The organism is Kitasatospora sp. NPDC023118 (assembly GCF_055560875.1).
The window spans coordinates 57,672-115,019 of the sequence record NZ_JBVHHW010000023.1; the positions used below are offsets into that span (position 1 = coordinate 57,672).

A 57,348-nucleotide genomic window follows, 5' to 3' on the forward strand; every position below is an offset into this window, starting at 1 on the left:
CCTGGACGGCCTCCTCCTCGGCGGGCTCCTCCTCGGCGGCGGGCTCCTCGGCCGCCGGCTCCTCGGCCGGAGCCTCGACCACGCGACGGCGGCGGGCCCGGCGGGCCGGAGCGGCGGGGGCCTCCTCGGCCACCGGCTCGGCGGCGGCGGGCTCCTCGGCGGGGGCCTCGACCGCGGGCGCCTCGGCGACGGGCGCACCGGCCGGGGCCTCGGCCCGCTTGCGGGTGCGGCGGGCCCGGACGGGCTTCTCCGCCTTCTCCGCCTTCTCGTCCTTCTTCGCGGCCTTCCCGGCCGGCTGGTCCTTCTCCGCCACCGGGGCCTCCTCGGCCGCCGGCGCGGTGACCACGATCGCGGTCGCTTCCGGCGCACCGGCCGGGGCCTCGGCGCGCTTGCGGGTCCGGCGGGCCCGGACCGGCTTCTCGGCGACCGGGGCCGGCTCGGCCGCCGCAGCCACCTCGGCGGGCGCCTCGTGCGTCTCGGCCGGCAGGACCGTCTCGGCCACCTCGGCGGCCGCACCCTGCGGGGTGCCCGCCGGGCGGGACACCGCCCGGCGACGGCGGCGCGGCGGCGCGGCGGACGCGCCCTCGCCGCCGGTCGCGGCGGTTTCGTTCTGTTCCGTGGCCGCAGCCTGCTGCGGATCGGTGTTCTCGAGCATGCGGGTGGATCTCCCGTCAGGCCCCCGGGCTCCACATCCGGGCACGGCGCGACACCAGTGGGCGGCCGGCATCGTGACGATGCTCGGGCCGGACCCTTTGACGGTGCCGCCGCGCGGACGCGAGGCCGCACAGGGGCTCGTAGTCTCGCTCGGCGCCCCACGCTCAGCGGGGTGTCGAAAGTCTTCTGGTCTGACCAGTCTTCTGAGGTTTTCCCAAGCTGCGCCATCCCCCAACCCCGGGTGGCTCCCGGACGGGGTCCCGGGCCCACCGACCGTCCTGGTCGGCGGGCCCCGAGTGGCCGGCCTGTGCTGCGACGACGCTCGCTCCCCTGGGGAGCCGCGGGAACCCTGGAGGACCGTCGGGCCCAGTGAGGCACTGGACCCGGCCTCCGCCCGCTAGGCGGACGCGGTAGCGCGCGGCCCGCCGGCCGTTTCTCAGCCGGCCGGGGCCGCGGCGCGGTCGAGCGCCAGCGGGTCGGTCACCGTGCCGGACTCCTCGTCGAGCGGCCCCTGCGCCAGCCTGGTCACCTCTGCGGGGACCGGCGGCGCCAGGTCGGCCGTCGCACGGAGACCGGACAATACGTCGTCGGGTCGTACGGCGGGTGTGGCGTGTCGTACTACCAGGCGCAGTATCGCACAGGGACGGCCGGTCCGAACATCGCGGTCGGTTCCGAAGGCTGTGTCCGCGCTGCCGTCGACCTGCGGCTCGACGACCGCGAGTGCGGCCACCGCACCGCGCGCGTCGAAGACCCGCACGCCGTTCTTGGTCCGGCGCTCGACCTCGACCATCTCCTCGGCGAGGAACTTCTCCACCGCCTGGGCCGCCTCGGTCGGCTCGACGCCGTCCAGCCGGAGCAGCCACTCGGAGGCCTCCAGGCGCTCCACGAAGTTCGGCGTGCGGACCTCGACCGCGTCGATCACGTCCAGGCCCGTCGGCAGCGAGCCGTCCAGCTGCGCCCGCAGCTGCTCGGGGTCGCGCGCGGCGGCCAGACCGATCTCCAGGTACTCCGCCTCGCTCGCCACCCCGGTCGGGGCTGCGTTGGCGTAGGAGACCTTCGGGTGCGGGGTGAAGCCGGCCGAGTAGGCCATCGGAACGGCGGACCGGCGCAGGGCGCGCTCGAAGGCGCGCTGGAAGTCGCGGTGGCTGGTGAAGCGGAGCCGGCCGCGCTTGGTGTAGCGGAGACGAATCCGCTGCACCGTCGGCGCGGGCGGCGGACCGTCGGGCGTACGGCGTGCCAGGGTCGCTCAGTCCTTTAGTCAATTGTCCCCGTCCGGCGCGGCGCGTTCCCGCCACTGTCCGGACTCTGTCACCTCAAAGGGTACGCGCCCCGCCGCACCCCTCGCTCCGCCCCAGGTCAGCCACACCCCTCGGCCCCCGCCCGGAACGCACCGAACGGGGACCGAGGGGTGTACGACGCCTACTTGTTGACGACCGTCAGCGGCAGCATCTTCTTGCCGGTGGGGCCGATTTGGATGCTGGTCTGCATCTGGGGGCACACGCCGCAGTCGAAGCACGGGGTCCAACGGCAGTCGTCGACCTCGACCTCCTCCAGGGCGTCCTGCCAGTCCTCCCACAGCCAGTCCTTGTCGAGGCCGCTGTCCAGGTGGTCCCAGGGCAGCACCTCCTCGTAGGAGCGCTCACGGGTGGTGTACCAGTCGACGTCGACGCCGGTGCCGGCCAGGCCCTTGTCGGCGCAGGCCATCCAGCGGTCGTACGAGAAGTACTCGCGCCAGCCGTCGAAGCGGCCGCCGTCCTCGTAGACGGCTCGGATGATGGCGCCGACCCGGCGGTCTCCGCGGGAGAGCAGGCCCTCGACGATGCCCGGCTTGCCGTCGTGGTAGCGGTAGCCGATGTTCTTGCCGTACTTGCGGTCGCCGCGGATCGAGTCGCGCAGCTTGGCCAGGCGGGCGTCGGTGGCCTCGGCGGACAGCTGCGGGGCCCACTGGAACGGGGTGTGCGGCTTGGGCACGAACCCGCCGATGGAGACGGTGCAGCGGATGTCGTTCTGGCCGGTGACCTCGCGGCCCTTCTGGATGACGTTCTTCGCCATCTCGCCGATCTGGAGCACGTCCTCGTCGGTCTCGGTGGGCAGGCCGCACATGAAGTACAGCTTCACCTGCCGCCAGCCGTTGCCGTAGGCGGTGGCGACGGTGCGGATCAGGTCCTCCTCCGACACCATCTTGTTGATCACCTTGCGCATGCGCTCACTGCCGCCCTCGGGGGCGAAGGTGAGGCCCGAGCGGCGCCCGTTGCGGGACAGCTCGTTGGCGAGGTCGATGTTGAAGGCGTCGACGCGGGTGGACGGCAGCGACAGACCGATCTTGTCCTCGGTGTAGCGGTCGGCCAGGCCCTTGGCGATGTCGCCGATCTCGGTGTGGTCGGCGCTGGACAGCGACAGCAGGCCGACCTCCTCGAAGCCGGTCGCCTTCAGCCCGCGCTCGACCATCTCGCCGATGCCGGTGATGCTTCGCTCCCGCACGGGGCGCGTGATCATGCCGGCCTGGCAGAAGCGGCAGCCACGGGTGCAGCCGCGGAAGATCTCCACGGACATCCGCTCGTGCACCGTCTCCGCGAGGGGGACCAGCGGCTGCTTCGGGTACGGCCACTCGTCCAGGTCCATCACGGTGTGCTTGGACACCCGCCACGGCACGCCCGGGGCATTCGGCAAGACGCGGCCGATCCGGCCGTCGGCCAGGTACTCCACGTCGTAGAACTTCGGGACGTACACCCCGCCGGTACGGGCCAGGCGCAGCAGCAGCTCGTCGCGCCCGCCGGGGCGGCCCTCGGCCTTCCAGGCGCGGATGATCTCCGTGATGTCGAGCACGGCCTGCTCGCCGTCGCCGATCACCGCGCAGTCCAGGAAGTCCGCGATCGGCTCCGGGTTGAAGGCCGCGTGGCCGCCGGCCAGGACGATCGGGTCCTCGTTGGTGCGGTCCTTGGCCTCCAGCGGGATGCCGGCCAGGTCGAGCGCGGTCAGCATGTTGGTGTAGCCGAGCTCGGTGGAGAACGACAGCCCGAAGACGTCGAAGGCCTTCACCGGGCGGTGGGCGTCCACGGTGAACTGCGGGACGCCGTGCTCACGCATCAGCGCCTCAAGGTCCGGCCAGACGCTGTAGGTACGCTCGGCGAGCACGCCCTCGCGCTCGTTGAGCACCTCGTAGAGGATCATGACGCCCTGGTTGGGCAGCCCGACCTCGTAGGCGTCGGGGTACATCAGCGCCCAGCGGACGTCGCAGGCGTCCCAGTCCTTGACGGTCGAGTTGAGCTCGCCGCCGACGTACTGGATCGGCTTCTGGACGTGCGGGAGGAGGGCCTCCAGGCGTGGGAAGACCGATTCGACAGTCATGTACTAGGAACCCTTACGACGTGATTCGGTGCCGCGAGCCGGCACGGGAGGGGTGACCCTCAAGGGTAGCCCAATCCGGGGAACGGCCCGTCTGCCCGGGACCCCCGCCGGAACCGGACCCGGCCGCCCCGTCCCGCACCGGACCCCGGCCGACCCCGCCCGAACCGGACCCGGCCGACCCCCGGTGCGCTCCGGCGCGATCCGCCCCGCCCGCACCCACCCGTACCCGCCCCGGCACGCACGGTGCGCGCCCGCCGCACGGGCCGTCCGCCGTTGACACGCCCGGAAGGCCCGTGCGGTACTGACAGGGCCCTGCACCCTTCCGGAGAGGGGAATCGGGTCGTACGCTCGGCCAACGCCGACTCCCCCGGCGGCCCGTCTCGCCCAGCACGACCTCCCCGTCCCCCGCGAGGCCCCCTCCCCCGGCCCCGCAGAGCCCGTCCCCGGCCCGCAGGCCGTGCCCGGCGGGCGCGGCACGCCCGCGCCCCGGCGGCCGTACGACCGGTCGCAAGGAGAACCATGACCGATACCGGTCGGCGGGTCCGGCCCCTGCGGATCCTCGACACCGGGCCGGCCCGCTACCCCACGCAGGCCCAGGCCGAATCCGCGGCCCGACGGCTCGCCCTGCGCCGCCCGGACCGCTGCCGGCTGCGTGAGGTCGGCCGTTCCCGGGCCGGGCGCCCGCTGCTGCTGCTCTCGGTCGACCGCGGCCCGCGCGCCGTCCTGGTGGTGGGCGGGCCGCACCCCAACGAGCCGATCGGCACCGCCGCCGCGGTCCGGCTCGCCGAGGTGCTGCTGGAGCGCCCCGCCCGGCCCGGCCTGTCCTGGCACCTGCTGCTCTGTCTGGACCCGGACGGTGCCGCGCTGAACGCCGGCTGGCTGGACGGCCCGCTGACCATGGGCCGCCACTACGAGCACTTCTTCCGGCCCGCCTTCGAGGAGCAGCCCGAACTGCTGCCCGCGCCCGGCTCCGGCCGCCCGCCGATGCCGGAGAGCCTGGCGCTGACCGGGCTGATCGACGAGCTGCGCCCGTTCCTGCAGTGCTCGCTGCACGGGGTGGACTTCGGCGGCGCCTTCGTCCAGCTGACCGGCCCGGTGCCGGGCCTGTCCGAGCGCTTCGCCCGCTCCGCCGACCGGGCTGGCCTCCCGCTCGACGTGGACTCCTACGACGCCATCGGCTGGGCCAGCCCCGCCCCCGGCACCTACCTGATGCCGAGGCCCGGCAGCGAGGGCACCTCGCGGGCACTGCCAGACGAGCCCGAGCTGTCCACCTGGTCCTACGCGGCCCGGTACGGCGCGGTCACTGCCGTCCTGGAGGTCCCGATGTGGGCGGTGGACGCGGTCGGCGACGCCCGCCCGCACCCGGCCGGGCCGCAGGCCGTCGGCGAGGCTGCCCGCGAGCTGACCGCACGCGCCGCGGAGCTCGGCACGCTGCTCGCCCGGGTCCCGGCGCAGGCCCGGGAGGCGCACGGCGCGCTGGTGCGCACCGCCGAGTTCAACCTGGCGGTCGCCCCGCGGGTCGCCGACGAGTGGCTGGAGCTGTGGTGCACGCGCCCACTGAGCGCCTCCCGGGCGACCACCGCCGGACTGGTGGCCGCCCGGCTGCCGCTGCGGGTCGCCTCGATCCTGCTGCGCCTGCTCGCGGACGCCCGCGGCCCGGCCGCCGAGGCCGCCCGGGAGCGCGCCCACGCCGTGACCGCCGACAGCCTGGACCGGCTGCGCCATCGCTTCGGCGCCCGCTGGGTCCCGGTGCAGGAGCAGCTGGCCCACCAGACCCGGGCGGTGCTCACCGCCGCCGACTGCCTGCTCCACCCGGCCTGACGATTCGTCAACTCACTTCCACCGCAAGAAAAACGAGCCGGTCCGGGACGAACCCGGACCGGCCCCGACAGCAAGCGGGCTCAGGCCGCTATCGGCCGCTGGCTGCGCACCGCCTGGAGCAGCCCGACCCCGATCCAGACCGCGAACATCGAGGAGCCGCCGTAGGAGACGAAGGGCAGCGGGATGCCCGCGACCGGCATGATGCCCAGGCACATCCCGATGTTCTCGAAGGCCTGGAAGGAGAACCAGGCGATGATCCCGGCCGCCACGATCGTCCCGTACAGGTCGGTCGCCTGGCGGGCGATCCGGCAGGCGCGCCACAGGATCACGCCGACCAGTCCGATTATCGCGAGCGCGCCGACGAAGCCCAGCTCCTCACCGGCGACGGTGAACACGAAGTCGGTCTGCTGCTCGGGCACGAACTGCCCGACGGTCTGCGTCCCGTGGAACAGCCCCTTGCCGGTCAGTCCGCCCGAGCCGATCGCGATCCGGGCCTGCGCGGTGTTGTAGCCGACGCCGTTCGGGTCGAGCTGCGGGTTGGCGAAGGCGGCGAAGCGGTCGATCTGGTACTGGCTCAGCAGTCCGAGCTTCCAGATCGCGATGCTGCCGCCGACGCCGGCCGCGAGGATGCCGAGCACCCAGCGGTTGGCCGCGCCGGAACCGAGCAGGATGCCGAGCACGATCGCGGACATCACCATGGTCGACCCGGCGTCCGGCATCAGCAGCACCAGGCCCATCGGCAGGCAGGCCCAGATCAGACTGCGGAACACCGCGCGGTGCGAGGGGAACTCCCGCTCCCCCGCGTCCACTTGGTCCGACAGCACGACCGCCATCGACAGCACGATCCCGAGCTTCGCGAACTCGGCGGGCTGGATCGAGAAGCCGCCGCCGAGCTGGATCCACGAGTGCGCGCCGTTGACGGTCGAGCCGATCGGGCTGAGCGTCGCCAGCAGCAGCAGGATCACGGCGACGTAGACGAACGGCACCAGGGTGCGGACGCGCCGGGCTCCTATCGCTATCACCACGGCGCACAGCACCAGGCCGACCACGAAGTTGGTCAGGTGCCGGTAGAGGAAGTACTGCGGGTCCCCGTGGGTGAGGTTGTCGCGACCACGGGTGGCCGACCAGACCAGCAGCGAGCTGCCGAGCGAGAGGGCCAGCGCGGCCAGCAGCAGTATCCAGTCCAGCCGCCACAGCGGCGAGTCCTTGGCCAGGGCCTTGGAGACCCCGGTGCGCTGCGGGCTCAAGCGCAGCTGCCGGTACGAACCGTAGGAGGTCATGCCCGTCCCCTTCCCGCGCGGTTCGGTTCGAGCGCGGCATCGGCCACGGTGTACGACACGGGGCTGTCGGACGGCGGCGCCGGATCGAGCCAGGCCGTCGCGGGAGCCGCGTCCGCCTGGGCGAACTGGGTGAACTGAACGGGCTGTACGGAATGTACGGCCTGAACGGGCTGCGCGGCCTGAACGGGCTGTACGGACTGCGCCGAGCCGGCGGCCGGCGGCACCGGGGCCGGGGCGACCGCGCCCGGCGCCGGGTCGACCGTGTACGAGGCCGGCTTGATGATCGCGGTGCCGTCCGGGTTGAACTTCGGCAGCTCGCTCTGCGGCGTCGGCAGCAGCGCCTTGCCGCTGTCGATGTTGCCCTTGTCGTCCACGCCGTACAGCGCCTGGTAGATCCGGCGGATGGCGTCACCGGAACCGCCGGAGCCGGTGCCGCCCTGGCTGATCGTCATGACGATCGCGTAGTCCTTGCTGTACGTGTCCAGCCACGACGTGGTCTGCTTGCCCTCGACCTCGGCGGTGCCGGTCTTGGCGTGCAGCGCGATCTTGTCCTGCGGCCAGCCGTTGAACTTCCAGGCGGCGGTACCGCTGGTGATGACGCCCGCGGTGGCCTGGTTGATGTAGCTGAGCAGCTTCTGGTCGCCGGGGAACTTGGCGTCCTCGTGCGGGGCGATCTCGCGGACGAGGTCCCCGCTCGGGCTTATCACCGCCTTGGCGATGGTCGGCCGGTAGAAGGTCCCGCCGTTGGCCAGCGCCGAGTAGATGCGGGCCATCTGGACCGGGGTGACGAGCGTGTCGCCCTGGCCGATCGCGTAGTTGACGGCGTCACCGGCGCGCATCTGGTAGCCGTCGACGCAGTTCTCCCGGGCGATCTGGTCGGAGAAGCTGTTGCCGCCCTTCTGCGCCTGCGCGCACCAAGCGTCCTTGTTGTTGTCGTAGAAGGACTGCTTCCACTGCCGGTCCGGCACCCGGCCGGGGACCTCGGCCGGCAGGTCGATGCCGGTCTTGGCGCCGAGGCCGAACTGGTGGGCGGCCTTGAAGAACCAGTCACCCGGGTCCTTCTTCGGCTTGATGCCGCCGTCCTTCATCCACTGGTCGTACGCCAGGCCGTAGAAGACGGTGTCGCAGGAGACCTCCAGCGCCCTCTCCAGGGAGATGGACCCGAAGCTCTCGCTCTCGAAGTTCTTGAACTCGCGGCCGCCGATGGTCATGGCCTTCGGGCACGAGTAGGTCCCGTCCAGCGAGTAGCCGGCCTCCACGGCGGCGGTGGTGGAGACGACCTTGAAGGTCGAGCCGGGGGCGGACTGACCCTGTATGGCCCGGTTCAGCAGCGGGAAGTTGGAGTCCTTGCTGGTCAGCGACTGGTAGTCCTTGCCGCTGATGCCGCCCACCCAGAGGTTGGGGTCGTAGGTCGGGGCGCTCGCCATCGCGATGATCCGCCCGGTGTGCACGTCCATCACGACGGCGGCGCCGGAGTCGGCCTCGTAGTTGCGGTTGGTGACTTTGTCGAAGGTGTTCCGGGCGTCGGCCATGGCCTGCGCCAGGTTGTCCTCGACCACCTTCTGCACCCGGGCGTCGATGCTGGTGACCAGGTTGTTGCCGGTCTGCGGGGCGACGGTGCCGGCGGTGCCGATCACCCGGCCGAGGTTGTCCACCGCCAGCTTGGTGATGCCGGCGGTGCCGCGCAGGTCGCGGTCGTACACCGACTCCAGGCCGGCCCGGCCGATCTGGTCGGCCGGCAGGTAGCGGTCCAGGCCGCTCTTGTCGGCGGTCTTGCTGACCTCGTCGTCGGTGACCGGCGAGAGGTAGCCGAGCACCTGGGCCAGGTTGGCGCCCTCGGCGCCGGTGTAGCGGCGCACGGAGGTGGGCTGCGCGGTGATCCCGGGGAAGTCCTCGCGGCGCTCCATTATCTGCATCGCCTGCTGGGTGGTCGCCTCCTTGGTGACCGGGATCGGCTGGTACGGCGATCCGTTCCAGCAGGGCTGCGGGGTCTTGGCGTCGCAGAGCCGGACCTTCTCCTGCACGTCCTTGGCCGGCATGCCGAGCACCTCGGCGAGGCGGCCCAGCACCGCCTTGCCGCCGTCCTTCTGCTGCATCAGCGAGGTACGGCTGACGGACACCACCAGCCGGGCCTCGTTGCCGGCCAGGATCCGCCCGGAGGCGTCCAGGATCTCGCCGCGGACGGCCGGCTCGACCACCTCGCGGATGTGGTTGCCGGTCGCCTTGGCGGTGTACTCCTTGGCGTTGCGGATCTGCAGGTACCACAGCCGTCCGCCGAGGGTGGCGAGCAGCGACAGCACCAGGATCTGCAGCACCACCAGACGGATCGTCACCCGCCGGGTTCGGCCGGTCTCGGGGATGTTGCTCACGTCTCGTGCGCTCCAGGGTGCGGGAAAGTCGGGAGTTCGGGGGCCTGGACGGGCCGGTTACGGGCGCCGGACGAAGCCGGGCGCGCGCCGCTTCTTGTACTTCGGGCCGGTCGAGACCTCACGCGTGGTGCGGTAGCGGGCCAGCGTGCCGAGGCCCGGTCCGCCCTCGTCGTCGCCGCTGGCGGCGGCCACCGGGTCGCGGCCGAAGCGGCGGCCGAGCAGTATCACCAACGGCACCACGAACGGGGCCAGCAGCAGGTCGTACAGCAGGGCGCTGATCACCAGGCCGCCGAGTCCGACGTGCCGGGCGGCGGTGTCGCCGACCAGGGCGCCGACGATCGCGTACAGCAAGGTGGAGGTGATCGAGGCGGCGCCGACCACCAGCAACGCGCTGGAGACCGAACGCTGGCGGCCGTGCTCGGGGCGCAGCAGCCCGGCGACGTAGCCCATCAGACAGAGCACCAGGGCGTAGCGGCCGATGGCGTGGTCGGAGGGTGGCGCGAGGTCGGCGAGCAGGCCGGCCGCGAAGCCGACCAGGCAGCCGCCCCTCGGCCCGTAGACCATGGCCAGGCCGACCACGACGAGCAGCAGTATGTCCGGGGTGGCACCCGGGAGCTGGAGCCGGCCGAACACGCTGACCTGGAGGATCAGGCCGAGGAGGATCAGTACGGCGGAGACGGGGATGCGGGCGAGGCGCATGGCTCAGTTCCCCCCATTGGGCTTGGCGGGCGGGGTGGCGGGCGCGGTGGGCTGCGGCTGGGCGGGCGCGGTCGGGGCCTGGCTCTGCCCGGGGGTGGGGGCCGGCGGCAGGACGGCGTCGCGCGGGTCGGTGCGCGGCGGCACGACCACCACGCCGACCAGGTCCAGCCGGGTGAACTGGACGAAGGGCTCGACCAGGACGGTCTTGGTCAGCTGGCCGGCGTTGGCCTGGACCTCGGTGACCTTGCCGACCGGGACACCGGGCACGAAGGGGCGGCCGCTCTGCGAGCCGAAGGTGACCAGCCGGTCACCGGTCTTGACCTGCGCCTTGCCGTTGAGCAGGGAGACCTTCATCGGGCTGTCGCCGCCGCCGGAGGCGAAGCCGATCTCGCCGCTGCCCTCCAGCCGGGTGCCGGCCGAGAAGCCGGGGTCGGAGGCGAGCAGCACGGTGGCGGTGGTCCGGGCGACGGTGGTGATCCGGCCGACCAGGCCCTGACCGTTGATCACCGTCATGTCGCGGGTGAGGCCGTCGTCGCTGCCGGCGTCGATGGTGATGGTCCAGGAGAAGCCCTGAGCCGGGCCGATCGCGATGACCTGGGCGGCCTTGACGGTGTATCCGCCGGCGCCGGCGGTGCGCAGCAGGTCGTCCAGTTGCTTGGTACGACCGCTCGCCATGTCGGAGGAGGCGAGCTTCTGCCGCAGTTCGGTGTTCTCGCGGGCGAGCTGGTCGGTGCGGCCGTTGTGGGTGGCGGCGTCGCGGAAGGCGCGGACGGTGTTGGCCACCGGGTCGACGATGGTGGCGGCGCCGCGCTCGACCGGGCCGAGGACGCTGGCGGCCGCGTGCCGGGCCGGGCCGAGCGGGGAGTCCGCACCGCCCTTGATGTCCACGGTGATGAGCGCGAAGGCGACGGCCACCAGCAGGATGAGCAGCAGCCGGCTCTCTCGTGTGTCCCTCACGGTGCTGGTACTGCCCCTTCGTACCTGGCGGCCGCCCGGGGCTGTGGGGCCCGGGCGGCGGCCCGTTCAGTTGAGTGTCGGATGTCTCGTCGTGGTGCTAACGGCGCGGCTGGGCGTCCAGTACCTGCTGGAGCGCCTCGAACTCCTCGACGCACTTGCCGGAGCCGAGCGCGACGGAGTCGAGCGGGTTCTCGGCGATGTGGATCGGCATGCCGGTCTCGCGGCGCAGCCGCTCGTCCAGGCCGCGCAGCAGGGCGCCTCCGCCGGTGAGCACGATGCCGCGGTCCATGACGTCGCCGGCCAGCTCGGGCGGGCACTGGTCGAGGGTGGTCTTGACCGCGTCGATGATCGAGTTGACCGGTTCGTCGATGGCCTCGCGGACCTCGGCGGCGGAGATGACCACGGTCTTGGGCAGGCCGCTGACCAGGTCGCGGCCGCGGATCTCGGCGTGCTCGTCCTTCTCGCCCTCCAGGCCGAAGGCGCTGCCGATGCTCATCTTGATCTGCTCGGCGCTGCGCTCGCCGAGGAGGAGCGAGTACTCCTTCTTGATGTGCTGGACGATCGCGTTGTCCAGCTCGTCGCCGGCCACCCGGATGGACTGGGCGGTGACGATGCCGCCGAGGGAGATCACGGCGACCTCGGTGGTACCGCCGCCGATGTCGACGACCATGTTGCCGGTGGCCTCGTGGACGGGCAGGCCGGCTCCGATCGCGGCGGCCATCGGCTCCTCGATGATGTGCACCTGGCGTGCGCCGGCCTGCGAGGAGGCCTCGATGACGGCGCGGCGCTCGACGCCGGTGATGCCGGAGGGCACGCAGACCACGACGCGCGGGCGGGCGAGGTAGCGGCGGCGGTGGATCTTGAGGATGAAGTAGCGGAGCATCCGCTCGGTGATCTCGAAGTCGGCGATCACGCCGTCCTTGAGCGGGCGGATGGCGACGATGTTGCCGGGCGTGCGGCCGATCATCTTCTTGGCCTCGACGCCGACCGCGAGGATGCCGCCGGTGTTGGTGTTGACCGCGACGACGGACGGCTCGTTGAGGACGATCCCCTTGCCCCTGACGTACACCAGCGTGTTGGCAGTTCCGAGGTCGATCGCCAAGTCGCGGCCGATGAACGACAGGTTGCTCGCCATGGGGTGTGGGTGCCTTCCCGGGCTCGGAGTTCATGGGGTGTGGACGGATGCAGCGCCCACGCTTGGGCGGAGACCAGCTGAGCTGCCTTACCGGGCCCTTGAGTCGCGTCCATCGTAGTCACGCCGCGCGGAACGGACATCGACGTGGGGGCACACCGTCCATTGTCCGGAGCGTGATCGCTTCTCCGAGCATTGGGACGCCGTGTCGGCATCCCCAGTTCCCTATTTCACGATAAGAATGCCCCGGCCGGGCCAATGGTCCCGACCGGGGCAGTCCCGAGGTCCTGCGGGCCGTGACGCGCTGCCCGCCGGGGCGGATCGTCCGGCCCTCCCGGGCGGGCCGCCCGGCTCGGATCAGGCGTGCGCCGGGAAGAAGATCTTGATCTCGCGCTCGGCGGACTCCGGGGAGTCGGAGGCGTGGATCAGGTTCTCGCGGGTGATGGTCGCGTAGTCGCCGCGGATGGTGCCGGCTCCGGCCTCCAGCGGGTTGGTGGCACCGGCCAGCATGCGGATGCCCTTCACGACCTCCTCGCCCTCGACGATCATCGCGATCGACGGGCCGGAGGTCATGAACTCCAGCAGCGGCTCGTAGAACGGGCGGCCGACGTGCTCCTCGTAGTGCTGCTCCAGCGTCGCCCGGTCGAAGGTGCGCAGCTCCATGGCGGCGAGCTGCCAGCCGGCCTTGCGCTCGATGCGGCTGATGATCTCGCCGGCCAGGCCGCGGCGGACGGCGTCGGGCTTGAGCAGGACGAGAGTGCGCTGGGACACGGTGCGTCTCCTGGGGATTCGGTTCGGCAGACAGTCGGGTCGCGAGGCGGGAGCCGACAGGGCAGAGGTTACCTTGCGTACACGGCGTGTCGGTCCGCCGGTCCCGGCCCCGGCCCGGTACGGCCGCCGGCTCAGGCCTGTACGGCCGCCCCGGCCTCGGCGGCCGCGCGGGCGGCCTTGAACTCGTCCACCTTGCGGCCGTAGTGCACCGAGCACCACCACAGGCCGGCGAAGACCACGCCGAGGCCGAACATGGTCGGCAGGATGAAGCCGCTGGCGATCAGGCCGGCCTGCAGCACCCAGCCGATCTGCACCGCGCCAGGGCGGTTGATCATGCCGCAGAGCGCGACGCACAGCGCCATCGCGATCCCGCTGACGATCCACACCGTGGCCGTCGAGACGCTGGAGAGCTGCATCGCGACCAGCGCCGCGAACATGATCAGCAGCGCCTCGCCGATCAGGGTCGAGGAGCAGAGCGTCCTCATGTCACTTCCTCCCGAGCAGCAGGCGGGCCTCGCCCACCGTGATGACCGAACCGGTGACCAACACCCCGGCGCCGCCGAGGTCGCCCTCCTCCTCGGCCAGGGTGACGGCGGCGGCGATGGCGTCGTCGAGCCGGGGCTCGACCTGGACGCGGTCCTCGCCGAAGACCTCGACGGCCAGGGCCGCGAGCGCGTCCACGTCCATCGCGCGGTGGGTGGAGTTCTGGGTGATGACGACCTCGGCCAGGATCGGCTCGAAGGCCTCCAGCACGCCGGCCACGTCCTTGTCCCCGGAGGTGCCGATCACGCCGACCAGGCGGGTGAAGCCGAAGGACTCGGAGATCGCGGCGACGGTGGCCTGGGCGCCGTGCGGGTTGTGCGCGGCGTCGAGGATGATCGTGGGGCTGCGGCGGACGACCTCCAGGCGGCCCGGCGAGGAGACACCGGAGAAGGCCTGGCGGATCTTGTCCACGTCCAGCTGCCCGCCGCGGGCGCCGCCGACGCCGAAGAAGGCCTCGACCGCGGCCAGCGCCAGCGCCGCGTTGTGCGCCTGGTACTCGCCGTGCAACGGGATGAAGACGTCCTCGTACTCCTCGCCGCCGAGCCCGCGCAGCGTCACCAGCTGGCCGCCGACGGCGAGTTCACGGCGGATCACGCCGAACTCCATGCCCTCGCGGGCGACCGTGGCGTCCACCTCGACGGCCCGGCGCAGGATGGTCTGGGCGGCGTCCAGCTGCTGCTGGGCGACCACGGCGACGGCGCCGGACTTGATGATCCCGGACTTCTCGACCGCGATCTCGCCGGTGGTCTCGCCGAGCTTGTCGGTGTGGTCCAGCCCGATCGGGGTGATCACGGCGACGGCGGCGTCGATGACGTTGGTGGCGTCCCAGGAGCCGCCCATGCCGACCTCGACCACCGCGACGTCCACCGGGGCGTCGGCGAAGGCGGCGTAGGCCATGCCGGTCAGCACCTCGAAGAAGGACATCGGCACCGGCTGCGCCGCGTCGACCATCTGCACGTAGGGCTCGATGTCGCGGTAGACCTCGACGAACCGCTCGGGGCTGATCGGGGCGCCGTCCAGGCTGATCCGCTCGGTGACGGTCTCCACGTGCGGGCTGGTGTAGCGGCCGGTGCGCAGCTCGAAGGTGTTGAGCAGCTGCTCGATCATCCGGGCGGTGGAGGTCTTGCCGTTGGTCCCGGTGATGTGGATGGAGGGGAAGGACCGCTGGGGCTGGCCCAGGATGTCCATCAGCGCCTCGATCCGGTCGAGCGAGGGCTCCAGCTTGTTCTCCGGCCAGCGCTTGGACAGCTCCAGCTCGACGTCGCGCAGGGCGTCGCCGGTGCCGCCGTCGGCGGGGCGGAGGGTGTACGGGTTCGGGTCGGCCTTGTCGCTCACGACCACAGTCTACGGAGCGGCGGCGGTCCGTCCTCACAGGGTGAGAGCGGGGGCGGGGGCGGGGGCGGCGGCCGGGGTGAGAACGGCCGCTTTGCCCTGACTTTGCCCATGCCTCCGATTTACCCCCTTTACTATTATTTTAGCGAGTTTGAGCGGCAATGAAGCATCGATTCGCAACCCACAGGAGCTGACAGCCTTTGATCATGAGGAGTACCGCGCCATGCTCGATGCCCTGCACGACTGGATCGTGCTCCGCCAGGAGGAGATCGTCTGGGTCGCCGGACTGATCTCCCTGGCACTCGTCGGCTACATGGCCTTCGTCTTCGGCCGCTTCCTCGTGTACTGGGCCGGCTCCCGCCACGCCTTCAAGCACAACAGGCCCGCCGAGCCCGGCGACCCGTCCGCCTTCCAGTGGCACCTGGTCATCCCCTGTCGCGACGAGGAGGCCGTGGTCACCCAGACCCTGGAGGGCCTGCGGGCCGGCGCGCCCGACGCCCACCTGTGGGTGATCGACGACGACAGCGAGGACGCCACCCGCGACCTCGTGCTCGCCGCCGCGGCCCGCGACCCGCGCATCCACCTGGTCCAGCGCCGCCGCCCGCACGCCCGGATCGGCAAGGGCGCCGCCCTCAACGCCGCCTACCGCGAGATCTCCGCCTGGCTGCCCGAGTCCACCGACCGCTCCCGGGTGGTGATCGGCGTGGTCGACGCCGACGGCCGGCTCGACCCGGGCACCCTCGGACAGGTCTGCAACTCCAAGGCGCTCGGCCGACCCGACACCGGCGCCGTCCAGATCGGCGTGCGGATGCGCAACGCCGACGACGAACGACCGCTGCCCGGTCGCGGCCGAGCCGCCAACGCCTTCGCCCGCGCCCTGGTCCGGATGCAGGACGTCGAGTTCCAGGCCAACAATGCGGGCATGCAGCTGCTGCGCCGCCGCACCGGCAGCGTCGGCCTCGGCGGCAACGGCCAGTTCGTCCGGCTCACCGCCCTGGACTCGCTCACCGCCGAGGAGGGCCGGGCCGGCCGCCCCTGGCCCGAGCGCGCCCTGCTGGAGGACTACGAGTCCGGCCTCGACCTGCGGCTGGCCGGCTGGCGGCTCACCCACATCACCGAGGCCCAGGTCTCCCAGGAGGCCCTGGTCTCACTGCGCCGCTTCCTCACCCAGCGCACCCGCTGGGCCCAGGGCAACATACAGTGCCTGCGCTACACCGGCCGGGTGCTGCGCTCCCCGCACTACACCTGGTCCGGCAAGGCCGAGGTGATGTACACCTTCCTGCAGCCCGTGGTCTGCGTGCTGCTGGTGCTGCTCTTCCCGCTCTCGCTCGGGATCACCGCCGCCGGGCTGGTGCTCTTCCCCGCCGAGACCGCCGAGTTCCAGCTCCGGTTCGGCCCGTGGATGCTGCTCGCCTTCGCGCTCGCCACCCTGCCGATGGTGTTCTGGGGCCTCGCCTACCGCAAGCACGTCCACACCGACCGCAGCCGGCTCACCGGGCTGCTCTGGGGCGTCCTGGTCTGGCTCTACGCCTACCACCTCTTCGTGGTCGCCCTACGTGCCGCCGTACGGATGCTGCTCGGCCGCAACGGCTGGGCCAAGACCCGGCGCAACGCCGAGAAGGTCGCCGTCGGCGCCCCCACGGCGCTCGAATCCTGACGCCCCACCCCCGCGCCTCCTCCCCCGCGCCTCCTCCCCCACGCCTTCCGCCCCCGCCGGTCACCGGAGTCCTCCCCATGAGCATGTGCCTGCCCCCGTCCAGCGTCGCCGTCGTCCTCGGCACCCGCCCCGAGCTGGTCAAGCTCGCCCCGCTGATCCACGAGCTCGGCGACGCCACCCGGCTGGTGCACACCGGCCAGCACTGGGACGAGGCGATGTCCGGCCGGTTCCTGCGCGACCTCGACCTGCCCCGGCCCGAGCTGCTCACCGGCGTCGGCGGCCGCCCCCGGGCCGGCCAGATCGCCCGGTCCCTCGGCCAGCTGGACGCCGCCTTCGCCGAGGACCGCCCCGCCGCCGTGGTCGTCCAGGGCGACACCAACGCCACCCTCGCCGGGGCGCTGGCCGCCAACGCCCGGGAGATCCCGCTGGTGCACGTGGAGGCCGGGCTGCGCAGCTACGACCGGGCGATGCCCGAGGAGCACAACCGGGTGATGGTCGACCACGTCTCCGACCTGCTCTGCGCCGCCACCGAGGACAACGTCGCCAACCTGCGCGCCGAGTCGCTCGACCGGGACCGGATCGAGCTCACCGGCAACACCGTGGTCGAGGTGGTCCGCCGCCAGCTGCCGGACGAGGCCGCCCGCGCCGCGCTGCTCGCCGCCCACGGGCTTCGCCCGGACGCGTACGTGCTGGCCACCGTGCACCGCCCGGAGAACACCGACACCGCCGAGGCGCTCGGCGCCGTGCTCGCCGAGCTGGATCGGATCGCCCGGGCCGGCACCCCGGTGCTGTTCCCGATGCACCCGCGGACCCGGGCCGCCGTCGAACGCTTCGGGCTGGACGGCCTGCTGGAGCACCTGGCCGTCACCGGGCCGATCGGCTACGGCGACTTCCTGGGCCTGGCGAGCCACGCCGCGCTGCTGGTCTCCGACTCCGGCGGCGTGCAGGAGGAGTGCACCGTGCTCGGCCGACCGCTGCTGGTGGTGCGCCGCTCCACCGAGCGCCCGGAGGCGGTGACGGCCGGCTTCGCCGCGCTGGTGCGGCCCGGCGAGGAGCTGGGCGAGCTGGCCCGCGCCTGGCTGTCCGACACCCCCGAGCGGCTGACCCGGCTGGCCACCACCCCGAGCCCGTACGGCGACGGCCTCGCCTCGGCCCGGATCGCCGCGCTGACCGCCGGGCTGGCCACCGGGTCGGCCGGGCGCAGCGAGGCCCCGGCACTGCCGCTGGCCGCGTAGGGCCTCTTGACGACCGGATCGGCCTACTCCACCTTGTGAGTCAAGTCTCCTTTGCCGAAAGGGACTTGAGCTGATCGACCAACCGGGCCGCCAGGGCGGGCAATCCGGCCGTCGGCGCCGTCGGCGGGCCCTTCGGCTCGGGGCGAAGGGCCCGGGCCCGTCGGGGGTCAGGCCCCGGCGGCCCGGGCCTCCGGGACGTGCGGAGCGCCGCCGTAGCGACGGCGCAACTCGGCCGTGATCTCGGCCAGTTCGCCCTCGGGCAGCAGCGGCAGCATCATCGCGACGCCCTGCAGCAGGCCGCCGAGCAGGAACGTGGTGTCCGCCGTCGCGGCGACCAGTCCGCGGACCTCGGCCACCTCGCCGGCCGCGACCGCCTCGATCAGCTGGGCCGCGGTCGCGGTCTCCTCGTCCATCTGGACCGCCGCGGTGTCCTCCGGGGCCCGCCGGGCCATCGACCGCAGCACCCGGTCGCCGACCTCGGGGGCGTACGCCTTGCGGACGGCCTCGGCGGCGATCCAGGTGAGCAGCGTGGTCACCTCCCGCTCGACGTTCTCCTCGAACAGCAGGTCCAGCTCGTGGTCGAACGCGAGCTGGTTCCCGTGCCGGAAGGCGAGCAGCAGCGTCGCCGCCCTGGCCTTGGCCTCCTCGACCGCCGCGGCAGGCAGTTCCTCGGCCAACTCCTCGGTCACCACCACGCCATGCCCTCCCGTCCGCCGTTCACTAGGAACGTTCAGCAGAAACGCCCTTCGGAAACTCCGTGCACACCGTACACATCCGACCTGCAAACTTCCGCGAACGCGCGCGGGCAAGACCGGAATCAATTCGCTCGGAATAGGACCTCACCCGGTCCAGGATGAATATTCGCCGGAAGAGAGCAATGTTGCTGCTCTATTGGGCGTAGCGAAAACCGCGTCCGGTGAAGCGCGCCCGGAAAACGCCCGAGGGGCCGCACCCCGCGTGTCGCGGAGTGCGGCCCCTCGAAGGGCGATCAGGCTCAGCCCTGCGGCAGCGCCGCGAGCTGGGCGGTGATCCGGGCGATGTCGGCCTCGGCGGCCTCCTGGCGGCCCCGGATCTTGGCGACCACCTCGTCCGGCGCCTTGGCCAGGAAGGCCTCGTTGCCGAGCTTGGCGGCGGTCTGGGCCTTCTCCTTCTCGGCGGCCGCGAGGTCCTTGGCGAGGCGCTTGCGCTCCGCCGCGACGTCGATGGTGCCGGAGAGGTCCAGCGAGACGGTGGCACCGGCGACCGGCAGCGAGGCGGTGGCCGCGAAGCCCTCCTCGGGGGCGGTCAGCCGCAGCAGCGAGCGGATCGCGTCCTCGTGGGCGGCCAGCGCGGTGCCGTCCAGCTCCAGCCGCGCCGGGACGCGCTGGCCCGGCTTGAGGCCCTGGTCCGTGCGGAACCGGCGGACCTCGGTGACCACCTGCTGCAACGTGGCGATCTCGGCCTCGGCCGCGGTGTCGCGGTAGCCGCTGTCCTTCGGCCAGTCGGCGATGACCACCGACTCGGCACCGGTGAGCGTGGTCCACAGCGTCTCGGTGACGAAGGGCACGATCGGGTGCAGCAGCCGCAGCGTGACGTCCAGGACCTCGCCGAGCACTCGGCGCGCGGCGTCGGCCTGCGGGCCGCCCTTGGCCAGGGTGGTCTTGGAAAGCTCGACGTACCAGTCGAAGACCTCGTCCCAGGCGAAGTGGTACAGCGCCTCGGAGAGCTTGGAGAACTGGTAGTCCTCGTACAGTGCGTCCACCTCGGCGACGGTGCTGCCCAGACGCGACAGGATCCAGCGGTCGGTCGCGGTCAGCTCCTCCGGCGCGGGCAGCGGGCCCTCGACGGTGGCACCGTTCATCAGCGCGAAGCGGGTGGCGTTCCAGATCTTGTTGGCGAAGTTGCGGGCCGCCTGGACCCAGTCCTCGCCGATCGGCACGTCGACGCCGGGGTTGGCACCGCGCGCCAGCGTGAAGCGCAGCGCGTCGGAGCCGTACTTGTCCATCCAGTCCAGCGGGTTGACCACGTTGCCGAAGGACTTCGACATCTTCTTGCCGTTCTGGTCACGGACCATGCCGTGCAGCGCGATGGTGTGGAACGGCGGGGTGCCGTCCATCGCGTAGAGGCCGAACATCATCATCCGGGCGACCCAGAAGAACAGGATGTCGTAACCGGTGACCAGGACGGAGTTCGGGTAGAACTTCGCGAGGCTCTCGGTCTGCTCCGGCCAGCCGAGCGTGGAGAACGGCCACAGGCCGGAGGAGAACCAGGTGTCCAGGACGTCGGTGTCCTGGTGCCAGCCCTCGCCGGTGGGCGGCTGCTCGTCGGGGCCGACGCAGACGATCTCGCCGTTCGGGCCGTACCAGACCGGGATGCGGTGACCCCACCACAGCTGGCGCGAGATGCACCAGTCGTGCAGGTTGTCGACCCAGTCGAAGTACCGCTTCTCCATCTCCTGCGGGTGGATCTTGACCTTGCCGTCGCGGACCGCGTCACCGGCGGCCTGGGCGAGCGGGCCGACCTTGACCCACCACTGCATGGACAGCCGCGGCTCGATGGTGGTCTTGCAGCGCGAGCAGTGGCCCACCGAGTGGACGTACGGGCGCTTCTCGGCGACGATCCGGCCCTCGGCGCGCAGCGCGGCGACGATCGCCGAGCGGGCCTCCAGGCGGTCCAGGCCGAGGAAGGGGCCGTGCGCGGTGATGACGGCGTGCTCGTCCATCACGGCGATGTTGGGCAGGCCGTGCCGCTGGCCGATCTCGAAGTCGTTCGGGTCGTGCGCGGGCGTCACCTTGACGGCGCCGGTGCCGAACTCCGGGTCGACGTGGGTGTCGGCGACGATCGGGATGCGGCGGCCGGTCAGCGGCAGCTCGATCTCGGTGCCGATCAGGTGCTTGTAGCGCTCGTCCTCCGGGTGGACGGCGACCGCGGTGTCACCCAGCATCGTCTCGGCGCGGGTGGTGGCCACGACGATCGAGTTCTCGCCCTCGCCGTAGCGGATCGAGACCAGCTCGCCGTCGTCGTCCTGGTACTCCACCTCGATGTCCGAGATGGCGGTCAGGCAGCGCGGGCACCAGTTGATGATGCGCTCGGCACGGTAGATCAGCTCGTCGTCGAAGAGCTTCTTGAAGATGGTCTGGACGGCCTGGGACAGGCCCTCGTCCATGGTGAACCGCTCACGGGACCAGTCCACGCCGTCGCCGAGGCGGCGCATCTGGCCGGAGATCTGGCCGCCGGACTCCGCCTTCCACTTCCAGACGCGCTCGACGAAGGCCTCGCGGCCCAGGTCGTGGCGGGACTTGCCCTCCTTGGCGAGCTCGCGCTCGACCACGTTCTGGGTGGCGATGCCGGCGTGGTCCATGCCGGGCTGCCACAGCGCCTCGTAGCCCTGCATCCGCTTGCGGCGGACCAGCGCGTCGATCAGCGTGTGCTCGAAGGCGTGGCCCAGGTGCAGGCTGCCGGTGACGTTCGGCGGGGGGATGACGACGGTGAACGGGGGCTTGTCGCTCTTCGCGTCCGCGGTGAAGTAACCACGCTCTACCCAGCGCTCGTACAGCTCGCCCTCTACGTCCGCGGGGGTGTAGGTCGTCGGGAGGGTTGCCGCATCGTCCCCGGTGGTGCTCACGGGGCGCTGGTTCGTCGTGTCGGTCACGACGCACAGTTTACGTAACCCCGGGCGCTGGTTACGAACCGCTTTCGTTCCGTGGACTCGCCCCGCCCGAACACTCCCGTAACGGGCACCGTGCGGTAGCGTGCCCGGGCACTTGTCCGGGTGTCCGGGCGTGCACGGAACTACCCAACACCACGATCGGCCGCGGGTGCGGCGGGGGAGCACGAGGACAGATGTACGGCCAGGGACAGCAGTATCCGCAGGGTCAGCCTTACGGCGGTCAGCCTTATGGCGGCCCGCCGCCCCAGCAGCCCTACGGCGCCCCGCAGCCCCAGTACGGATACCCGCCGCAGCAGCAGCCCTACGGCGCCCCGCAGCAGCCGTACGGCGTGCCGCCGCAGGCGCCGTACGGGCAGCCCGGCTACCCGACGCAGCCGCAGAAGGGCAAGGGCGGTCTGGTGATCGGCCTGGTGATCGGCGCCCTGGTGCTGGGCGGCGGCGGTTTCGCGGCCTGGAAGTTCCTCGGCGGCAGCGACGCGGGCGGCCAGTACAAGCTCACCGCCCCGCAGACGCTGCTGGACGGCTACGTCCAGAAGTCGGCGAAGGACCAGCCCGCCGACATGAGCAACCCCCAGGCGGCGAAGTTCGGCAAGGACCTGCACGGGCTGGGCGCCAGCTACAGCAAGGGCGCCGACATCAAGAACATGGACTCGCTGTCGATCATCGGCATCTACGGGGATCTCAACGACCCGGACCAGATCATCGCCGACTCGAAGAAGGACAGCGGCGGCCTGACCTGGACCACGCCGATGACCGACTACCCCGCGCAGGACAGCCACGCCTCCGCGGGCAAGCTCAGCTGCGGCGTGGCCAGCGTCATCGCGGGCAAGCCCGGGCCGACGATCTGCGTGTGGGCGGACAAGTCCACCTTCGGCCGGGTCACCTTCACCCATCTCAGCCTGGGCAGCACCGGCGGTGACACCAACCAGGGCATCACCCCGGACCAGGCCGCGGAGAAGACCCGGGCGATCCGCGACGCCATGAAGGTCGCCAAGTAACGCGCACGTCATGCGAAGGGGCCCCGCACCGGATCCGGTGCGGGGCCCCTCGCGTGACCGCCGTCGGGTCAGGCGCTCTTCTCGCGGCGCTCGCGCTTGATCATGTCGCGCGGGACGAGGGTGGGGATGGCGTGCTTGGAGACCACGTCCCCGGTGACCACCACGCGGGCGACGTCCTGGCGCGAGGGGACCTCGTACATCACGGACATCAGCACCTCCTCCATGATGGCCCGCAGACCGCGCGCGCCGGTGCCGCGCAGGATCGCCTGGTCGGCGATCGCCTCCAGCGCGTCCCGGGAGAACTCCAGCTCCACGCCGTCCAGTTCGAAGAGCTTGCGGTACTGCTTGACCAGCGCGTTCTTCGGCTCGGTGAGGATCTGCAGCAGCGCCTCGCGGTCGAGGTTGTGCACGCTGGTGATCACCGGCAGACGGCCGATGAACTCGGGGATCATGCCGAACTTCACCAGGTCCTCGGGCATCACCTGGCGGAAGTGGTCGCTGGCGTCCGACTCGCGCTTGGAGCGGATGTTGGCGCCGAAGCCGATGCCCTTGGCACCCGCGCGGCCCTCGATGATCCGCTCCAGGCCGGCGAACGCGCCGCCGACGATGAACAGCACGTTGGTGGTGTCGATCTGGATGAACTCCTGGTGCGGGTGCTTGCGCCCGCCCTGCGGCGGCACCGAGGCGGTGGTGCCCTCCAGGATCTTCAGCAGCGCCTGCTGCACGCCCTCGCCGGAGACGTCGCGGGTGATCGACGGGTTCTCGCTCTTGCGGGCGACCTTGTCGATCTCGTCGATGTAGATGATCCCGGTCTCGGCCTTCTTGACGTCGTAGTCGGCCGCCTGGATCAGCTTGAGCAGGATGTTCTCGACGTCCTCGCCGACGTAGCCGGCCTCGGTCAGCGCGGTGGCGTCCGCGATCGCGAAGGGCACGTTCAGCATCCGGGCCAGGGTCTGCGCCAGCAGGGTCTTGCCGGAGCCCGTGGGGCCCAGCAGCAGGATGTTGGACTTGGCCAGCTCGATGGCGTCCTCGCGGCCGTTGCCGCCGCTGCGCCCGGCCTCACCGGCCTGGACCCGCTTGTAGTGGTTGTAGACGGCCACCGACAGCGCCTTCTTGGCGAGGTCCTGCCCGACCACGTACTGGTCCAGGAACTCGTAGATCTCGCGCGGCTTCGGCAGTTCCTCGAAGCGGACCTCGGAGGTCTCGGCGAGTTCCTCCTCGATGATCTCGTTGCACAGGTCGATGCACTCGTCGCAGATGTACACGCCTGGGCCGGCGATCAGCTTCTTCACCTGCTTCTGCGACTTGCCGCAGAACGAGCACTTGAGCAGGTCGCCACCGTCTCCGATGCGTGCCACGAGGTGCTTCCCCTTCGCCAGGGGCCCCGCAGGGGTTCCGGGGCCTGGTGCTGTGGACCGTCCGCGCCGACGGCGCTCGGTCTCGCTATCCGACGGTACTCTGCCGGGCCGGTGATTCCGTCCTCTTCGCCGGGTCTGCCCTACGCCCTGGGCGAATTGATACCGAACAGATGCCGTGCCAGAGCCCGCCGACGGGTCGGGGCGGGACGCGCGACCGGGTGCGCGTCCCGCCCCGACGGTGCCGGCCTCAGGAGGTCAGCGAGGTCTTGCGGGTGGAGATGATCTGGTCGACCAGGCCGTACTCGACGGCCTCCTCGGCGGTCAGGATCTTGTCGCGCTCGATGTCCTCGCGCACCTGCTCGACCGACTTGTTGGAGTGCTTGGAGAGCATCTCCTCCAGCTGCTCGCGCATCCGGAAGATCTCCTTGGCCTGGATCTCCAGGTCGGACACCTGGCCGCGGCCGGTCTCGGTGTACGGCTGGTGGATCAGGATGCGGGCGTTCGGCAGCGCCATCCGCTTGCCGGGGGTACCGGCGGCGAGCAGCACGGCTGCGGCGGAGGCCGCCTGGCCCATGCAGACCGTGGTGATGTCCGGCTTCACGTACTGCATCGTGTCGTAGATGGCCGTCAGGGCCGTGAACGAGCCGCCGGGCGAGTTGATGTACATCTGAATCTCGCGGTCCGGGTCCATCGACTCCAGGCACAGCAGCTGCGCCATGATGTCGTTCGCCGAGACATCGTCCACCTGCGAGCCGAGGAAGATGATGCGCTCCTCGAACAGCTTGGCGTACGGGTCGTACTCGCGGATGCCCTGCGTGGTGCGCTCGACGAAGCGCGGGACGATGTAGCGGCCCTCGGCGCGCATGTCCTCGACGCGGGCCTTGGCGGCCGACAGGCTGGGGATGTTCATGGGGGTTCTTGTCCTCCGGGGCGTTGGGGCTGTGGTCTCGTGGGCCGGGCCGAGGCTCAGGCGCCCGTGCCGCCGCCGCCGGGGACGTCCGCGGCACTGTGCATGATCGCGTCGATCAGGCCGTACTCCAGGGCCTCCTCCGGCGTGAACCAGCGGTCGCGGTCGGAGTCCCTGGTGATCTGCTCGAAGGACTGGCCGCTGTGGAAGGCGATCAGCTCGGACATCCGCTTCTTGGTGCGGAGCAGCTGCTCGGCCTGGATGCGGATGTCGGTGGCGGAGCCGCCGAGGCCCGCGGAGGGCTGGTGCATCAGGATGTTGGCGTTCGGCAGCGAGAAGCGCTTGCCCTTGGCGCCGGCGGTCAGCAGGAACTGGCCCATCGAGGCGGCCATGCCCATCGCGATGGTGACGACGTCGTTCTTGATGTACTGCATGGTGTCGTAGATCGCCATGCCGGCCGAGATCGAGCCACCCGGGGAGTTGATGTAGAGGAAGATGTCCTTGTCCGGGTCCGCGGCCAGCAGCAGCAGCTGGGCGGTGATCTTGTTGGCGATGTCGTCGTCGACCTGCTGGCCGAGGAAGATGATCCGCTCGCCCAGCAGCCGGTTGTAGACCTGGTCGCCGAGGCCGCCGAGCACGTCACCAGCGGCGGCGTGCGGCGCCATCGGGCCAGGCATCTGCATCTGCGGGAACGTCACTTAGCCACCTGCTCAGTCGATTTGGACGGTCGCTCCACGGCCGTCGCGGTGTCGCACAGCTTCCGGGTATCACGTCGTGATTGTTGCTGTCCAAGGACCCTAACGCGCAGGCCGGGCCGCAGAATCCCTCACGCAGAACTGTTCGCTGTGAGCGCAGGGTCGCGGCGGCGCGCGGGCGGGACGACAGCGGGCCCGGACGCCGTACGGCGTCCGGGCCCGCTGGGCTGCCTCAAGGGGCCACCGGGGCTCAGGCCTCGGTGTTCTCCTCGGCCTTGTCCTCGGCGGCGGCCTCGACGGTCTCGCCCGTCTCGTCCTCCTCGTCGAAGTTGATCTCGTTGCCCTCGGTGTCGACGACCTTGGCGGCCTCGACCACGGTGGCCAGCGCCTTGCCGCGGGCGACCTCGCCGACCAGCAGCGGAACCTGGCCGCCCTGGACGACCTGCTGGGCGAACTGGTCCGGGGTGAGGCCGGAGCCGGCGGCGCGGCGGATGAGGTGCTCGGTGAGCTCCTCCTGGTTAACACCCAGCTCCTCGTTGGCGACGATCTGGTCCAGGACGAACTGGGTCTTGATGCCCTTCTTCGCCTGCTCCTCGATCTCCGCGTCCCACTCCTCGCGGGTCTTGCCCTGGGTCTCCAGGTAGGTGTCGAGGTTCAGGCCCATCGGCTCGAGCTGGTGGTGCTCGACGTTGTGCTTGCGGGTCTCGATCTCGTCCTTGAGGAGCTTCTCGGGGTACTCGATCTCAACCAGCGCGAGCAGCGCGTCCAGCACCTTCTCCTGGGCCTGGGTGGCCTGGTCGTACTCCTTCATGCGCTCCAGGCGCTTGCGGGAGTCGGCGCGCAGGTCCTCCAGGGTGTCGAACTCGCTGGCCAGCTGGGCGAACTCGTCGTCCAGCTCCGGCAGCTCCTTCTCCTGGACGGCGGTGACGGTGACGGTGACCTCGGAGGTCTTGCCCGCCTGGGTGCCACCCTTGAGCTCGGTGCTGAAGGTCTTCTCCTCGCCGGCGGACAGGCCGGTCACGGCCTCGTCGATGCCGTCGATCAGGCGGCCCGAGCCGATCTCGTAGCTGACGCCGTTCGCGGTGCCGTCCTCCGGCACCTCGCCGTCGACCTTGGCGACCAGGTCCACGACCACGATGTCGCCGGCAGCGGCGGCGCGCTCGACGTCCTTGACCGAGGAGAAACGCTCGCGCAGCTGCTCGAGCGACTTCTCGATGTCCTCGTCGGAGACGGCGATCGGGTCGACGGTCACCTCGATGGAGGAGAACTCCGGCAGGGTGATCTCCGGGCGGATGTCCACCTCGGCGGTGAACTTCAGGTCACCTCCGTCGGCGATCTTCTCGACACCCTCGATGTTGGTGATGTCGGGCTGGCCGAGGACCTCGATCTTGCCCTCGTCGACGGCCTGCGTGTAGAAGCGCGGCAGGGCGTCGTTGACGGCCTCCTCCAGCACGGCGCCACGGCCGAAACGCTGGTCGATGACGCGAGCCGGGATCTTGCCCTTGCGGAAGCCCGGAACCGTGACCTGCTGGTTGATCTTCTTGTACGCCGCGTCGAGGCTGGGCTTGAGCTCCTCGAAGGGCACCTCGACGGTGAGTCGAACCCGGGTCGGGTTCAGAGTCTCGACGGCGCTCTTCACGGTTAGGTCTCCTATGGGCTTGCGGTCAGATTGTCTCCGCCCGGTCCGTTCCGTTCGGCCGGGGCCGGTACGGGCGGTTCGGGCGAGACGGGCGATGGGCGGTTGGAGCTGCATCTCCCGTGGGCGGACGGTGAGCGTGACTCCTCGCCCTCGTGCGGTTGACCTGGGTGGACGCCACAGGGACTACCGCCAGCGCCCCATCCTACCGGTACCACGAAAGGCGGACGCCAGGCGCCACCGTACCGCCCTGACAGAACAGGGTCCCGCCCCGATGGGCGAGACCCTGCCGCACTCACTGTCGGGGTGACCGGATTCGAACCGACGGCCTTCCGCTCCCAAAGCGGACGCGCTACCAAACTGCGCCACACCCCGTGGTGCCGAGAGGAAGCGTACACGCCGGGCCTGCACGGCTCGCCGACTATTTCGGGGCGGGGCGCACGCGGGTCCGCGAGGAATGCGGTGTGCACAGGAGCGACCGGACCAGGTACGCTGTCTCCCGAACTTCCGGCCGGAGACGGCCCGGGGGATCGCGCGGGCGTAGCTCAATGGTAGAGCCCTAGTCTTCCAAACTAGTCACGCGAGTTCGATTCTCGTCGCCCGCTCTTCCGGTCCGGCCCCGGTGCGCCCAGCGCACCGGGGCCGTCGGCGTTTTCGGCGCGTCCGGGGCTCCCGGCGGGATCAGAGCCCGAGCCGGGCGGCCCGGGCGGCGGCCCGGTCGAGCAGCAGGTGGACGTCACCCTCCCGGGTGGTGGGGCGGTCGTTGTACTCGTCCGGGGAGCGCGCCGGGCGTCCGGTGGCGTGCAGCACCTCCATCAGCTGGGCCCGGGCGGTGCGCACGGTCGCCGGGGTGCCGTAGCCGTAGGCCAGGACGGCGGCCTGGGCGCCGAGCAGGCAGACCCGGCCGGAGTGGTCCCACATCGCGCCCTGCAGCCAGCCGTGGGCGCCGATGAAGCGGGAGGCGAGCCGCAGGTGGTCGGCGGCGCTGACCGGGACGGGACGGGCGGGGCGGCGCAGCGCCCGGTCGAGCAGGGTGGCCCGGGGCGCCGGGTGGCCGGCGTTCCAGGGGCGCAGGGTGCTGCCGTACCGGCAGACGTACGGCGCCGGGGTGCGCGCGGGGGCGGGCAGCGAGGCGAGGTACGCCTCGATCTCGGCGACCAGGCCGGAGCCGTCCGGGCCCGCCGGCAGCCCTGGCAGGGGGGGCGGGAGCGGCGGAAGGGGCGTCAGGTCGATGCGGGGCATGCGGGCTCTCCAGACGGGCGGCCTTCAGGTTCCGCTCCCCAAACTGGGGCATTCAGGACATTTTCGCGACCGGAGGGTGGGCCCGCGCGAACGGTTTCCCGGTTGGCGGTCGGGCCGATAGCCTCGGCGGCGTTCGAGCGCAGTTCGAGCGTGGCCGCAGCCGGCGCGCTCCCTAGGTGGAGGAGTCCCGGTGCGTCCGCAGGAGCGACTGGCCGTCATACAGCGCTGCGTGGTCCGGGAGATGGCGCGACTGGGTCAGGAGTTCCATCCGGACGGCGAGGTCGTGCGCGGCCCGGGCACCACGGCGGTGGCGGTGCGCGAGCACCCCGGGGACGACGGCGCCGGGCACGTGGACCTCGGCTTCGTGCTGCAGCTGGGCCGGGCGGACGCGCCGGTGGTGTGGGACTGCGCGGCGGGCCTCGGCAAGACCGAGGAGGAGAAGCTCGCGAACGCGGTGAAGATGTGGGCGACCACCACCGCCTCGGTGCTGGTCGAGCTGGCCGAGGGCCGCGGGGTGCACGCCGACCACGCCGATCTGCCCGAACTCCCGGGCTGGCACGCGGTGCAGGGGCCGGCGGCGGTGTTCGGCTTCGGCAACGAGCACCTGGCGGCCTGGCTCGCCGAGCACCGGGTGCTGCCGGCGCTGGCACCCGCGCTGCGGGCGGAGCTGGCCGGGCCGGGCCCGGTGGGGGTGAAGCTCTTCCTGGGCGGGAAGGCGGGCGACGACGTCGCCGAGGTCCGGGTGGGCGGCGAGGTGTCGGAGGCGGCCTCCGCGGCGCTGCGCGCGCTGGACTGGCCGCGGGGCGAACGACTGTGCTGGGCACGGTTGTTCGTGCTGTTGACGGCGGGGCGGGCACCGGTCACGGCCGCGCCGGCGGGTGCCGCGGCACCCGCACCCCTGCGCGTCCCGGCCCCGGCGGCGATGCGCCCCCGGGGTCTGTTCGCCCGCTGGCGGGAGGCCCGACGGGCCGGCCGGTGACCGTGACTCGCCCGCTCGCCCCCTTCGGCTCGAGGCCGGCAGGGTGCGAGAGCCCGGCGGCCCGGGCCCGGTCAGCCGCCGGTGATGCTGGAGATGCTGTGCGCCAGGTTGGACAGCAGGGAGTTGATCGAGCCCGCCATGGTCGTCTCGTGCAGCATGAAGCCGAACAGGGCGGCGACGATGCCATGGGCGATCTTCATCTGCTTGTTCCGGATGAAGATGATGCACAGGATCGCGAACAGGACCAGCGCGGAGACGGAGAGTGCCACCCGGACTCACTTCCTCGTTTCATAGCGTGGTGCCGCCGCCCGGCGGCACCTGCGAAGCCGGACCCCGGCCTGTCCGACGGTCCCGAGGCGGAATCGCGGACCGTCCGGCGCAGCGCCGGTGAGGGAGCCCACGCTTGACCACTGTCTGCCGTGCCGCACGTGTCGCCCCCCATCCCCCGAATCCTGAACAGTCCCGCCCGGACTCAGTGTGGTCGACCGTGCCGATTGCGTAAAGGTCTGACAGTCAGCCCAACGCCGATATCCTGCGATGCGAGACGAGTTTCCGCCGACCGGGACGATATCGGAGCCGGTCTGACGAATCGTCGGCGGGGCGTGCTGAGCGGCCGGGAAACGCCCGGAGGCGGGGAGCGGAAGCCGCTGATCCGGTCAGCCGACGGGGCGCCCGATATGGCCGAAGATCAGCTGCCAGGCTTGACAGCGACGCTGCCGGTGGCATGTGTCACCGGCCTGCCGTCAGTCGCGCCAGAGCAGCAGGACCGCGCGGTCGTCGTTGATGTCCCGGGCCACCGTCTCGATCAGCGCGGCCGCGGCCCCCGCGCCGCTGCCCGGGCCGCCGCCGGGGACCAGCCGGTCCGCCTCCCCCATCAGCCGGTCCATGCCCTCGGCGAGGTCCCGGCCCGGCGCCTCCACCATGCCGTCGGTGCACAGCATCAGCACGTCGCCGCGGTTCAGCCGGCCGCGCACGCCCTCGAACTTGGCGCCGTCGTAGATCCCGAGCAGCGGGCCCTCGGCCTGCTTGACCTCCCAGCGCCCGGCGCCGGCCAGTCGCTGCATGCCCGGCAGGTGCCCGGCCGAGAGCAGTTCGTACTCGCCGGTGTCCAGGTCCAGGACCAGGTGGACGGCGGTGGCGAAGCCCTCCTCCCAGGACTGGCGCAGCAGGTATCCGTTGGCGGCGGGCAGGAAGTCGTGCGCGGGCAGCGAGCCGACCAGGCCGCCGAAGGCGCCGGAGAGCAGCAGCGCCCGGGAGCCGGCGTCCATGCCCTTGCCGGAGACGTCCGCGAGGACCACCTCCAGCAGCCGCTGGCCGGGGCCGGTGCGGGCGGCCACCACGAAGTCCCCGGAGAAGGACTGCCCGCCGGCCGGGCGCAGCGCCATGTCGGCGTGCCAGCCGTCCGGCAGCCGGGGCACCCGGCTCTGCACCCGCAGCCGCTCGCGCAGGTCGAACAGCATGGTGGAGCCGCCCCACCAGGGAACGCCGACCCGGGCCCGGAACTGGGCCAGCAGCAGGCCGCCCACCCCGGCGGCGCCGACCACCAGGGCGGCGCCCGGGGTCACGCCGTAGACGTAGGCCTCCGGGTTCTCGCTGGCGACCCGCTGGCCGGTGTGGATCACGGACTCGGCGGACAGCCCGAGGGCGGCCAGCGCGTAGAGCACCACCAGGCTGCCGGGGCGCAGCAGCAGCGCGCCGGCCAGGATCGGCAGGACCAGGGCGGTGGGCGGGGCCCAGTCGGGGATCCAGACGTTGAGCAGGATCAGCAGCGGGACGAGCAGGGCCAGCGCGCAGAGCACCGGCCAGTCGGCGGCGCCGCCGCGGAAGTAGTCGACGCCGGCCGTGCGCAGCCTTCGGCGGACCCGGCGGAGCCTCTTGCGCAGCCGGGCCGTCACGGGCTCGGACGCCGGGGCGGCGCCGGGCCTCGTCGCAGTCGTCTGGGGCGGTGCGCCCGGCGGTCTGCCAGCCATGGAGCCCGACCCTATCCACGGGTGCGGCCCGGCGTCGACGGCCCGGGGGCGGGCGGCGATGTCGACGCGCGGGGGGCTCGGCGGGTTTCGGCCGATCGGAGCGGTGCCGGGCGCGCCGTCAGGAGGCGTGCGCCGGTTGGGCGTACGGAGCCTGCGGGTGGCGTGCACGCCCCGCGTGCGGGGGTGTGCGTGCGCCGGGGCCTTGTGGCCGATCCCACAGGTCCGGGGCCGGGGCGGGTCTCGCGGATCTTCGCCGCGCCCCCGGGCGCAAACGGCGGCGGCCGGTCGCACGCGGGGTGCGGCCGGCCGTCGTGGGCGGGTGGGTGGCGGGATCAGCCCTGCGGGTGGTGGGCCGGGATCGGCGGGAGTTCGCCGGTGGTCTCGTACTCGCTCAGCATCTCGATCCGGCGGGTGTGCCGCGGCTCGCCGCTGTAGGGGGTGTCGAGGAAGACCTCGACGAACTTGGTGGCCTCCTCCAGCGTGTGCATGCGGCCGCCGATGGAGATCACGTTGGCGTTGTTGTGCTGACGGCCGAGCTCGGCGGTCTGCACGCTCCAGGCCAGCGCCGCACGGACGCCCTTGACCTTGTTGGCGGCGATCGCCTCGCCGTTGCCCGAGCCGCCGATCACGATGCCCAGGGCCTCCGCGTCGGCGGCGGTGCGCTCGGCGGCGCGCAGGCAGAACGGCGGGTAGTCGTCCTCGGCGTCGTAGATGTGCGGCCCGCAGTCGACCGGCTCGTGGCCGGCCTCCTTCAGCCACTCCACCAGGTGGTTCTTCAGTTCGTATCCGGCATGGTCGGAGCCCAGGTACACGCGCATGCCATGAGTGTGGCATGCGCGTGCGCCCGGGCCCGACAACGGGGCGTCAGCGCTTGCCGAGCAGCTTCCAGGCCAGCGGCAGGGCGCCGGCGGCGAAGGCGGCCTTGAGCGCGTCGCCGACCAGGTACGGGTAGAGGCCGAGCTCGGCGGCGCGGGCGAGCGGCACGTGCAGGGTGAAGGCCAGGTACGGGACGCCGACCGCGTAGATGGCGAGGCTGCCGAGGACCATGGTGACGGCGGTGTTCACCGGGGTGCGGTCGGCGCCGCGGCGGGCCAGCGCGCCGGTCAGGGCGGCGGCGAGGACGAAGCCGAGCACGTAGCCGAAGGAGGGCATGGCCCAGCCGGAGGTGCCCTCGGCGAACCAGGGCATGCCCGCCATGCCGGCCAGCAGGTAGAGGGCGAGCGAGGCGACGCCGCGGCGGGCGCCGAGCGCGGTGCCGACCAGCAGGGCGGCGAAGGTCTGGCCGGTGACCGGCACCGGCGAGCCGGGGACGTTGACCGACAGCTGGGCGGCCACACCGGTCAGCGCGGCGCCGCCGACCACCAGGGCGAGGTCACGGGCCTGCGTGCCGAGGCGGGTGGAGGCGGCGGGCAGCAGGTCGGCGAGGACGGCGCGGCGCGCTATCGGGGTGGTGGCAGTGGCCATCGGGGGATCCTCCGTACGGGTCCAGGTGAGTGAACACCTGTGAACCTACGCGGTGATCCACTGCGCCGCCGCCACGGTTTCGGACAAAGCCCCGCCCTCGGGCGTTGTCGGAACCGACCCGAAACGACGTTCCGTAATCGGTCGATCACGCCGGGGTGCGGCCCGGTCCGCATGGTGGGCCGGAAGTGGACATTGTTGGCATGACCAAAGGGGTCCCCGGATATTGGACAGCTCATGCCGCATTCCGCACAGTCTGGATCCTCCCCTATGGCCCCCACCTCCGCGCCCTCGGCGTCCGGGACCACCGGCCCCGCCCAGCCGGACGCCGGCCCGGCGTCCGGCCACCAGCTCAGCCACGGGCTCAAGCAGCGCCACCTGTCGATGATCGCCCTCGGCGGCGTCATCGGCGCCGGCCTGTTCGTCGGCTCGGGCGCCGGTATCGCGGCCGCCGGTCCGGCGATCATCCTGGCCTTCACCCTCTCCGGCCTGCTGGTCATGCTGATCATGCGGATGCTCGGGGAGATGTCCGCCGCCCGCCCGGCCTCCGGCTCGTTCTCGGTGCACGCCGAGAAGGAGATCGGCCCCTGGGCCGGGATCACCGCCGGCTGGATGTACTGGGTGATGCTCTGCTGCGGCGTCGCCGCCGAGGCCACTGCGGCCGGGAAGATCGTCAACGGCTGGGTTCCCGGTGTCTCCGCCTGGGTCTGGGTCGGCCTGTTCATGGTCTTCTTCTGCGTCAGCAACCTGACCGCGGTGAAGAACTTCGGCGAGTTCGAGTTCTGGTTCGCCACCATCAAGGTCGCCGCGATCGTCGCCTTCCTGGTCCTCGGCGCGCTCGGCGTCGCCGGGGTGATCGGCCCCGGCGCCCCTGGCGCGGGCAACCTCACCGGGCAGGGCGGCTTCCTGCCCAACGGCGTCAGCGGGCTGATCGTCGGCCTGCTCGCCTCGGTGTTCGCCTACGGCGGCCTGGAGACGGTGACCATCGCCGCGGCCGAGTCCGACGACCCCAAGAAGAACGTCGCCAACGCGGTGCGCACGGCGGTGTGGCGGATCGCGATCTTCTACATCGGCTCGATGGCCCTGGTGGTCACCCTGGTCTCCTGGAAGGACCCGGCGGTCGTCGCCGACGGCCCGTACGTCACGGTGCTGCGCCACCTCGGGGTGCCCGCGGCCGGGACGATCATGGAGGCGGTGGTGCTGGTCGCGCTGCTGTCCGCCATGAACGCCAACATCTACGGCGCCTCCCGGATGGCGTACTCGCTGGTCGGCCGCGGCCAGGGCCCCAAGGCGCTGGCCAAGGTCAGCGGCGGGGTGCCGCGCCGGGCCGTGCTGGCCTCCTGCCTGTTCGGCTTCGGTGCCGTGCTGGCCGCCAAGTTCTGGCCCGCCACCGTGTTCACCTGGCTGATGAACACCACCGGCGTGGCGATCCTGGTGGTCTGGCTGTTCATCTGCATCGTCCAGTTGCGGATGCGCCGCCGGCTGGAGCGCGAGGCGCCCGAGCTGCTCACCGTGAAGATGTGGGGCTACCCCTACCTGACCTGGATCGCGATGGCCGCCGTGGTCGGCATCCTCGCGCTGATGACCACCACCGAGGGCGACCGCCAGCAGCTGTACGCGGCCGGGGTGCTGGTCGCGCTGCTGAGCGCCGCCGGCCTGCTCAAGCAGCGCCGGGACGCGGCCGCGCGCTGAGCCCCGGACACGTGGAAGGGCCCGGTACCGGGCCCTTCCACGTGCCGGACGGACCTACTCGAAGGACGGGCCCGCCGTACGGGTGCGCTTGATCTCGTAGAAGCCCGGGGTGGAGGCCACCAGCAGGGTGCCGTCCCAGAGCCGGGCCGCGGCCTCGCCCTTCGGGGCCGGGGTGACGACCGGGCCGAAGAAGGCCACCCGCTCGCCGTCCGCGCCCTCGACCGCGATCACCGGGGTGCCGACGTCCTCGCCGACCAGGGTGATGCCCTCCTTGTGCGAGGCGCGCAGGGCCTCGTCGTACGCGTCGGTGTCGGCCGCGTCCGCCAGCTCGGCGGGCAGGCCGGCGGCCACCAGGGCGGCCTGGACGGTCTCCCGGTTCTGCGGCAGGCCCTGGTTGTGGAAGCGCAGGCCCAGCTCGGTGTAGAGCCGGCCCAGCACCTCCTCGCCGTGCTGCTGGGCGGCCGCGATGCAGACCCGCACCGCGCCCCAGGCGTTGTCCAGCAGCTCGCGGTACTCCTGCGGCAGGTCGCGGTGCTCGTTGAGCACCGACAGGCTCATCACGTGCCAGTTCACGTCGACCGGGCGCAGCTGCTGGACCTCGATCAGCCAGCGGGACGTCATCCACGCCCACGGGCAGGCCGGGTCGAACCAGAAGTCGGCGGTCTTGCGCTCAGCGGCAGTCGTCACTGGGTCTCGTCCTTCGTGCGGTGATCCGAGGCGGCGGGGCCCCCATCCGTACCAGCAGGGCCCCACCCAGCCCCAACACCCGTCCGGCGCCGGTGATTCCGGCCCCGACCCGACGGCCTGTGCAATGGTACTGGCCAGGGCTGGCGTGAAAGGATGCCCGTGCGTGCGCGGCGCACACCGCGCACGGGACATCCACAGACGCACCACCGTGCGAGCCGGACAAAGGAGTACCGCCGTGCCGGGCAAGAACCTGAGCCGCGACGAAGCACAGCAGCGAGCCGGCATCCTGGCCGTGGACGGCTACCGGGTCCGGCTGGACGTGACCTCGGCCCCCGACCCGGCCGCCGCCACCTTCCGCTCCACCACCACCGTCGCCTTCCGCTGCTCCCAGCCCGGCGCCGCCACCTTCCTCGACCTGCTCGCCCCGGCCGTCCGCTCGATCACCCTCAACGGCCGCGCCCTGGACCCGGCGACCGCCTACGACGGCGCCCGGGTGCACGTCGACGACCTGGCCTCGGAGAACGTCCTCACCGTCGAGGCCGACTGCGCCTACAGCCGCACCGGCGAGGGCCTGCACCGCTTCGTCGACCCGGCGGACGGCGAGACCTACCTCTACACCCACTACGAGCCGGCCGACGCCCGCCGGGTGTTCGCGAACTTCGAACAGCCAGACCTGAAGGCCCCGTTCAGCTTCACGGTGACCGCCCCGGCAGCCTGGGACGTGTGGTCCAACGCCGTGCACGAGCGCGTCAGCGCGACTGGGCCCCTCTCCCCCAGCCCGGCGGCCGGGAGGTACCCCCAGCCCGAGGGCGGGCAAGGAAGGAGCGCGGCCGAGGAAGGCGCCGCCCGCACCTGGGAGTTCGCGCCGACCAAGCCGATCCCCACCTACCTCACCGCCGTGGTGGCCGGCCCGTACCACGTCGCCCGCGACCACTACAGCCGCGAACTCGCCGACGGCACCACCCTGGAGATCCCGCTCTCCGCGATGTGCCGCAAGTCGCTCGCGCCGTACTTCGACGCGGAGGAGATCCTCGGCGTCACCAAGCTCGGACTCGACTTCTTCCACGAGGAGTTCGACTTCCCGTACCCCTTCGGCAAGTACGACCAGGCCTTTGTCCCCGAGTACAACATCGGTGCGATGGAGAACCCGGGCTGCGTGACCTTCAAGGAGGAGTTCGTCTTCCGCTCGAAGGTCACCGACGCCGCCTACGAGGCCCGCGCCAACGTCGTCCTGCACGAGATGGCGCACATGTGGTTCGGCGACCTGGTCACCCCGCGCTGGTGGGACGACCTGTGGCTGAAGGAGTCCTTCGCCGACTTCATGGGCTCCTACGGCCTGATCGGCGCCCGCACCCGGTACTCCTCCGCCTGGGTCACCTTCGCCAACCAGCGCAAGGCCTGGGCCTACCGCCAGGACCAGTTCCCCACCACCCACCCGATCACCGCCGACATCCGCGACCTCGAGGACGCCAAGCTCAACTTCGACGGCATCACCTACGCCAAGGGCGCCTCCGTCCTCAAGCAGCTGGTCGCGTACGTCGGTTCGGAGGCCTTCTTCGAGGGCGCCCGCCGCTACTTCAAGCGGCACGCCTTCGGCAACACCGAACTGGCCGACCTGCTGGACGTGCTGGAGGAGACCAGCGGACGCGACCTGAAGAGCTGGGCCGCCGCCTGGCTGCAGACCGCCGGGGTCAACGCGCTCACCCCGCAGGTCACCACCGACGCCGAGGGCCGGATCACCGAGCTGGCCGTGCTCCAGGACGGCGACGTACTGCGCCCGCACCGGATCGCGGTCGGCCTGTACGACCGTGACGCCGACGGCGCCCTGGTGCGCACCGAGCGGATCGAGCTGGACGTCACCGGCGCCCGTACGGTCGTCACCGAGGCGGCCGGCCGCCCGCGCCCGGCCCTGGTCCTGCTCAACGACGAGGACCTGACGTACTGCAAGATCCGCTTCGACTCCGACTCGCTGGAGGTCCTGCGCACCGGCCTCGGCGACATCCGCGACGAGCTGGCCCGCGCGCTCGCCTGGTCCGCCGTCTGGAACCTCACCCGGGACGGCCTGATGCCGGCCCGCGACTACGTCGCCCTGGTGCTGCGCTTCGCCGGCCAGGAGGGCAACATCGGCGTGCTGCAGTCGCTGCACGCCCAGGCCAAGACCGCCGTCGACCTGTACGCCGCCCCCGAGTGGCGCGCCGAGGGTGCCCGGCAGCTCGCTGACGGCGCCCTGCGCGAGCTGCGCGAGGCCGTCCCCGGCAGCGACCACCAGCTGGCCTGGGCCCGCTTCCTGGCCCAGACCGCGGGCGGCGCCGAGCACCTCGGCCTGGTCCGTGGCCTGCTGACCGGCAGCGCCAGGATCGACGGGCTGGAGGTCGACCAGGAGCTGCGCTGGTCGCTGTGGCTGGCGCTGGCCGCCGCCGGGCAGGCCGCCGACGAGGAGCTGGCCGAGGAGCTGGCCGCCGACAACACCGCGGGCGGCAAGCGCCAGTACACCCAGTGCCTGGCCGCCCGGCCCACCCCGGAGGCCAAGGCCGCCGCCTGGTCGGCCGTGCTCGACTCGGACGAGCTGCCGAGCGCCCTGGTCGAGGCCAACACCGCGGGCTTCTCGATCCCGGCCCAGCGCGACCTGACCGTCCTCTACGCGGCGCCGTACTTCAAGCTGCTGGAGAAGGTCTGGGCCGAGCGGACCATCGAGATCGCGATGCGGATCGTCGGCGGCTTCTTCCCGATCGCCCAGACCGACGAGCAGACCCTGGCCGAGGCCGACGCCTGGCTGTCCGGCCACCCGCAGGCGGCGCCGGCGCTGCGCCGCCTGGTGCTGGAGCGCCGGGACGACCTGGCCCGCGCGCTGCGGGCGCAGGCCTGCGACCGCGCCTGATCCACGGGTGCCCGAGGGCCCGCCGTGCTCGGGCGGGCCCTTCGGTGTGGACCACGGCAGCGTCGACTCCGCTCGGTCAGCGTCGCCGGCCCCTTCGCAGGCGAGGAAAGCGCGAGGAGGCCGGACCGCGGGTGCGGTCCGGCCTCCCTGAGTCGCTCAGGCTCAGCCGCTGTGCCTGATCAGCCGATGAGCGAGCGCAGCACGTACTGCAGGATGCCGCCGTTGCGGTAGTAGTCCGCCTCACCGGGGGTGTCGATGCGGACGACCGCGTCGAACTCCTTCTCACCGGCCTTGACCTTGACGGTCTTGGGGGTACGGCCCTCGTTGAGCTCGGTCACGCCGGTGATGGAGAAGGTCTCCTCGCCGGTCAGGCCGAGGGAGTCGGCGTTCTCGCCCTCCGGGAACTGCAGCGGCAGGACGCCCATGCCGATCAGGTTCGAGCGGTGGATGCGCTCGTAGGACTCGGCGATGACGGCCTTGACGCCGAGCAGCGCGGTGCCCTTGGCGGCCCAGTCGCGGGACGAGCCGGAGCCGTACTCCTTGCCGGCCAGGACGACCAGCGGGGTGCCGGCGGCCTGGTAGTTCTGCGAGGCGTCGTAGATGAACGACACCGGGCCGTCGGCCTGGGTGAAGTCGCGGGTGTAGCCGCCCTCCGTGCCCGGCGCGATCTGGTTGCGCAGACGGATGTTGGCGAAGGTGCCGCGGATCATGACCTCGTGGTTGCCACGGCGCGAGCCGTAGGAGTTGAAGTCACGCTTCTCGACGCCGTTGGCGGTCAGGTACTGCGCCGCCGGGGTGCCCGGCTTGATGTTGCCGGCCGGGGAGATGTGGTCGGTGGTGACCGAGTCGCCCAGCTTGGCCAGGACGCGGGCGTCGGCGATGTCGGTCACCGGGCTCGGGGTCTTGGCCATGCCCTCGAAGTACGGGGGCTTGCGGACGTAGGTGGACTCGGCGTCCCACTCGAAGGTGTTGCCGGTCGGGACCGGGAGCGACTGCCAGCGGTAGTCACCGGCGAAGACGTCCTGGTAGCCCTTGTCGAACATGTCCTGGTCGATGGAGCTCGCGACGACGTCGGCGACCTCCTGCTCCGACGGCCAGATGTCGGCGAGGAAGACGTCGTTGCCGTCGGCGTCCTTGCCCAGGGCGTCCTTGGTGATGTCGACGTTCATGTTGCCGGCGAGGGCGTAGGCGACCACCAGCGGCGGGGAGGCCAGGTAGTTCATCTTGACGTCGGGGTTGATCCGGCCCTCGAAGTTGCGGTTGCCGGAGAGCACCGAGACGACCGCGAGGTCGGACTCGTTGACGGCGGCCGAGACCTCCTCGGGCAGCGGGCCCGAGTTGCCGATGCAGGTGACGCAGCCGTAGCCGACCAGGTTGAAGCCCAGCTTCTCCATGTACGGGAGCAGGCCGGCCTTCTCGTAGTAGTCCATGACGACCTTGGAGCCCGGCGCCAGGGTGGTCTTGACCCAGGGCTTGACCTGCAGGCCCCGCTCCACGGCCTTCTTCGCCAGCAGGGCGGCGCCCAGCATGACGGAGGGGTTGGAGGTGTTGGTGCAGGAGGTGATCGAGGCGATCACGACCGCGCCGTTGTCGATCTCGTAGGTCGAGCCGTCGGGGGCGGTGACGGCGGTCGGCTTCGAGGCCTCGGCGGAGTAGGTCGGCAGCGTCTCGGCGAACTTCTGGGCGGCCTCGGCCAGGATCACGCGGTCCTGCGGGCGCTTCGGGCCGGAGATCGACGGGACGACGGTGGAGACGTCCAGCTCCAGGTACTCGGAGTAGACCGGCTCGGCCGACGGGTCGTGCCAGAGGCCCTGCTCCTTGGCGTACGCCTCGACCAGGGCGAGCTGCTGCTCGTCGCGGCCGGTGAGCTTCAGGTAGTTGATGGTCTCGGCGTCGATCGGGAAGATCGCGCAGGTCGAGCCGAACTCCGGCGACATGTTGCCGATGGTGGCGCGGTTGGCCAGCGGGATGGCGCCGATGCCGTCGCCGTAGAACTCGACGAACTTGCCGACCACACCGTGCTTGCGCAGCATCTCGGTGATGGTGAGCACCAGGTCGGTGGCGGTGGTGCCGGCCGGCAGCTGGCCGGTCAGCTTGAAGCCGACCACGCGCGGGATCAGCATGGAGACCGGCTGGCCCAGCATCGCGGCCTCGGCCTCGATGCCGCCGACGCCCCAGCCCAGCACGCCCAGGCCGTTGACCATGGTGGTGTGCGAGTCGGTGCCGACGCAGGTGTCCGGGTAGGCCTGGCCGCCGCGGACCATGACGGTGCGGGCCAGGTGCTCGATGTTCACCTGGTGGACGATGCCGGTGCCCGGCGGGACGACCTTGAACTCGTCGAAGGCGGTCTGGCCCCAGCGCAGGAACTGGTAGCGCTCCTTGTTGCGGCCGTACTCGATCTCGACGTTCTGGGTGAAGGCGTCCTTGGTGCCGAACTTGTCGGCGATGACGGAGTGGTCGATGACCAGCTCGGCCGGGGCCAGCGGGTTGATCTTGGCCGGGTCGCCGCCCAGCTCCTTGACGGCCTCACGCATGGTGGCGAGGTCGACCACGCACGGCACACCGGTGAAGTCCTGCATGATCACGCGGGCCGGGGTGAACTGGATCTCCTGGCTCGGCTGGGCGTCAGCGTCCCAGTTGCCGAGGGCGCGGATGTGGTCGGCGGTGATGTTCGCGCCGTCCTCCGTGCGGAGCAGGTTCTCCAGCAGCACCTTGAGGCTGTAAGGCAGCCGCTCGGAACCCTCGACGGCGGAGAGCTTGAAGATCTCGTACGACTCGTCGCCCACCTGCAGCGAGCTGCGGGCGTCGAAGCTGTTCGCGGACACGACTGACTCCTTCTGGGTGCTTCGTGCTTAATCCGGCCGTCACGCGGTGGTAAGGTCAGCCTTACTTAGGCTGACCTTGCCCGCATCGGCGGCGAGCGCCTCTCGGCAAGTATCTTGATGTCGAGATATATCGTAAGGGGCAGTTATCTCGATGTCGAGATAAACCATAGTGCATGCCGCCGCCATCACCACCGCAGGCATGCCCCGGGGTACGACGGCGCAGGTCACCGGCCGTCCGGGCCGCGGCGCTTGCGCTCCAGCCGGATCAGCCAGACCGCTCCCGCCACGACGGCGGCCGCCACCAACAGCACCACCACCAGCTCACCACCGGAGCCGCCGGTCGGCGAGGGGGCGATGTCCGCCAGCAGGGTCATCGTGCTCATTCCTTCTCCTCCTCATCCGCCTGGTCCGCGCCCAGGCCCAGGACCGACATCAGCAGCACGGGGAACTCCAGATAGGCGTGGTAACCGGCCAGCGCCGCGTACACCGAGCGCCCCTGGGCGTAATCCACGGCGAACAACAGGGCCAGCAGCGCGGCCACGTAGCGCAGTTCCAGCACGCTGTGCAGCAGGCCGAAGGCGGCCAGACCCAGCACCGCCAGACCGGTCGGCGCGCGCAGGGCCAGCGCCAGCGCCAGTACGGCCGACAGCGCGAAGCCCGCGAACGGCGCGGCGGACAGCCGGGCCGTCGGGCCGGGCGCGGGCCAGGGGCCGACTCCGGTGCCCGCTCGGATCCCCGTGGTCGCCATGCTCCCCCTCCCCGTGGCACCATCCCCGCCGTGCGCTACCCGGTGGCCCTCGCCCTCACCCTGCTGACCGAGACGCCCGTCTACACCGCCGCCCTCACCCGGATCGGGCGGGTGCGCCCGGCGCGGGCCGCCGCAGCCGGCGTGCTGGTCAACCTGGTGACGCATCCGCTGCTCTGGTGGACCCTCCGGCACTGGACCGACGGGCCCGCCGCAGCGCACTGGACGGGCTTCGCGCTCAGCGAGACGTCGGTCGTCGTGGTCGAGGCACTGCTGCTGTGCCCGATCACCGGACTGCGCCCGCGCGCCCCGCTGTCCTGGATCGCCTCCCTCACCGCCAACGCGGCCTCGCTGCTGGCGGGGCTGCTGCTCGGGATCTGACCGCCGACGGCCCGTAACGCGGTCTCCGGGTTCGGGCGTCTAGCCGTGCGCAGAGGGCGCGCCGTGCGCAGATGGTGCGGAGCCCACCACATCACCGGGTTCGAGGGGACAGCAGTGATCAGGAAGACGCGACGGGCCGAGGAGAGCGCGGAGTTCGAGAGCTTCGCGCACAGCCGGGGGCAGCGACTCTTCCGCACCGCCGTACTGCTGTGCGGCGACTGGCACCTCGCCGAGGACCTCACCCAGGTCACCCTGGCCAAGCTCTACGCCTCCTGGTCCAAGGTCCGCCGGGCCGAGAACCAGGACGCGTACGCCCGCAGCACACTCGTCCGCTCCTACCTCTCCCACCGCCGGCTGCGCCGCACCGGCGAACGACCGGCCCTCGGCGAACTGCCGGAGGGCGTCTCCCCCGAGGGCGACCCGGCACTGCGCGTCACCCTGCTCACCGCCCTCGCCGAACTTCAGCCCCGGGACCGGGCCGTACTCGTCCTGCGCTACTGGGAGGACCGCAGCGTCGAGGAGACCGCCGCCGAACTCGGCCTGAGCACCGGGGCGGTGCGCAGCCAGGCCCTGCGCGCCCTCGGCCGGCTGCGCACGGTCCTCGGCCCGGACGCGGCCGAGCAGCTCACCCGCTCCTGAGGCGTGTCCCCCCACCAGGTATCTGAAAGGAACCCGACCATGAACGAACCGGACGCGGACGGCCGGAAGCTGTCCACCACCTTCGAACAGGCGATGGACGGCGTCGGCCTGGACCTGGGCCCGCTGGTCGCCGGCGCGGCCGCACAGGGCCGCTCGATCCGGCGCCGGCGCCGGCTGACGACGGCCGTCGCCGTGACCGCGGTGGCCGCGCTGGCCGTCGGGGGCACGGTCGCCCTGCGGACGGACGGCGGGGACGGGGGTGCGGCCGCAGTCGCCGCTTCCTCCGCCACCGCCTCCCCGAGCGCCACCGCCTCCCCGAGCGCCACCTCCTCCCCCGCGCCGACCCCCAGCCGGCGGTTCCCGCAGCCGCTCCAGCGGACGGACGACACCACCGAGCCGCCGCTGCCGGGCAGCGGCCCCCACGCCGGCAAGGTCGCCCTGACCGGCCGCGCCGCGCTGTCCGTCCTGACCCGGGCGCTGCCCTCGGACGGACGGACCTCCGGCTACTCCGGCCACTCCGCCCTGATCAAGGCGAACGCCGAGGACCCCGGAAGCGTCCTGGTCATGGCCAGCACGCTCTACGACGACGGCGCCGGCCCGGCCGACGTCCGGATCATGATCGAGGGGAACCTCGGCACCCACCTCGACCCCAGCTCCCGCCCCGGCCTGGACGGCCTGTTCAGCTGTGACGCGCTGAACCACGGCAACCAGTTCCGCTACTGCTCCGACAGCGTGCTCCCGGGCGGCGGCCGGCTGCTGCTCGTCGAACGGGTGGTGGGCGACGTCCTCTCGCGCGAGGTCAGCGTGCTGCGGCCCGACCAGGCCAGGGTGACGGTCAGCGCCATCAACACGGCAGAGGTCGCCGAGCACGCCAAGGTCCAGGTGGTCCGGGACGGGCTGCCACTCAGCCTCGACCAGTTGAAGGCCGCCGCGATGTCCGCCGACCTGCAGCAGTGGATCACCCCCGAGCAGGCGAAGCAGGCCGAGCAGACGATCCGGCCGTTCCACGACGACACTCCGGGGCGCACCGCGCCGTCCGGCTCCGCGACCCCGAAGCCCGGCTCCACCGGCTGAGGGCCCGCCGGGTACGGTGGCCGGTGTGGTGACTGGCAGAGGGGGTCGGCGATGATCGTGGTGGACGCATCCGCGCTGGTGCTGGCGCTCGCCGACCAGGGCCCGCGCGGGGCCCGGGCCCGGGCCGAACTCGCCTCCGACGGCGAGTGGTTGGCGCCCGAGCACATCGTCATCGAGGTGATGCAGTCGCTGCGCGGGCTCTACCTGGCCAAGGAGCTGACCGCCGAGCGGGTCGCCGAACTCACCGGGGAACTCGCGGCGGTGAGGATCCGCAAGGTCGAAGTGGCGCCGCTGCTCGGCCGGATCTGGGAGCTCAAGGACAACCTCACGCCTGACGACGCCGCGTACGTCGCGGTCGCCGAGCAGTACGGGGTGCCGCTGGTCACCGCAGACCTGCGGCTGATGCGGGCCAGCGGGCCGCGCTGCGAGATCCGGGGGATCCGGCGGGACGCGGACTGAGGGTGCCCTCGGCGCGAGGCGCGAGGCGGGCTCAGGGTGTCCTCAGCGCCAGGCGCGAGGCGGACTGACGGTGTCCTCGGTGCTCCGGCCGCGTTAGCAGGGTGACCGTCGCCCTGCCCGTGGAAGGCCAGTCCCGATGCCCGCTCCGTTCGCCGCCGCCCTGCTGCCGCTGGCCCTGCTCGCCCCCGCCGCCTCGCCGGTCTCCGTCCTGGAAGCCCACTTCGACCCGGCGACCGCCTTCGTCCCGCCGGCCGCGATCAGCTACGCGGACGACCTGGTGCCGTACGGCTCGCACGCCCGGATGGTCACCGACCGCTCGGTGCCCGGGCGGACGGTGGTCACCCTGACGGTGGCCGGGCTCGCCCCCGGCCACGAGTTCCCGGTGCACCTGCACACCGGCGGCTGCGGGGCGGACCCGGCCGCCTCCGGCCCGCACTACCAGGACGTGGTCGACCCGGTGCAGCCGTCCACCGACCCGGCGTACGCCAACGACCGCAACGAGCTGCGGCTGGTGCTGCGCACCGACGAGCGGGGCGGGGACACCGCCTCGGCCGCGGTGGACTGGCAGCCGCGGCCGGGCGAGGCGCGCTCGCTGGTGCTGCACGCGGGCACCCCGGCCGGGCCGCACGCGGCGGGCGACCGGGTGGCCTGCGTCCGGCTGGAGAAGTAGCCGGTCGGCTCCCGGGGGACAGCCGGACCGTTCGCTCAGGAGCCCAGGGTGGCGACCAGGACCGCCTTGATGGTGTGCAGGCGGTTCTCGGCCTGGTCGAACACGATGGAGTGCGCCGACTCGAACAGCTCGTCGGTGCACTCCAGCTCGGTCATGCCGGTCACCTCGTACATCTGCCGTCCGACCACGGTGCCGAGGTCGTGGAACGCGGGCAGGCAGTGCAAGAACTTCACGTCCGGGTTGCCGGTCGCCCGGACGGTGTCCATCGACACCTGGTACGGCTTGAGCAGCTCGATCCGCTCTGCCCAGACCTCCTTGGGCTCGCCCATCGACACCCAGACGTCGGTGTAGAGAAAGTCGGCGCCGGCCACGCCCTCGGCCACGTCCTCGGTCAGGATGATCCGCGCGCCGGTCTCCTCGGCCAGCTGCTGGGCGGCCTTGCGCACGTCCTCGGTCGGCCAGAGGGCGCGCGGCGCGACGATCCGGATGTCCATGCCGAGCAGAGCGCCGGTCACCAGCAGCGAGTTGCCCATGTTGGAGCGGGCGTCGCCCAGGTAGGCGAGGGCGACCTCGGTGAGCGGCTTGGCGGTGTGCTCGGTGACGGTGAGCACGTCGGCCAGCATCTGGGTGGGGTGCCACTCGTCGGTCAGGCCGTTCCAGACCGGGACGCCGGCGTACTCGGCCAGCTCCTCGACGATCTCCTGGCCGTGGCCGCGGTACTCGATCCCGTCGAACATCCGGCCCAGCACCCGGGCGGTGTCCTTCACCGACTCCTTGTGACCGATCTGCGAGCCGGCCGGGTCCAGGTAGGTGGTGGTGGCGCCCTGGTCGTGGGCGGCGACCTCGAAGGCGCAGCGGGTGCGGGTGGAGGTCTTCTCGAAGATCAGCGCGATGTTCTTGCCGCGTAGCCGGGGCTGCTCGGTGCCCGCATACTTGGCCGCCTTGAGCCCGGCGGCGAGGTCCACCAGGAAGCGGAACTCCTGGGGCGTGAAGTCGAGCTCCTTGAGGAAGTGCCTGTTCCGGAGGTTGAAGGCCATACCGGGCTCCTGGGGTGACGGGACTACGGGGAAGCTGGCAAGTGTATACGATAAGTGGAATTTCTATACAGAATGGCGGTGAACGAAGGGGGAGCCCGGGGTCGGACTCCCCCTTCGCCGGCCGCTCCGGAGGTCCTCGCCGCCGGCCTGCCGCCCCCGCTACAGGCGCGGATCGACCGGCTCGGACTCCAGCGCCAGCACCGCGAACACCGGCTCGTGCACCCGCCACAGCGGCTCACCGGCCGCCAGCCGGTCCAGCGCCTCCAGGCCCAGCGCGTACTCGCGCAGCGCCAGCGAGCGCTTGTGGCCCAGCGAGCGCTGGCGCAGCCGGTCCAGGTGCCTGGTGTAGTCCGGGCCGTAGATGATCCGCAGGTACTCCCGGCCGCGCACCTTCACACCCGGCTGCACCAGCCCGCCCGGACGGCCCTCGCCGCGCACCGTCCGCGCCACCGAGGCCAGCGGCTTGACCACCATGCCCTCACCGCCCGCGCCGGTCAGCTCCTCCCACCAGGCTGTGGCGGCGGCCATCGAGGCCTCGTCCTCGGTGTCCACCAGGACTCGGCCGGTGCGGTGCAGCATCGGCTCCTTCCCGGCCGCGTTCCCGGCGGCGGTGGTGCCTGCGTCGGTGGTGCCGGCGGCGGTGGTGCCTGCGTCGGTGGTGTCTGCGGCCGCGTTCCCGGCGCCGGCGTTCCGCTCGTCGGCGTCCACCAGGCGGTCGATCCAGGCCAGGTGCTCGTCGTGCGGGCGCACCGCGAGGTTCGCCCCCTCGGCGGCCAGCAGCTGGAACGGCGCGAGCCGGATGCCCGACAGCCCCTCTGTCGGCCAGCAGTAGCGTCGGTAGGCCTCGGTGAACGCCGCCGCGTCGGCGGCGCGTCGGCGCTGGCGATCGGTCAGCTCCGCGAGGTCCAGCCCGCGCCCGGCGGCCCGCTCCAGCGCGGACAGCACCTCGGGCAGGGCGGCTCCGGCCGCCGCGCCGACCGCCGCGTACTGACGGCGCAGCAGCTCCACCGCCTTCAGTGACCAGGGCATCAGCTCGGCGTCCAGCAGCAGCCAGTCGGTGCCCAACTCCTCGAACAGCCCGGCGCGTTCGGCGGCCTCGCGGACCCGCCCGAGCACGGCTCCGGTCAGCTCCCCGTCGTTGAGGAAGGCCCGGCCGGTCCGGGTCCAGATCGCACCCGGCCCCGCCACCCCGAAGCGCCGCTCCAGCGCGGCGTCGTCCCGGGCGACCAGCAGCACCGCGCGCGAACCCATGTGCTTCTCCTCGCAGACCAGGTGCCGGACACCGTCCGCACGGTAGGCGAGGAAGGCCTCCTCCGGGTGCTCCAGGTAGCCGTCCCGGCGGGAGGTCGGGCTCGGCGCCATGGTCGGCGGCAGGTAGGTGAGCAGCCTCGGGTCCAGCGCGAAGCGGCTCATCACCTCCAGCGCGGCCACCGCGTTCTCCTCCCGGACGGCGACCCGCCCGTGCAGGCCGGTCTCCACGGTCCGGCGTCCGGCCACGTCGGCGAGGTCCAGCGGACGGCCCTCGCGGGCGCCCGGCGCGTCGGTGAGCAGCGGACGCACCGGCGCGTACCACTCCTGCTCGGCCTCGACGCTCACCAGCTCGCGCTCGGGGTAGCGCAGCGCGGTCAGGCTGCCGCCGAAGACGCAGCCGGTGTCCAGGCAGATGGTGTTGTTGACGAAGCTCGCGCTCGGCACCGGGGTGTGGCCGTAGACCACCAGCGCCCGGCCCCGGTACTCCTCGGCCCAGGGGTAGCGCACCGGCAGGCCGTACTCGTCGGTCTCGCCGGTGGTCTCCCCGTACAGGGCATGCGAGCGGACCCGGCCGGAGTTGCGGCCGTGGTACTTCTCCGGCAGGCCGGCGTGACAGACCACCAGGGCGCCGCCGTCCAGCAGGTAGTGGCTGACCAGGCCGCGCATGAAGGCGCGCACCTCGGCCCGGAACTCCTCGCTCTCCCCGGCCAGCTGGTCCAGCGACTCCTGGAGGCCGTGCGAGACGGTGACCTTCTTGCCGTCCATCGCCCGGCCGAGCTTGTTCTCGTGGTTGCCGGGCACACAGATCGCGTGACCGGCCGCCACCATCCCCATCACCAGGCGCAGCACGCCCGGGGTGTCGGGGCCACGGTCGACCAGGTCGCCGACGAAGACGGCGGTGCGGCCCGCGGGGTGGGCCGCGTCCACCGGGCGGCCCTCGGCGTCCCGGGTGAGGGTGTAGCCGAGGCGGGTGAGCAGGGTCTCCAGCTCGGAGCGGCAGCCGTGGATGTCGCCGACGATGTCGAACGGGCCGGTGAGGTGGCGCAGGTCGTTGTAGCGCTTCTCCAGCTCGATCTCGGCGGCCGCCACCTCGGCCTCACCACGTAGGATGTGCACCTTGCGGAAGCCCTCGCGCTCCAGGTCGCGCAGCGAACGGCGCAGCTCGCGGTTCTGCCGCGGGACGACGTGGGCGGCCAGCTGGCGGTCCGGGCGGGAGCGGTTGCGCTCGGCGCACACGCCGGGCGGGACGTCCAGCACGATCGCGATCGGCAGCACGTCGTGCTCGCGGGCGATCCTGACCAGCTGCTTACGGGCCTCCGGCTGGACGTTGGTGGCGTCCACGACGGTGAGGCGGCCGGCCGCGAGGCGCTTGCCGACGATGTAGTGCAGGAGGTCGAAGGCCTCGGCGGAGGCTGACTGGTCGTTCTCGTCGTCGGCGACCAGGCCGCGGCAGAAGTCGGAGGAGACCACCTGGGTGGGCAGGAAGTGGCGGCGGGCGAAGCTGGACTTGCCCGCGCCGCTGGTGCCGATCAGGACGACGAGGGAGACGTCGGTGACGGGGAGGCGGCGGGGGGTGGTGGTGCTCCCGGTTTCGTCGTTGGTCATCGAGGTCCGCCTCCTTCGGGCGTCGTGGTGTTGATGGCCGTGGTGATGGTCGTCGTGGCGTTGGTGGCCGTGGTGGTGGCGGCCGTGGTGGTGGCGGCCGTGGTGGTCCGGCCGGTACCGGAGCCGGAGCGGAACAGGGCGAGTTGGGTCGGGGCGCCGACCTCCTCGTCCTCGGGGCCGACCGGGCGCAGCTCGACCGTGTAGCCGTACGCGGCCGCGACCTTCTCGGCCCAGGCGCGGAACTCGGCGCGGGACCACTCGAAACGGTGGTCTGCGTGCCGGACGCTGCCCGCCGGGAGGCTCTCCCAGCGGACGTTGTACTCCACGTTGGGCGTGGTGACCACGACGGCCTTCGGGCGGGCGGCGCCGAACACCGCGTACTCCAGGGCGGGCAGCCGCGGCAGGTCCAGGTGTTCGATCACCTCACACAGCACCGCCGCGTCGTAGCCCTTCAGCCGGGCGTCGGTGTAGGTCAGCGCGCCCTGTGCCAGCGTCACCCGGGCCGCCTGCCGCTCGGGCAGGCGTTCCAGGCGCAGCTTGCGGTTCGCCGCCCGCAGCGCCCGCGCGGAGACGTCCACGCCGAGGATGTCGGTGAACCGGGCGTCCTTCAGCAGCTCGCCGATCAGCTCGCCCTGGCCGCAGCCGAGGTCGGCGACCCGGGCCGCGCCGGTCTCACCCAGGGCGGCAAGGACCGCGGCACGGCGCTGCTCGGCGAGGGAGGGCAGCCGGGGCTCCCGTCGCTCGCTGTTCTCGGCGGTCTCGGTGGTCCGGGCGGTCTCGGTGGTCCGGGCAGTCTGGGTGGTGTCGGTGGTCTGGGTGGCGTCGGTGGTCTGGGTGGCGTCGGTGGTTCCGGTGCTCTCCTCCTCCGGCCGGTCGTCGACCGCGTTGTCGATCTCCTCGACCTCGCGGTCGTCCGCCTCGGCCAGCCGGGCCAGCTCCAAGCACTCCATCGCCGCCCGGGTCAGCGACCAGCGCCGGGACAGGTAGCGGCGGGCGATCAGGGCGCGCTCCGGGTGGGCGGCCAGCCAGCCCTCGCCGGCGGCGAGCAGCTTGTCCACCTCGTCCGGGGCGACCCAGTAGTGCTTGGCGCCGTCCAGCACCGGCAGCAGCACGTACAGCTGCTGAAGCGCGTCGGCGAGCCGTACGGACTCCGAGGAGAGCGCGATCCGCACGTAGCGGGACTCGCCCCACTCCGGGAAGGCCTCGTCCAGCGGGATCGCCGTCGCCTCGACCCGCCAGCCCAGCGGTTCGAACAGCCGGGCCACCATGGCCGGGCCGCCGCCCTCGCCCGGGCTGTTCGCGGGCACGGCGGGCAGCTCGATCCGCAGCGGGCGGGCCTGCCTCGGAAGTTCGGGGCGGGCCGGGCAGGCGCCCCTCATCGCGGACCGGAACACCGTCCGCAGCGCCACCGCGAGCAGCGAGGACGCGGCGTACGGGCGGTCGTTGACGTACTGCGCGAGGGCGAAGTCGGGCGAGCCGCCGCGGCTCTTGCCGTTGCCCCGACCCTTGCGGACGAGGGCGATCGGGTCGATGTCCAGTAGCAGCGCCGCCGTGCAGACCTCGTCCCTCGCCTCGGGGTAGAAGACGTGGGCCTCGCCGTGCGACGTCGTGAACCGCTGGACCTTGCCGGGATGCTTGTGCAGCAGGAACCCGAGATCCGTGGCCGGGACCTCGGCGCTGCCGGTGGTGGAGATCGACATGAACACCCGCCGAAGTATGCCCAGCACACGGCCTCCGAGCACCGGGATTTCCCTCCGCACGGCCCGGCGGCCTGCGGCTGCGCCCGGCACGTCCGCACGGTGGGCGTGTTCGGCAGTGGGGCGCCGTATTGGTTAACGTGCACGGTGTGACTGCTGAATCCACCTCCCTTCCGAACGGCGCCGTGGCCACCGGTCTGGCCACCATCTCCGCCGACGGCACCGTGCTCGACACCTGGTTCCCCGCCCCCGTCCTGGCCTCCGAGCCCGGCCCGGCCGGCACCGTCCGCCTGACCGCCGAGCAGGCCGAGGCCGAGCTCGGCGCCGGCGCCGCCGACGCGCTGCGCGCCGACGCCCGCCGGGGCGTCGAGGTGGTCGCCGTGCGCACCACCATCGCCTCGCTGGACGAGAAGCCGCTCGACACCCACGACGTGTACCTGCGCCTGCACCTGCTCAGCCACCGCCTGGTCAAGCCGCACGGCCAGAACCTGGACGGCATCTTCGGTCTGCTCGCCAACGTCGCGTGGACCAGCATCGGCCCCGTCCCGGTGGACAAGGTCGAGCACGCCCGCCTCGCCGTCCGCGCCCAGGGCGGCCAGCTGGCCGTCTACGGGATCGACAAGTTCCCGCGGATGACCGACTACGTCGCCCCGACCGGTGTGCGCATCGCCCACGCCGACCGCGTCCGGCTCGGCGCGCACCTGGCGTCCGGCACCACCGTGATGCACGAGGGCTTCGTCAACTTCAACGCCGGCACCCTCGGCACCTCGATGGTCGAGGGCCGGATCAGCGCGGGCGTCGTGGTCGGCGACCACAGCGACATCGGCGGCGGCGCCTCGATCATGGGCACCCTGTCCGGCGGCGGCAAGCAGGTCGTCTCGGTCGGCGAGCGCTGCCTGCTCGGCGCCAACGCGGGCATCGGCATCTCGCTGGGCAGCGACTGCGTGGTCGAGGCCGGCCTGTACGTCACCGCCGGCACCCGGGTCACCACCCCGGACGGCGCGGTGGCCAAGGCCGTCGAGCTGTCCGGCCAGGACAACCTGCTGTTCCGCCGCAACTCGCAGACCGGCGCGGTCGAGGTCATCGCCCGCTCCGGCTCCTGGGGCGGTCTGAACGCGGACCTGCACGCCCACAACTGACCTTCGGGCAGTGGCCCTCGGGGTCCGGTGCTGGATGCGCCGGGCCCCTTCGGCGTTCTACGGGGTTGTGGCCGGTACGGCCCCGGTGCGCGCGGCACCGGACACGCCCGCCGCACCCGGCGCTCGCCGAGCCCGAGCCCGGCACGCCGAGCACCCGACCGCCGCCGCGCCCTACGGCCGACGGTGGCGCCCCGGCGCCTTCCGCTGCCGCGGCGCCGAGTAGGGCGGCCGCCGCACCCCGTCGCCCTCGATCCCGTTCAGGATCCGCTGGGCGGCGGCGTAGTCCTCGGCCACCGTCTCCGCCAGCCATTGGTAGCCGTCCCACCGCACGATCAGCCGCGGCTCGTCCGGCGCCACGTGGGCGCCCCGCTGCTGCTCGTCCGCGAGCCGTACGGCCCTCAACTGCCCGACCGGCCGCAGCCGTTGCTCCCGCCTCGCGGCCCACGACGCCAGCGGTTCGTCCTCGTCCATCGTCCCAGTCTGGCCTCCTCACCCCGTTGATCGGCACCCTCGTCACTCGACCGGGGGACGCACCGGCCCCGGCGCCCGAAGCTCTCCGCTCCCTCCCGGTATTCACCGCGATCTACCGCGATCTACCGCGCCATCAGCGGCTCCTCAGGACGGCGAGCTGCTGGGTCGCCCTGGTCATCGCGACGTAGCGGTCGACCGCCCCTTCGACGCCCTCGCCGAACGCCTCCGGGTCGACCAGGACGACCAGGTCGAATTCGAGGCCCTTGGCCAGCTGCGGGGTGAGCGAACGGACCCTCGGCCGCTCCCGGAAGCCCGGGGCGCCGATGACGCAGGCGACCCCTTCGGCGTGCTCGGCGAGCCAGGTGTCGAGCACCGCGTCCAGCTCCGCCACCGCCCCGTGCCTGACCGGGATGCCGCTGCTGCGCACCGAGGTCGGCACGTTGGCGTCCGGCAGGGCCGCCCGGATGGCCGGCTCGGCCTCCGCCATGACCTCCTCCGGCGTCCGGTAGTTGATGCTCAGCGAGGCCAGGACGGTGCGGTCGAGCCCGACCCGCTCGAGCCGCTCCTGCCAGGACTCGGTGAAGCCGTGCCTGGCCTGGGCGCGGTCCCCGACGATGGTGAAGCTCCGGGACGGGCAGCGCAGCAGCAGCATCTGCCACTCCGCGTCGGTGAGTTCCTGGGCCTCGTCCACGACGATGTGCGCGAACGGGCCGGCCAGCGGCTCCGCGTCGGCGCCGGGCAGCGCGGCCTCGTCGATCAGGGTGTCCTGGAGGTCTCGGCCGCGCAGCATGGTCACCGCGCCCTCGCCGTCGTCGTCGGCCTGGAGCAGGTCGCCGATCACGTCGGCCATCCGCGCCCGCTCGGCGGCCACCGAGGCCTGGTGGCGGTTCCGGCGCAGGGTGGCCTCGCGGTCCCCGAGCCGCTGGCGGGCCGCGTCCAGGAGCGGCAGGTCGGAGACCGTCCAGGCCTGCGGGGCGTGCTTGCGCTGGAGCGCGCGGACCTCCTCGGGGGCGAGGTGGGGCGCGCACATCCGCAGGTAGGCGGGCACCGACCAGAGGTCGCCGACCAGGTCGGTCGCGTCGAGCAGCGGCCAGGCGCGGTTCAGCGTCTCGACCAGCTCCCGGTCCTGCCGCAGCGAGCGCCGGAACAGCTCGGGCGAGACCTCCTCCTCGTCCTGCTCCAGCTTGTCCATCAGGATCGAGACCAGCTCGTCCCAGATCTGCTCGCGCGCCTCGTTGTGTGGGGTGCCCGGGTCCGGGGCGTCGAAGGCCTCGACCCAGTCCTCGGCGCTCAGCCAGAGGTCGGACCAGTAGGTGGTGACCACCATCCCCTCGGTGGGCGGCTCCTCGTAGAACCGGACGGCCTTCTCGATCGCCTTCACCATGTCGACGGAGGACTTCAGCCGGGCCACCTCCGGGTCGGCCTCCGGCGCCGCACCCGCGCCCTCGGGGAGCAAGTCCCGCACGGTGCAGGTCCGCACGCCCTCCTCGCCGAGGCTGGGCAGGACGTCGGCGACATAGGCCAGGTACGGCTGGTGCGGGCCGACGAACAGCACGCCGCCGCGCCGGTGGCCGAGGCGGGGGTCGGAGTACAGGAGGTAGGCGGAGCGGTGCAGCGCGACGACGGTCTTGCCGGTACCGGGGCCGCCGTCGACCACCAGGGCGCCGCGCGAGCCGGCCCGGATGATGGCGTCCTGGTCGGCCTGGATGGTGCCGAGCACGTCCCGCATCCGGGCCGAGCGGTTGGTGCCCAGGCTGGCGATGAAGGCGGACTGGTCGTCCAGCGCGGCGTGCCCCTCCAGGCCGTCGGCGGTGAACACCTCGTCCCAGTAGTCGGCGATCCGCCCGCGGGTCCAGCGGTACCGGCGGCGGCTCACCAGACCCATCGGGTCGGCGTGGGTGGCCGCGAAGAACGGCTCGGCCGCGGGCGAGCGCCAGTCGACCAGCAGCCGGCGGCCCTCGCTGTCGGTGAGCCCGAACCGGCCGATGTACACCGGCTCCTCGTCGTCCGCGGCGACGACGCGCCCGAGGCACAGGTCCAGGCCGTAGCGGCGCAGGGCGCGCAGTCGGCCGCTCAGCCGGTGGACCTCGATGTCCCGGTCCATCGCCGCCTGCCCGGCACCGCCCGGAGCCCGGCGCACCGCGTCGAGTTGGTCGGACAGTTCGGCGATCGCCCGCTCCAGGCTCTCCGCGATGTCCGCGAAGTGCCGCTCGTCGCCCGCGATCAGCGCCGGGTCGGCCTTGGCGGAAAGGCGCTCGGGAAGGTCGAAAGCACTGGTGGTCAGGGGATTCATGGCATCAGCTCCGATCTGAGGTCAGCGATTCTGCGCCATCACCGGGGCCTTGCCGCAAGACCCCCGGTGCGCTATATGTTGAGAGTGGCAAGGGGTGGGTTCTCCCCCTTTCCCTCTTCCTCCCACTCCTTTGGCAGTCGCTCTCGACTCCTTTCGCCGTCCCTCCCGTCGCGCCCTGAGCTCCGCCGTCGGCCCGGCCCCTAGCCGAGGCCGCGCCGCCGCGGCAACCCCGGCTCACCCGAGAGGCCTACGGCGTACCGGAGTTGGACCGCATCGGGTGGTACGCGGTGACCGCCCGCCGGAACGGTTCGTTGGTCGCTGCGGCACACCGCACCACCGATCCGAAAAGGTCCCGTCATGTCCGAACCCTCTGCCCCGCCGCAGCTCCCGAGCAGCCCGACGGGCTCGGCCACCGGCGCCACAGCCGGGCCCGCGACCCCCAAGAGCCTGCTGGAGCAGATGCAGGAACTGCTCGCCTCGGTGACCGCGGACCTCGCCGAACTGCAGTCCGGCACCCGGCACACCACCCCTGCCGCCGCCTACCCGGCCGGCACCGAGAGCTCCGAGGCCTCGACCGCGCCGGGCACCCGGCAGTCCGGCGCCCGCTCCTGCCCCCTCGGCCCGCCCTCACCCGGCGGGCCGAGCCGGACCACGAGTAACGGCGAACCGTGACCGGCCCGTTCCGGCTCCGCGCCACCGAGCGCCGTACGCTCCGCTCCTCCGCCCCGGTCGACCGCCTCCCGCAACCGGGCGGTCACGTCCTTGCACTCCGACATCGCGTCGACACCGTCGATGCACGTCCAGTAGAGACTCTCGGTGTCGGCTCCGCAGGCCAGCACCACGAGCGTCTCCCCGGCCTCCCTCAGCAGATCGTCCAGCGCTCCCAACGTCGGCGCCAGTTCGCCGAGTTCGGTGAGCCGCCCGGCCCGTCCGCCGCTCACCAGGGTGCCGCCGGCGACGGACCTGTCCAGGCAGACCGCCGCGTGCGCCCCCGCCTCGGAGAGCTGCTGGCCGAGCCCGGCCAACTCCTCGTCCTCCGACTCCGCCAGCCTGGCACCCACCGCCTCGGTGAGCAGCGCGACCTGCCGCGCCTCGGCCAACACATCCGGTACGTGTCTGGCCTCGGCCAGGGCGTGCCGGGCCGTTCTGATCAGTCGCAGTGCCTCCATGGGCCCCGCTCCTTCCGCTCGCTGTCGCCGTCGCCCCCGACCGCCGCACCGGGGCGGTCGAGTGGTCACGGCGAAAGCGTGCGGGCAAGCCGGTCAACCCGCATCCATCAATTCCGAAGCTGTGGAAAACCCCGGGGTTGTGGATAACTTCCGCCCCTCACAAGGGTGATCAGCCCACGTCAGGGTTGACGTCAGCCGCCCCTCCCGGCACCGGGAAGCGGTGCTCGTTGCGCTCGATCTTGGCCGCGAGCGCCTCCAGCGGATCCACCCCGACCACCGTGCAGAACTGCACCAGGTACGCGAGCACGTCCGCGACCTCGTCGCGCACCCGGTGCGCCCGCTCCGGGTCGGACATCACCGCGGACGTCTGCTCGGGCGTGAGCCACTGGAAGATCTCCAGCAGCTCCCCCGCCTCCACGCTCAGCGCCGCCGCCAGGTTCTTCGGCGTGTGGTAAGGCTCCCAGCGCCGGGCCGCCGCGAAGTCCACCAGCCGCTGCCGAAGGCCCTCCAATGTCAGCTCCGCCGCCACGCCCCGCTCCCCCGGCCCCGTCTCTCGCTCGTTCACGCCCCCAGGTCTACCGCATCCGCGCCCCCCACCACCTCCGAGGCGCCCCCGTCCCGGCCCTCGTCCCCGTCCCCGTCCCCGTCCCCGCGAGCACACTGCGCCGGCACCCGGGCCGCCTCCGGCCGCAGCACCGTGAACCCCGACCCCGGATCGCGCCGGCACTCCACCAGCGCCGCCGCCCCCCACCCCTCCTCGCCCGCCCCGAACGCCTCCCGCGCCGCCGTCGGCTCCTGCAGCGCGGCCACCACCCTCAACTGGTTGCGCCCCGCCATGTCCCGCGCCAGCCGCAGCAGCGAGGCGGTCTGCTCGGTGGCGAGCCCGGCCCCGAGGTCCTCGGCGAGCACGGTGAGCTGGCGGTGCGCCCAGGGCACCTCCGCGGCCACGTCGAGGTCGAGCACCCCGGCCCCGGTCAGCAGCACCGCCGCGAAGGCGAGGTGGCGCAGCATGCCGTCGGAGGCCTGGTCGGCCCCGGTGCGTCCGAGCACGCCCTCGTCGAAGACGGCGAGCACCCGCCGCACGCCCCCGCTCTCGCGCTCCGCGAGGGTGAGCCCGAGCAGCGGGTGCGGCGCGGCGGCCTGGACGGCCCGCAGCAGCTGCCCGTACCGGCGCGGGCACTCGTTGCTGAGCCGGTTGATCAGGGCCGAGATGTTGGCGGCGTTGCTGCGCAGCCGGGCCTGCGGATCGGCCTTGGCCCAGCCACGCATCAGCGCCGGGACGGGGTGCAGCGGGAAGACCTCGCGCAGCGCGGTGAGCAGGTCCTCTACGGCGGCCAGGACCAGTCGCTCGCCGGTGGAGGAGCCGGCCACCCGCAGCGGCAGCTGCGCGGTGATCATGGTGCCGCTGGGGAGCGGCGCCCGGATGTCGCCCTGCCGGGTGTCGTTGTGCCAGCAGACGTTGACGCGCCGGCTGCGCACGTCCTGCTCGCCGGTGTCCACCAGCGTCCGGCCGTCGAGGCTGAGCGACTCCCGGGCGATCCGGACCGGGCCGTCGGTGCGGATCACCAGGTCGAGCCGGATCCGGCCGCGCGGCGAGCGGACGGTACAGCCCAGGATGACAGCGTCCCGCCCGTGCGGCACGCACCCGTCCAGGCCCCCGCGCACGGGCGCGGCGAGCGGGCCCGTGCGGTCCGGCAGCCCGTCCAGGGAGTCGGCGATCTCCTCTCCGAGGGCGAGCCTGGACAGCACGGCCAGCGCGTCGAGGGCGTTGGACTTGCCCACCCCGGCCGGTCCGTGCAGCACGGTGAGCGGCGCGAGCGGCAGGACGGCGCGCCGGTACGACTTGAAGGCGGTGAGCCGGAGCTCCTCAACGGTGGGACGTGGCACGGGCGGCCGGTCGGGCCCCGGAGCGCCCGGTCGCAGATGGGCCGGCCCGGCGGGCG

The 57,348-nt window shown here is 72.3% G+C and carries 47 protein-coding genes and 2 tRNA genes (1 of these 49 cut by a window edge); 14 read left to right on the plus strand and 35 right to left on the minus strand.

What is annotated here, in order from left to right:
- From ACZ3UD_RS26845 to ACZ3UD_RS26855, 3 genes are all read right to left on the minus strand, one after another.
- Positions 1-655: the start of an Rne/Rng family ribonuclease gene (locus ACZ3UD_RS26845; RefSeq protein ID WP_465592786.1), read on the minus strand. 2,891 nt of this gene lie to the left of the window's left edge; the window shows 655 of its 3,546 coding nt (coding positions 1-655); it begins with the start codon at positions 653-655; its stop codon lies off the left edge, out of view.
- Between the two features lie 435 nt (positions 656-1,090).
- Positions 1,091-1,852, minus strand: a complete 762-nt coding sequence (locus ACZ3UD_RS26850; RefSeq protein WP_465592789.1) for a TIGR03936 family radical SAM-associated protein — start codon at positions 1,850-1,852, stop codon at positions 1,091-1,093.
- A 221-nt stretch (positions 1,853-2,073) separates the two neighbouring features.
- Positions 2,074-4,002, minus strand: a complete 1,929-nt coding sequence (locus ACZ3UD_RS26855) for a TIGR03960 family B12-binding radical SAM protein (protein WP_465592792.1) — start codon at positions 4,000-4,002, stop codon at positions 2,074-2,076.
- Positions 4,003-4,521: 519 nt separating this feature from the next.
- Here ACZ3UD_RS26855 and ACZ3UD_RS26860 point away from each other — a divergent pair.
- Positions 4,522-5,823, plus strand: a complete 1,302-nt coding sequence (locus tag ACZ3UD_RS26860; RefSeq protein WP_465592795.1) for a M14 family zinc carboxypeptidase — start codon at positions 4,522-4,524, stop codon at positions 5,821-5,823.
- An 80-nt stretch (positions 5,824-5,903) separates the two neighbouring features.
- On the opposite strand, the gene rodA is transcribed toward ACZ3UD_RS26860, so the two are convergent.
- The 8 genes from rodA to folC form a co-directional block, all read right to left on the minus strand.
- Positions 5,904-7,103, minus strand: a complete 1,200-nt coding sequence (gene rodA, locus ACZ3UD_RS26865) for a rod shape-determining protein RodA (RefSeq protein ID WP_465592798.1) — start codon at positions 7,101-7,103, stop codon at positions 5,904-5,906.
- A complete protein-coding gene (mrdA, locus tag ACZ3UD_RS26870; RefSeq protein ID WP_465592801.1) occupies positions 7,100-9,472 on the minus strand; it encodes a penicillin-binding protein 2 in 2,373 nt (790 codons plus the stop codon). Before mrdA ends, rodA begins: the two co-directional genes overlap by 4 nt.
- A gap of 57 nt (positions 9,473-9,529) precedes the next feature.
- Entirely contained in the window at positions 9,530-10,171 is a 642-nt protein-coding gene (gene mreD / locus ACZ3UD_RS26875; RefSeq protein ID WP_465592804.1) for a rod shape-determining protein MreD, read from the minus strand.
- Positions 10,172-10,174: 3 nt separating this feature from the next.
- Positions 10,175-11,128: a rod shape-determining protein MreC gene (gene mreC / locus ACZ3UD_RS26880; protein ID WP_465592807.1), complete on the minus strand. Its 954-nt coding sequence runs from the start codon at positions 11,126-11,128 to the stop codon at positions 10,175-10,177.
- Positions 11,129-11,225: 97 nt separating this feature from the next.
- A complete protein-coding gene (locus ACZ3UD_RS26885; protein WP_355669593.1) occupies positions 11,226-12,251 on the minus strand; it encodes a rod shape-determining protein in 1,026 nt (341 codons plus the stop codon).
- Positions 12,252-12,617: 366 nt separating this feature from the next.
- Positions 12,618-13,031 carry a nucleoside-diphosphate kinase gene (ndk, locus tag ACZ3UD_RS26890; protein WP_380613723.1) on the minus strand — a complete coding sequence of 138 codons (414 nt, stop codon included), beginning with the start codon at positions 13,029-13,031 and terminating at the stop codon, positions 12,618-12,620.
- Positions 13,032-13,162: 131 nt separating this feature from the next.
- Positions 13,163-13,516, minus strand: coding sequence for a DUF4233 domain-containing protein (locus ACZ3UD_RS26895; protein ID WP_465592810.1), 354 nt, complete (start codon positions 13,514-13,516; stop codon positions 13,163-13,165).
- Between the two features lies 1 nt (position 13,517).
- Positions 13,518-14,909 (minus strand): bifunctional tetrahydrofolate synthase/dihydrofolate synthase, encoded by a 1,392-nt coding sequence (gene folC / locus ACZ3UD_RS26900; RefSeq protein ID WP_465592813.1) that lies wholly within the window; start codon positions 14,907-14,909, stop codon positions 13,518-13,520.
- Between the two features lie 220 nt (positions 14,910-15,129).
- Here folC and ACZ3UD_RS26905 point away from each other — a divergent pair, with 220 nt between their 5' ends.
- The gene (locus ACZ3UD_RS26905) at positions 15,130-16,563 is read left to right on the plus strand and encodes a glycosyltransferase family 2 protein (RefSeq protein ID WP_465592816.1); all 1,434 of its coding nucleotides are present in this window, start codon (positions 15,130-15,132) and stop codon (positions 16,561-16,563) included.
- 83 nt (positions 16,564-16,646) lie between these two features.
- Positions 16,647-17,798 carry a non-hydrolyzing UDP-N-acetylglucosamine 2-epimerase gene (gene wecB / locus ACZ3UD_RS26910; RefSeq protein WP_465592933.1) on the plus strand — a complete coding sequence of 384 codons (1,152 nt, stop codon included), beginning with the start codon at positions 16,647-16,649 and terminating at the stop codon, positions 17,796-17,798.
- 167 nt (positions 17,799-17,965) lie between these two features.
- On the opposite strand, the gene ACZ3UD_RS26915 is transcribed toward wecB, so the two are convergent.
- A complete protein-coding gene (locus ACZ3UD_RS26915; RefSeq protein WP_465592819.1) occupies positions 17,966-18,493 on the minus strand; it encodes a hypothetical protein in 528 nt (175 codons plus the stop codon).
- A gap of 299 nt (positions 18,494-18,792) precedes the next feature.
- Entirely contained in the window at positions 18,793-21,429 is a 2,637-nt protein-coding gene (locus ACZ3UD_RS26920) for a valine--tRNA ligase (protein ID WP_465592822.1), read from the minus strand.
- A gap of 191 nt (positions 21,430-21,620) precedes the next feature.
- Here ACZ3UD_RS26920 and ACZ3UD_RS26925 point away from each other — a divergent pair, with 191 nt between their 5' ends.
- A complete protein-coding gene (locus ACZ3UD_RS26925) occupies positions 21,621-22,445 on the plus strand; it encodes a hypothetical protein (RefSeq protein WP_380613717.1) in 825 nt (274 codons plus the stop codon).
- A gap of 68 nt (positions 22,446-22,513) precedes the next feature.
- Here the strand turns inward: ACZ3UD_RS26925 and clpX are convergent, their stop codons facing one another.
- The 5 genes from clpX to ACZ3UD_RS26950 all read right to left on the minus strand — a co-directional run bounded on the left by clpX (position 22,514) and on the right by ACZ3UD_RS26950 (position 27,416).
- Positions 22,514-23,803, minus strand: coding sequence for an ATP-dependent Clp protease ATP-binding subunit ClpX (gene clpX, locus ACZ3UD_RS26930; RefSeq protein ID WP_063347569.1), 1,290 nt, complete (start codon positions 23,801-23,803; stop codon positions 22,514-22,516).
- 247 nt (positions 23,804-24,050) lie between these two features.
- Positions 24,051-24,713 (minus strand): ATP-dependent Clp protease proteolytic subunit, encoded by a 663-nt coding sequence (locus ACZ3UD_RS26935; protein ID WP_153460658.1) that lies wholly within the window; start codon positions 24,711-24,713, stop codon positions 24,051-24,053.
- 56 nt (positions 24,714-24,769) lie between these two features.
- Complete coding sequence (locus tag ACZ3UD_RS26940; RefSeq protein ID WP_380613737.1) at positions 24,770-25,387, minus strand: ATP-dependent Clp protease proteolytic subunit; 618 nt, start codon at positions 25,385-25,387, stop codon at positions 24,770-24,772.
- Between the two features lie 268 nt (positions 25,388-25,655).
- A complete protein-coding gene (gene tig / locus ACZ3UD_RS26945; protein WP_465592826.1) occupies positions 25,656-27,044 on the minus strand; it encodes a trigger factor in 1,389 nt (462 codons plus the stop codon).
- A 298-nt stretch (positions 27,045-27,342) separates the two neighbouring features.
- Positions 27,343-27,416 (minus strand) — tRNA-Pro (locus ACZ3UD_RS26950).
- A 159-nt stretch (positions 27,417-27,575) separates the two neighbouring features.
- Between ACZ3UD_RS26950 and ACZ3UD_RS26955 the strand changes: the two genes are divergently transcribed.
- A tRNA-Gly gene (locus tag ACZ3UD_RS26955) sits at positions 27,576-27,646 on the plus strand.
- A gap of 76 nt (positions 27,647-27,722) precedes the next feature.
- On the opposite strand, the gene ACZ3UD_RS26960 is transcribed toward ACZ3UD_RS26955, so the two are convergent.
- The gene (locus tag ACZ3UD_RS26960) at positions 27,723-28,283 is read right to left on the minus strand and encodes a DUF6197 family protein (protein WP_465592829.1); all 561 of its coding nucleotides are present in this window, start codon (positions 28,281-28,283) and stop codon (positions 27,723-27,725) included.
- 190 nt (positions 28,284-28,473) lie between these two features.
- Here ACZ3UD_RS26960 and ACZ3UD_RS26965 point away from each other — a divergent pair, with 190 nt between their 5' ends.
- The gene (locus ACZ3UD_RS26965) at positions 28,474-29,262 is read left to right on the plus strand and encodes a DUF6348 family protein (protein WP_465592832.1); all 789 of its coding nucleotides are present in this window, start codon (positions 28,474-28,476) and stop codon (positions 29,260-29,262) included.
- Between the two features lie 71 nt (positions 29,263-29,333).
- Here ACZ3UD_RS26965 and ACZ3UD_RS26970 read toward each other — a convergent pair whose 3' ends face one another.
- The 4 genes from ACZ3UD_RS26970 to ACZ3UD_RS26985 form a co-directional block, all read right to left on the minus strand.
- Positions 29,334-29,531 (minus strand): hypothetical protein, encoded by a 198-nt coding sequence (locus ACZ3UD_RS26970; RefSeq protein ID WP_380613713.1) that lies wholly within the window; start codon positions 29,529-29,531, stop codon positions 29,334-29,336.
- Positions 29,532-30,005: 474 nt separating this feature from the next.
- Complete coding sequence (locus ACZ3UD_RS26975) at positions 30,006-31,232, minus strand: PP2C family protein-serine/threonine phosphatase (RefSeq protein WP_380613712.1); 1,227 nt, start codon at positions 31,230-31,232, stop codon at positions 30,006-30,008.
- 332 nt (positions 31,233-31,564) lie between these two features.
- Positions 31,565-32,050 carry a ribose-5-phosphate isomerase gene (locus ACZ3UD_RS26980; RefSeq protein ID WP_465592836.1) on the minus strand — a complete coding sequence of 162 codons (486 nt, stop codon included), beginning with the start codon at positions 32,048-32,050 and terminating at the stop codon, positions 31,565-31,567.
- Between the two features lie 46 nt (positions 32,051-32,096).
- Positions 32,097-32,696, minus strand: a complete 600-nt coding sequence (locus ACZ3UD_RS26985) for a biotin transporter BioY (protein WP_465592839.1) — start codon at positions 32,694-32,696, stop codon at positions 32,097-32,099.
- A gap of 267 nt (positions 32,697-32,963) precedes the next feature.
- On the opposite strand from ACZ3UD_RS26985, the gene ACZ3UD_RS26990 reads away from it, so the two are divergent.
- A complete protein-coding gene (locus ACZ3UD_RS26990; protein WP_465592842.1) occupies positions 32,964-34,385 on the plus strand; it encodes an amino acid permease in 1,422 nt (473 codons plus the stop codon).
- Positions 34,386-34,439: 54 nt separating this feature from the next.
- Here the strand turns inward: ACZ3UD_RS26990 and ACZ3UD_RS26995 are convergent, their stop codons facing one another.
- Positions 34,440-35,072, minus strand: a complete 633-nt coding sequence (locus ACZ3UD_RS26995; RefSeq protein ID WP_465592845.1) for a mycothiol-dependent nitroreductase Rv2466c family protein — start codon at positions 35,070-35,072, stop codon at positions 34,440-34,442.
- A gap of 235 nt (positions 35,073-35,307) precedes the next feature.
- On the opposite strand from ACZ3UD_RS26995, the gene pepN reads away from it, so the two are divergent.
- Entirely contained in the window at positions 35,308-37,950 is a 2,643-nt protein-coding gene (gene pepN / locus ACZ3UD_RS27000) for an aminopeptidase N (RefSeq protein WP_465592848.1), read from the plus strand.
- Positions 37,951-38,129: 179 nt separating this feature from the next.
- On the opposite strand, the gene acnA is transcribed toward pepN, so the two are convergent.
- The 3 genes from acnA to ACZ3UD_RS27015 all read right to left on the minus strand — a co-directional run bounded on the left by acnA (position 38,130) and on the right by ACZ3UD_RS27015 (position 41,523).
- Entirely contained in the window at positions 38,130-40,775 is a 2,646-nt protein-coding gene (acnA, locus tag ACZ3UD_RS27005; protein WP_465592851.1) for an aconitate hydratase AcnA, read from the minus strand.
- A gap of 224 nt (positions 40,776-40,999) precedes the next feature.
- Positions 41,000-41,158 carry a hypothetical protein gene (locus ACZ3UD_RS27010; RefSeq protein WP_380613705.1) on the minus strand — a complete coding sequence of 53 codons (159 nt, stop codon included), beginning with the start codon at positions 41,156-41,158 and terminating at the stop codon, positions 41,000-41,002.
- Positions 41,155-41,523, minus strand: coding sequence for a hypothetical protein (locus tag ACZ3UD_RS27015; protein WP_465592854.1), 369 nt, complete (start codon positions 41,521-41,523; stop codon positions 41,155-41,157). The genes ACZ3UD_RS27010 and ACZ3UD_RS27015 overlap by 4 nt, the downstream gene beginning before the upstream one ends.
- A 30-nt stretch (positions 41,524-41,553) precedes the next feature.
- On the opposite strand from ACZ3UD_RS27015, the gene ACZ3UD_RS27020 reads away from it, so the two are divergent.
- The 5 genes from ACZ3UD_RS27020 to ACZ3UD_RS27040 all read left to right on the plus strand — a co-directional run bounded on the left by ACZ3UD_RS27020 (position 41,554) and on the right by ACZ3UD_RS27040 (position 44,743).
- Complete coding sequence (locus ACZ3UD_RS27020) at positions 41,554-41,901, plus strand: hypothetical protein (protein ID WP_465592857.1); 348 nt, start codon at positions 41,554-41,556, stop codon at positions 41,899-41,901.
- Positions 41,902-42,015: 114 nt separating this feature from the next.
- Entirely contained in the window at positions 42,016-42,540 is a 525-nt protein-coding gene (locus ACZ3UD_RS27025; RefSeq protein ID WP_465592860.1) for a SigE family RNA polymerase sigma factor, read from the plus strand.
- A 39-nt stretch (positions 42,541-42,579) separates the two neighbouring features.
- Positions 42,580-43,614 (plus strand): hypothetical protein, encoded by a 1,035-nt coding sequence (locus tag ACZ3UD_RS27030; protein ID WP_465592863.1) that lies wholly within the window; start codon positions 42,580-42,582, stop codon positions 43,612-43,614.
- Positions 43,615-43,665: 51 nt separating this feature from the next.
- Positions 43,666-44,073, plus strand: coding sequence for a type II toxin-antitoxin system VapC family toxin (locus tag ACZ3UD_RS27035; RefSeq protein WP_465592867.1), 408 nt, complete (start codon positions 43,666-43,668; stop codon positions 44,071-44,073).
- 136 nt (positions 44,074-44,209) lie between these two features.
- Positions 44,210-44,743, plus strand: coding sequence for a superoxide dismutase family protein (locus ACZ3UD_RS27040; RefSeq protein ID WP_465592874.1), 534 nt, complete (start codon positions 44,210-44,212; stop codon positions 44,741-44,743).
- Positions 44,744-44,778: 35 nt separating this feature from the next.
- On the opposite strand, the gene argF is transcribed toward ACZ3UD_RS27040, so the two are convergent.
- The 3 genes from argF to ACZ3UD_RS27055 form a co-directional block, all read right to left on the minus strand.
- On the minus strand, positions 44,779-45,780 hold the full coding sequence (gene argF / locus ACZ3UD_RS27045) for an ornithine carbamoyltransferase (RefSeq protein ID WP_465592877.1): 1,002 nt from the start codon (positions 45,778-45,780) through the stop codon (positions 44,779-44,781).
- Positions 45,781-45,939: 159 nt separating this feature from the next.
- Positions 45,940-48,636 carry a polynucleotide kinase-phosphatase gene (locus ACZ3UD_RS27050; RefSeq protein WP_465592880.1) on the minus strand — a complete coding sequence of 899 codons (2,697 nt, stop codon included), beginning with the start codon at positions 48,634-48,636 and terminating at the stop codon, positions 45,940-45,942.
- Positions 48,633-50,342 (minus strand): 3' terminal RNA ribose 2'-O-methyltransferase Hen1, encoded by a 1,710-nt coding sequence (locus ACZ3UD_RS27055; protein ID WP_465592883.1) that lies wholly within the window; start codon positions 50,340-50,342, stop codon positions 48,633-48,635. Before ACZ3UD_RS27055 ends, ACZ3UD_RS27050 begins: the two co-directional genes overlap by 4 nt.
- Before the next feature lie 140 nt (positions 50,343-50,482).
- On the opposite strand from ACZ3UD_RS27055, the gene dapD reads away from it, so the two are divergent.
- Positions 50,483-51,472, plus strand: a complete 990-nt coding sequence (gene dapD, locus ACZ3UD_RS27060) for a 2,3,4,5-tetrahydropyridine-2,6-dicarboxylate N-succinyltransferase (RefSeq protein WP_465592886.1) — start codon at positions 50,483-50,485, stop codon at positions 51,470-51,472.
- 171 nt (positions 51,473-51,643) lie between these two features.
- Here the strand turns inward: dapD and ACZ3UD_RS27065 are convergent, their stop codons facing one another.
- From ACZ3UD_RS27065 to ACZ3UD_RS27085, 5 genes are all read right to left on the minus strand, one after another.
- Positions 51,644-51,943: a DUF6087 family protein gene (locus ACZ3UD_RS27065; RefSeq protein WP_465592889.1), complete on the minus strand. Its 300-nt coding sequence runs from the start codon at positions 51,941-51,943 to the stop codon at positions 51,644-51,646.
- A gap of 133 nt (positions 51,944-52,076) precedes the next feature.
- Entirely contained in the window at positions 52,077-54,236 is a 2,160-nt protein-coding gene (gene helR / locus ACZ3UD_RS27070; RefSeq protein WP_465592892.1) for an RNA polymerase recycling motor ATPase HelR, read from the minus strand.
- 539 nt (positions 54,237-54,775) lie between these two features.
- Positions 54,776-55,405, minus strand: coding sequence for a DUF6099 family protein (locus tag ACZ3UD_RS27075; protein WP_465592894.1), 630 nt, complete (start codon positions 55,403-55,405; stop codon positions 54,776-54,778).
- A 169-nt stretch (positions 55,406-55,574) separates the two neighbouring features.
- Complete coding sequence (locus ACZ3UD_RS27080; RefSeq protein ID WP_465592896.1) at positions 55,575-55,970, minus strand: nucleotide pyrophosphohydrolase; 396 nt, start codon at positions 55,968-55,970, stop codon at positions 55,575-55,577.
- On the minus strand, positions 55,967-57,292 hold the full coding sequence (locus tag ACZ3UD_RS27085; protein ID WP_465592898.1) for an AAA family ATPase: 1,326 nt from the start codon (positions 57,290-57,292) through the stop codon (positions 55,967-55,969). Before ACZ3UD_RS27085 ends, ACZ3UD_RS27080 begins: the two co-directional genes overlap by 4 nt.
- Positions 57,293-57,348 lie beyond the last annotated feature (56 nt).

Coding starts and splice junctions, on each gene's coding strand:
- ACZ3UD_RS27075 (WP_465592894.1), bottom strand. CDS start 55,405: ATGGAGGCACTGCGACTGATCAGAACGGCCCGGCACGCCCTGGCCGAG.
- ACZ3UD_RS26935 (WP_153460658.1), bottom strand. CDS start 24,713: ATGAACATCCCCAGCCTGTCGGCCGCCAAGGCCCGCGTCGAGGACATG.
- ACZ3UD_RS26940 (WP_380613737.1), bottom strand. CDS start 25,387: ATGCCTGGCCCGATGGCGCCGCACGCCGCCGCTGGTGACGTGCTCGGC.
- ACZ3UD_RS27030 (WP_465592863.1), top strand. CDS start 42,580: ATGAACGAACCGGACGCGGACGGCCGGAAGCTGTCCACCACCTTCGAA.
- ACZ3UD_RS27035 (WP_465592867.1), top strand. CDS start 43,666: ATGATCGTGGTGGACGCATCCGCGCTGGTGCTGGCGCTCGCCGACCAG.
- ACZ3UD_RS27015 (WP_465592854.1), bottom strand. CDS start 41,523: ATGGCGACCACGGGGATCCGAGCGGGCACCGGAGTCGGCCCCTGGCCC.
- ACZ3UD_RS26895 (WP_465592810.1), bottom strand. CDS start 13,516: ATGAGGACGCTCTGCTCCTCGACCCTGATCGGCGAGGCGCTGCTGATC.
- ACZ3UD_RS27040 (WP_465592874.1), top strand. CDS start 44,210: ATGCCCGCTCCGTTCGCCGCCGCCCTGCTGCCGCTGGCCCTGCTCGCC.
- argF (WP_465592877.1), bottom strand. CDS start 45,780: ATGGCCTTCAACCTCCGGAACAGGCACTTCCTCAAGGAGCTCGACTTC.
- ACZ3UD_RS26860 (WP_465592795.1), top strand. CDS start 4,522: ATGACCGATACCGGTCGGCGGGTCCGGCCCCTGCGGATCCTCGACACC.
- ACZ3UD_RS26925 (WP_380613717.1), top strand. CDS start 21,621: ATGTACGGCCAGGGACAGCAGTATCCGCAGGGTCAGCCTTACGGCGGT.
- rodA (WP_465592798.1), bottom strand. CDS start 7,103: ATGACCTCCTACGGTTCGTACCGGCAGCTGCGCTTGAGCCCGCAGCGC.
- ACZ3UD_RS27050 (WP_465592880.1), bottom strand. CDS start 48,636: ATGACCAACGACGAAACCGGGAGCACCACCACCCCCCGCCGCCTCCCC.
- mreD (WP_465592804.1), bottom strand. CDS start 10,171: ATGCGCCTCGCCCGCATCCCCGTCTCCGCCGTACTGATCCTCCTCGGC.
- ACZ3UD_RS26975 (WP_380613712.1), bottom strand. CDS start 31,232: ATGGCTGGCAGACCGCCGGGCGCACCGCCCCAGACGACTGCGACGAGG.
- wecB (WP_465592933.1), top strand. CDS start 16,647: ATGTGCCTGCCCCCGTCCAGCGTCGCCGTCGTCCTCGGCACCCGCCCC.
- ACZ3UD_RS26990 (WP_465592842.1), top strand. CDS start 32,964: ATGGCCCCCACCTCCGCGCCCTCGGCGTCCGGGACCACCGGCCCCGCC.
- ACZ3UD_RS26985 (WP_465592839.1), bottom strand. CDS start 32,696: ATGGCCACTGCCACCACCCCGATAGCGCGCCGCGCCGTCCTCGCCGAC.
- ACZ3UD_RS26855 (WP_465592792.1), bottom strand. CDS start 4,002: ATGACTGTCGAATCGGTCTTCCCACGCCTGGAGGCCCTCCTCCCGCAC.
- ACZ3UD_RS26960 (WP_465592829.1), bottom strand. CDS start 28,283: ATGCCCCGCATCGACCTGACGCCCCTTCCGCCGCTCCCGCCCCCCCTG.
- ACZ3UD_RS27065 (WP_465592889.1), bottom strand. CDS start 51,943: ATGGACGAGGACGAACCGCTGGCGTCGTGGGCCGCGAGGCGGGAGCAA.
- helR (WP_465592892.1), bottom strand. CDS start 54,236: ATGAATCCCCTGACCACCAGTGCTTTCGACCTTCCCGAGCGCCTTTCC.
- ACZ3UD_RS26980 (WP_465592836.1), bottom strand. CDS start 32,050: ATGCGCGTGTACCTGGGCTCCGACCATGCCGGATACGAACTGAAGAAC.
- ACZ3UD_RS26905 (WP_465592816.1), top strand. CDS start 15,130: ATGCTCGATGCCCTGCACGACTGGATCGTGCTCCGCCAGGAGGAGATC.
- ACZ3UD_RS27010 (WP_380613705.1), bottom strand. CDS start 41,158: ATGAGCACGATGACCCTGCTGGCGGACATCGCCCCCTCGCCGACCGGC.